Origin of the sequence: Azospirillum thermophilum (assembly GCF_003130795.1) — a bacterium.
Classification (GTDB): domain Bacteria; phylum Pseudomonadota; class Alphaproteobacteria; order Azospirillales; family Azospirillaceae; genus Azospirillum; species Azospirillum thermophilum.
Window position 1 is genome coordinate 754646 of record NZ_CP029353.1, and the last position, 56861, is coordinate 811506.

48 protein-coding genes and 1 tRNA gene (2 of these 49 running past the window's edge) are annotated in these 56861 nt (G+C 71.0%); 23 read left to right on the forward strand and 26 right to left on the reverse strand.

Features of this window, described 5'->3' with window-relative positions:
- The 6 genes from glcF to DEW08_RS09680 form a co-directional block, all read left to right on the forward strand.
- Positions 1-107, forward strand: the 3' end of a protein-coding gene (glcF, locus tag DEW08_RS09655) for a glycolate oxidase subunit GlcF (RefSeq protein WP_109326588.1). It extends 1216 nt beyond the left edge of the window; the window shows 107 of its 1323 coding nt (coding positions 1217-1323); its start codon lies beyond the left edge, outside the window; the stop codon is at positions 105-107.
- Between the two features lie 43 nt (positions 108-150).
- A complete protein-coding gene (gene pcsA, locus DEW08_RS09660; protein ID WP_245986550.1) occupies positions 151-915 on the forward strand; it encodes a phosphatidylcholine synthase in 765 nt (254 codons plus the stop codon).
- Positions 916-1011: 96 nt separating this feature from the next.
- On the forward strand, positions 1012-1956 hold the full coding sequence (locus DEW08_RS09665) for a cation diffusion facilitator family transporter (RefSeq protein ID WP_109326589.1): 945 nt from the start codon (positions 1012-1014) through the stop codon (positions 1954-1956).
- A gap of 8 nt (positions 1957-1964) precedes the next feature.
- Positions 1965-2702 (forward strand): DUF72 domain-containing protein, encoded by a 738-nt coding sequence (locus tag DEW08_RS09670; RefSeq protein ID WP_109326590.1) that lies wholly within the window; start codon positions 1965-1967, stop codon positions 2700-2702.
- A gap of 156 nt (positions 2703-2858) precedes the next feature.
- Entirely contained in the window at positions 2859-5675 is a 2817-nt protein-coding gene (locus DEW08_RS09675) for a DUF2339 domain-containing protein (RefSeq protein ID WP_109326591.1), read from the forward strand.
- Positions 5676-5770: 95 nt separating this feature from the next.
- Complete coding sequence (locus tag DEW08_RS09680; protein ID WP_109326592.1) at positions 5771-7078, forward strand: hydroxyacid-oxoacid transhydrogenase; 1308 nt, start codon at positions 5771-5773, stop codon at positions 7076-7078.
- Positions 7079-7129: 51 nt separating this feature from the next.
- Here the strand turns inward: DEW08_RS09680 and DEW08_RS09685 are convergent, their stop codons facing one another.
- The gene (locus DEW08_RS09685) at positions 7130-8929 is read right to left on the reverse strand and encodes an acyl-CoA dehydrogenase (protein ID WP_109326593.1); all 1800 of its coding nucleotides are present in this window, start codon (positions 8927-8929) and stop codon (positions 7130-7132) included.
- A 246-nt stretch (positions 8930-9175) separates the two neighbouring features.
- Here DEW08_RS09685 and DEW08_RS09690 point away from each other — a divergent pair, with 246 nt between their 5' ends.
- A complete protein-coding gene (locus DEW08_RS09690) occupies positions 9176-10204 on the forward strand; it encodes a lysozyme family protein (protein WP_109326594.1) in 1029 nt (342 codons plus the stop codon).
- Positions 10205-10223: 19 nt separating this feature from the next.
- Here the strand turns inward: DEW08_RS09690 and parA are convergent, their stop codons facing one another.
- Positions 10224-10871, reverse strand: coding sequence for a ParA family partition ATPase (gene parA / locus DEW08_RS09695; protein WP_109326595.1), 648 nt, complete (start codon positions 10869-10871; stop codon positions 10224-10226).
- A gap of 178 nt (positions 10872-11049) precedes the next feature.
- On the opposite strand from parA, the gene DEW08_RS09700 reads away from it, so the two are divergent.
- Positions 11050-11955 carry an L-threonylcarbamoyladenylate synthase gene (locus DEW08_RS09700; protein WP_342760770.1) on the forward strand — a complete coding sequence of 302 codons (906 nt, stop codon included), beginning with the start codon at positions 11050-11052 and terminating at the stop codon, positions 11953-11955.
- A 38-nt stretch (positions 11956-11993) separates the two neighbouring features.
- Here the strand turns inward: DEW08_RS09700 and DEW08_RS09705 are convergent, their stop codons facing one another.
- Positions 11994-12800: an APH(3')-II family aminoglycoside O-phosphotransferase gene (locus DEW08_RS09705; protein WP_109329702.1), complete on the reverse strand. Its 807-nt coding sequence runs from the start codon at positions 12798-12800 to the stop codon at positions 11994-11996.
- A 222-nt stretch (positions 12801-13022) separates the two neighbouring features.
- Between DEW08_RS09705 and DEW08_RS09710 the strand changes: the two genes are divergently transcribed.
- Together DEW08_RS09710 and leuC are read left to right on the forward strand one after the other, a co-directional pair.
- A complete protein-coding gene (locus DEW08_RS09710) occupies positions 13023-14438 on the forward strand; it encodes an FAD-binding oxidoreductase (RefSeq protein WP_109326597.1) in 1416 nt (471 codons plus the stop codon).
- A 165-nt stretch (positions 14439-14603) separates the two neighbouring features.
- The gene (gene leuC, locus DEW08_RS09715) at positions 14604-16010 is read left to right on the forward strand and encodes a 3-isopropylmalate dehydratase large subunit (RefSeq protein ID WP_109326598.1); all 1407 of its coding nucleotides are present in this window, start codon (positions 14604-14606) and stop codon (positions 16008-16010) included.
- Positions 16011-16088: 78 nt separating this feature from the next.
- Here leuC and DEW08_RS31120 read toward each other — a convergent pair whose 3' ends face one another.
- The 9 genes from DEW08_RS31120 to DEW08_RS09760 form a co-directional block, all read right to left on the reverse strand.
- Entirely contained in the window at positions 16089-16448 is a 360-nt protein-coding gene (locus DEW08_RS31120) for an EF-hand domain-containing protein (RefSeq protein WP_168220330.1), read from the reverse strand.
- A 116-nt stretch (positions 16449-16564) separates the two neighbouring features.
- Positions 16565-17872 (reverse strand): branched-chain amino acid ABC transporter permease, encoded by a 1308-nt coding sequence (locus DEW08_RS09725; RefSeq protein ID WP_109326601.1) that lies wholly within the window; start codon positions 17870-17872, stop codon positions 16565-16567.
- Positions 17873-17926: 54 nt separating this feature from the next.
- Positions 17927-18664 carry a tRNA pseudouridine(38-40) synthase TruA gene (gene truA, locus DEW08_RS09730; protein WP_109326602.1) on the reverse strand — a complete coding sequence of 246 codons (738 nt, stop codon included), beginning with the start codon at positions 18662-18664 and terminating at the stop codon, positions 17927-17929.
- The gene (gene fmt, locus DEW08_RS09735) at positions 18664-19614 is read right to left on the reverse strand and encodes a methionyl-tRNA formyltransferase (protein WP_109326603.1); all 951 of its coding nucleotides are present in this window, start codon (positions 19612-19614) and stop codon (positions 18664-18666) included. Before fmt ends, truA begins: the two co-directional genes overlap by 1 nt.
- 32 nt (positions 19615-19646) lie before the next feature.
- A complete protein-coding gene (def, locus tag DEW08_RS09740) occupies positions 19647-20159 on the reverse strand; it encodes a peptide deformylase (RefSeq protein WP_109326604.1) in 513 nt (170 codons plus the stop codon).
- Between the two features lie 377 nt (positions 20160-20536).
- Positions 20537-21394 carry a phytanoyl-CoA dioxygenase family protein gene (locus DEW08_RS09745; RefSeq protein WP_109326605.1) on the reverse strand — a complete coding sequence of 286 codons (858 nt, stop codon included), beginning with the start codon at positions 21392-21394 and terminating at the stop codon, positions 20537-20539.
- A 215-nt stretch (positions 21395-21609) separates the two neighbouring features.
- Complete coding sequence (locus tag DEW08_RS09750) at positions 21610-22071, reverse strand: cache domain-containing protein (RefSeq protein ID WP_109326612.1); 462 nt, start codon at positions 22069-22071, stop codon at positions 21610-21612.
- 247 nt (positions 22072-22318) lie between these two features.
- Positions 22319-22783 carry a thioredoxin-dependent thiol peroxidase gene (gene bcp / locus DEW08_RS09755; RefSeq protein WP_109326614.1) on the reverse strand — a complete coding sequence of 155 codons (465 nt, stop codon included), beginning with the start codon at positions 22781-22783 and terminating at the stop codon, positions 22319-22321.
- Positions 22780-25800 (reverse strand): bifunctional [glutamine synthetase] adenylyltransferase/[glutamine synthetase]-adenylyl-L-tyrosine phosphorylase, encoded by a 3021-nt coding sequence (locus tag DEW08_RS09760; protein ID WP_109326615.1) that lies wholly within the window; start codon positions 25798-25800, stop codon positions 22780-22782. The genes bcp and DEW08_RS09760 overlap by 4 nt, the downstream gene beginning before the upstream one ends.
- A gap of 117 nt (positions 25801-25917) precedes the next feature.
- Here DEW08_RS09760 and DEW08_RS09765 point away from each other — a divergent pair, with 117 nt between their 5' ends.
- A complete protein-coding gene (locus DEW08_RS09765; RefSeq protein WP_109326616.1) occupies positions 25918-29616 on the forward strand; it encodes a YhdP family protein in 3699 nt (1232 codons plus the stop codon).
- Between the two features lie 75 nt (positions 29617-29691).
- Here the strand turns inward: DEW08_RS09765 and tyrS are convergent, their stop codons facing one another.
- Complete coding sequence (tyrS, locus tag DEW08_RS09770) at positions 29692-30945, reverse strand: tyrosine--tRNA ligase (RefSeq protein WP_109326617.1); 1254 nt, start codon at positions 30943-30945, stop codon at positions 29692-29694.
- A 128-nt stretch (positions 30946-31073) separates the two neighbouring features.
- On the opposite strand from tyrS, the gene DEW08_RS09775 reads away from it, so the two are divergent.
- A complete protein-coding gene (locus DEW08_RS09775; protein ID WP_109329704.1) occupies positions 31074-32153 on the forward strand; it encodes an anhydro-N-acetylmuramic acid kinase in 1080 nt (359 codons plus the stop codon).
- Between the two features lie 19 nt (positions 32154-32172).
- On the opposite strand, the gene aat is transcribed toward DEW08_RS09775, so the two are convergent.
- Positions 32173-32841, reverse strand: a complete 669-nt coding sequence (gene aat / locus DEW08_RS09780) for a leucyl/phenylalanyl-tRNA--protein transferase (RefSeq protein ID WP_109326618.1) — start codon at positions 32839-32841, stop codon at positions 32173-32175.
- A 144-nt stretch (positions 32842-32985) separates the two neighbouring features.
- Here aat and DEW08_RS09785 point away from each other — a divergent pair, with 144 nt between their 5' ends.
- A complete protein-coding gene (locus DEW08_RS09785) occupies positions 32986-33675 on the forward strand; it encodes a ribonuclease T2 family protein (protein ID WP_109326619.1) in 690 nt (229 codons plus the stop codon).
- Positions 33676-33709: 34 nt separating this feature from the next.
- Here the strand turns inward: DEW08_RS09785 and DEW08_RS09790 are convergent, their stop codons facing one another.
- The 4 genes from DEW08_RS09790 to DEW08_RS09805 form a co-directional block, all read right to left on the reverse strand.
- Positions 33710-35656: an O-linked N-acetylglucosamine transferase, SPINDLY family protein gene (locus tag DEW08_RS09790; protein WP_109326620.1), complete on the reverse strand. Its 1947-nt coding sequence runs from the start codon at positions 35654-35656 to the stop codon at positions 33710-33712.
- A 304-nt stretch (positions 35657-35960) separates the two neighbouring features.
- Positions 35961-37421 (reverse strand): TrkH family potassium uptake protein, encoded by a 1461-nt coding sequence (locus DEW08_RS09795; protein WP_109326621.1) that lies wholly within the window; start codon positions 37419-37421, stop codon positions 35961-35963.
- Between the two features lie 43 nt (positions 37422-37464).
- On the reverse strand, positions 37465-38844 hold the full coding sequence (gene trkA, locus DEW08_RS09800; RefSeq protein ID WP_109326622.1) for a Trk system potassium transporter TrkA: 1380 nt from the start codon (positions 38842-38844) through the stop codon (positions 37465-37467).
- Positions 38845-38977: 133 nt separating this feature from the next.
- Entirely contained in the window at positions 38978-40174 is a 1197-nt protein-coding gene (locus DEW08_RS09805) for an OpgC family protein (protein WP_109326626.1), read from the reverse strand.
- Between the two features lie 156 nt (positions 40175-40330).
- Between DEW08_RS09805 and DEW08_RS09810 the strand changes: the two genes are divergently transcribed.
- Positions 40331-41086 carry an SGNH/GDSL hydrolase family protein gene (locus DEW08_RS09810; RefSeq protein WP_109326627.1) on the forward strand — a complete coding sequence of 252 codons (756 nt, stop codon included), beginning with the start codon at positions 40331-40333 and terminating at the stop codon, positions 41084-41086.
- 61 nt (positions 41087-41147) lie between these two features.
- Here the strand turns inward: DEW08_RS09810 and DEW08_RS09815 are convergent, their stop codons facing one another.
- A complete protein-coding gene (locus DEW08_RS09815) occupies positions 41148-41516 on the reverse strand; it encodes a PRC-barrel domain-containing protein (RefSeq protein ID WP_168220331.1) in 369 nt (122 codons plus the stop codon).
- Positions 41517-41672: 156 nt separating this feature from the next.
- On the opposite strand from DEW08_RS09815, the gene DEW08_RS09820 reads away from it, so the two are divergent.
- The 5 genes from DEW08_RS09820 to nhaA all read left to right on the forward strand — a co-directional run bounded on the left by DEW08_RS09820 (position 41673) and on the right by nhaA (position 45328).
- Positions 41673-42284 carry a DUF2062 domain-containing protein gene (locus tag DEW08_RS09820; protein WP_168220332.1) on the forward strand — a complete coding sequence of 204 codons (612 nt, stop codon included), beginning with the start codon at positions 41673-41675 and terminating at the stop codon, positions 42282-42284.
- A gap of 58 nt (positions 42285-42342) precedes the next feature.
- On the forward strand, positions 42343-42858 hold the full coding sequence (locus tag DEW08_RS09825; protein ID WP_109326632.1) for a sigma-70 family RNA polymerase sigma factor: 516 nt from the start codon (positions 42343-42345) through the stop codon (positions 42856-42858).
- A gap of 15 nt (positions 42859-42873) precedes the next feature.
- Positions 42874-43650: an anti-sigma factor family protein gene (locus DEW08_RS09830; RefSeq protein WP_109329708.1), complete on the forward strand. Its 777-nt coding sequence runs from the start codon at positions 42874-42876 to the stop codon at positions 43648-43650.
- 67 nt (positions 43651-43717) lie between these two features.
- On the forward strand, positions 43718-44053 hold the full coding sequence (locus DEW08_RS09835) for a hypothetical protein (protein WP_146214671.1): 336 nt from the start codon (positions 43718-43720) through the stop codon (positions 44051-44053).
- Between the two features lie 48 nt (positions 44054-44101).
- Positions 44102-45328, forward strand: coding sequence for a Na+/H+ antiporter NhaA (nhaA, locus tag DEW08_RS09840; protein ID WP_109326635.1), 1227 nt, complete (start codon positions 44102-44104; stop codon positions 45326-45328).
- Between the two features lie 196 nt (positions 45329-45524).
- On the opposite strand, the gene DEW08_RS09845 is transcribed toward nhaA, so the two are convergent.
- From DEW08_RS09845 to DEW08_RS09855, 3 genes are read right to left on the reverse strand one after another with little or no spacing between them, the layout of a single operon-like run.
- The gene (locus tag DEW08_RS09845; RefSeq protein WP_109326636.1) at positions 45525-46364 is read right to left on the reverse strand and encodes a universal stress protein; all 840 of its coding nucleotides are present in this window, start codon (positions 46362-46364) and stop codon (positions 45525-45527) included.
- 36 nt (positions 46365-46400) lie between these two features.
- Complete coding sequence (locus DEW08_RS09850) at positions 46401-47276, reverse strand: universal stress protein (protein ID WP_109326637.1); 876 nt, start codon at positions 47274-47276, stop codon at positions 46401-46403.
- 46 nt (positions 47277-47322) lie between these two features.
- On the reverse strand, positions 47323-48168 hold the full coding sequence (locus tag DEW08_RS09855) for a universal stress protein (RefSeq protein WP_168220333.1): 846 nt from the start codon (positions 48166-48168) through the stop codon (positions 47323-47325).
- Between the two features lie 244 nt (positions 48169-48412).
- Between DEW08_RS09855 and DEW08_RS09860 the strand changes: the two genes are divergently transcribed.
- The 3 genes from DEW08_RS09860 to DEW08_RS09870 all read left to right on the forward strand — a co-directional run bounded on the left by DEW08_RS09860 (position 48413) and on the right by DEW08_RS09870 (position 53191).
- On the forward strand, positions 48413-48604 hold the full coding sequence (locus DEW08_RS09860; protein ID WP_109326654.1) for a helix-turn-helix domain-containing protein: 192 nt from the start codon (positions 48413-48415) through the stop codon (positions 48602-48604).
- Between the two features lie 52 nt (positions 48605-48656).
- A complete protein-coding gene (locus DEW08_RS09865) occupies positions 48657-51413 on the forward strand; it encodes a cation-transporting P-type ATPase (protein WP_109326657.1) in 2757 nt (918 codons plus the stop codon).
- 65 nt (positions 51414-51478) lie between these two features.
- Positions 51479-53191, forward strand: coding sequence for a cation:proton antiporter (locus tag DEW08_RS09870; RefSeq protein WP_245986551.1), 1713 nt, complete (start codon positions 51479-51481; stop codon positions 53189-53191).
- 261 nt (positions 53192-53452) lie between these two features.
- Here DEW08_RS09870 and DEW08_RS09875 read toward each other — a convergent pair whose 3' ends face one another.
- Together DEW08_RS09875 and DEW08_RS09880 are read right to left on the reverse strand one after the other, a co-directional pair.
- Complete coding sequence (locus tag DEW08_RS09875) at positions 53453-53857, reverse strand: hypothetical protein (protein ID WP_181449442.1); 405 nt, start codon at positions 53855-53857, stop codon at positions 53453-53455.
- Positions 53854-54105 carry a hypothetical protein gene (locus DEW08_RS09880; protein WP_109326658.1) on the reverse strand — a complete coding sequence of 84 codons (252 nt, stop codon included), beginning with the start codon at positions 54103-54105 and terminating at the stop codon, positions 53854-53856. Before DEW08_RS09880 ends, DEW08_RS09875 begins: the two co-directional genes overlap by 4 nt.
- Positions 54106-54263: 158 nt before the next feature.
- Here DEW08_RS09880 and DEW08_RS09885 point away from each other — a divergent pair, with 158 nt between their 5' ends.
- Positions 54264-55493 carry a metallochaperone AztD gene (locus tag DEW08_RS09885; protein WP_146214672.1) on the forward strand — a complete coding sequence of 410 codons (1230 nt, stop codon included), beginning with the start codon at positions 54264-54266 and terminating at the stop codon, positions 55491-55493.
- A gap of 527 nt (positions 55494-56020) precedes the next feature.
- Here DEW08_RS09885 and DEW08_RS09890 read toward each other — a convergent pair.
- Together DEW08_RS09890 and mnmA are read right to left on the reverse strand one after the other, a co-directional pair.
- Positions 56021-56095 (reverse strand) — tRNA-Met (locus DEW08_RS09890).
- Positions 56096-56199: 104 nt separating this feature from the next.
- Positions 56200-56861, reverse strand: partial view of a tRNA 2-thiouridine(34) synthase MnmA gene (gene mnmA / locus DEW08_RS09895; protein WP_109326660.1) — the 3' portion only. The gene runs 463 nt beyond the window's last position; only the last 662 of its 1125 coding nucleotides appear in the window; the start codon falls outside the window, past its right edge; its stop codon occupies positions 56200-56202.

Consider the following 56861-nt stretch of genomic DNA (forward strand, 5'->3'; position numbering starts at 1 on the left):
TTCCGGTGGTCCACACGGTCGAACTGCTGGACTGGGCGACCGGCGGACCCTTGCCCGACGCGCTGGCTGGAAACCCGGCCTTTGCACGACGCCCGGCTCTCGCGTAGCAATAGACCCTTCCCAATGAGCAGCACCCTATCGAGCGGAACCATGGAAACCAGCCTGACCACCACCGAGGAGGGACGGACCGCCTCCGGCCTTGCCAGCTACGACTATGGCATCGCACGGCGTCTGTCGGCCTGGGGCGTCCATGTCTTCACCGCCAGCGGCGCCGTCCTCGGGCTGCTCGGCCTGCTGTCGGTCGCCGCGGGGGACGCCAAGGCCTGCCTTGCCTGGCTGGGTCTCGCCCTGGTGGTGGACGGGGTGGACGGGACGCTGGCCCGCCGCGCCTCGGTCAAGCAGGTGCTGCCGGGGATCGACGGGTCGGTGCTCGACCTCGTGATCGACTATCTGACCTATGTGGTGGTGCCGGCGGTCTTCATGCACCGCTTCGGGCTGCTGCCCGACGGCTTCGGCGTCGCCTTCGCCGGATGGGTCCTGCTGACCTCGCTCTACTGCTTCGCCAATGTCGGGATGAAGAGCGGCGACAATTATTTCGTCGGCTTCCCGGCCATCTGGAACGTGGTCGCGCTCTATCTCTGGATCCTGGGCCTCGACCCGTGGATCAACGCCGGGGTGGTTCTGGTGCTGGGGCTGCTGACCTTCACGACGGTCAAGTTCCTCCACCCCTTCCGGGTGCGCAAGCTGATGCGGCTGAACATCCTGGTCACCGGCCTGTGGCTGGCGTCGAGCGCTGCGCTGGTGGAACTGCAGCCCGAGCGGCCGATGGCGCTGTTCCTGCTGTGGATCGCGACCTCCGCCTATTACGCCGGCATGTGCCTGTGGCGGACCCTGCGCGGCCCGTCGCGGGAGTAGGACAGAGGAACCGACCTTTCCCGGGGGTGTTTCCCTTCGCGGCAGGCCTCCCGTCCGTCTGCCGGATGGATTCCCCTGCCGGAAAGGTTGGTTCGCTTGGCCGAAGGCTCCACCAAGGTCGTCATCGCGGCGTTCGCCGGCAACATCATGATCGCGCTGACCAAGCTCGTTGCCGCAGCCCTGACCGGCAGCGCCGCGATGTTCAGCGAGGCGATCCATTCCCTGGTCGACAGCGGGAATCAGGTCCTGCTTCTCCACGGCATCCGGCGGTCCCGCCGGCCGCCGACCCCGGACCATCCCTTCGGCTATGGGCGCGAGGTCTATTTCTGGTCCTTCGTGGTCGCCGTGCTGCTGTTCGGCATCGGCGCCGGCCTGTCGCTTTATGATGGCTGGCGTGCCCTGAAGCACCCGGAGCCGGTGGAGAGCCCTTGGGTCAACTTCACCGTGCTGGCCATCGCGGCGGGGTTCGAGTTCGCCTCCTGGATGGTGGCGTTCCGGGAGTTCCGCCGGCGCAAGGGCGACCTCGGCATCCTGTCGGCGGTCCACCGCTCCAAGAACCCCTCGGTCTTCATCGTCCTTCTGGAGGACAGCGCGGCGCTGACCGGCCTCGCCATCGCGGCGGCCGGTCTGGCGGCGAGCGAACTGACCGGCGACCCGGTCTATGACGGCTGGGCCTCCATCGGCATCGGGCTCGTCCTGGCGGTCGTGGCGGCCGTCCTCGCCTATGAATCGAAGGGCCTGCTGATCGGCGAGGCGGCCGACCGCCGCGTGGTCGACGGCATCCGCCGACTGGTGGGGGAGGAGCGGCGGATCAGGCGGCCGATCGACGTGCTGACCATGCATCTCGGCCCCGAGGACGTGCTGCTGAACCTCTCCGTCGAATTCCAGGACGGGCTGACCGCCCGCGACGTCGAGGATGCGGTGTGCGTGCTGGAAGGGCGGATCCGCGGCCAGTATCCGCAGATCCGCCGCATCTTCGTCGAGGCGGAGTCGCTGCGGACCCGGCGGGACCGGGTGGAGCGGCAGGTCCAGGCCGGCTGAGGGCGGCGATGCACCCGCACACCGTCCGGATCGGCGTCGCCGGCTGGAGCATCCCGAAGCTGTCGGCTGCCGCCTTTCCGGCCGCCGGCACGCATCTGGAGCGCTATGCGCAGGTCTTCCCGGCGACCGAGGTGAACAGCCGCTTCTACCGGCCGCACAAGCCGGAGACCTGGGCGCGTTGGGCGGCCTCCACGCCCGAGGACTTCCGCTTCGCGATCAAGCTGCCGCGGGCCGTGACGCACGAGCGCCGGCTGCGCGGCTGCGAGGATCTGATGACGGCCTATCTGGCGGAGATCGCGCCGCTCGGCCCAAGGCTCGGGCCGCTGCTCGCCCAGCTTCCGCCGAGCCTCGCCTTCGACCGGGCGGTCGTCGCCGACTTCCTCGCCGTGCTGCGGTCGCGGTTTGCCGGCGACCTCGTGTGCGAGCCGCGCCATGGCTCCTGGTTCAGGGAAGAGGCGGAGACCTTGCTGGCCGATCACCGGGTGGCCCGCGTCGCGGCGGACCCCGCTCCGGTGCCCGCCGCCGCCGAGCCCGGCGGCTGGCCGGGGCTGCGCTATTGGCGGCTGCACGGGTCGCCGGTGATGTACCGGTCGAAGTACGACGCCGCCGTGCTCGACCGTCTGGCCGAGCGCATCGCGCGGGAAGCGGCCGGACGGCCGGTCTGGTGCATCTTCGACAACACCGCCGACTTCCATGCGGTGGACGACGCATTGGCAATGTTGGGCCGCTTAGGCCGAACGGAGTAAGTCCCGCCGCATTGGAGACAGTTTAATCGCCGGGCGCTATGCTCCGCCGACAGCAAGTCGCCGATGGGACGGTGGTAGGGTATGGACGATTCGTTTTTTGTAATCCTCGGGCTCGTCTTCGCGATCCCTTTGTTGCTTCTCCCCATAACCACCGTGATGACCTTCAGCCTGAACAAGCGCGTGCGGCTGCAGGAGATGGAACTTGCCGCGCTGCGCAAGGCGCTGGCCGGGCTGGGCGCCCCGTTGCCGCCCCCGGTGGCCGAGGCGCAGCCGCGCTCTCCCTTCGCGCCGCCGCCCGTCACGCCCCCCGGGGAGCGTGGCGAAGCCCCGGAGGAGCCGGCCGCCGAACCGCCCCGGCAGCCGTGGGAGAGGCCCGCCGAGCCGCCCGTCTTCGCGCGGGAGGAGCCGCCGGCGCCCGCGGAGGAGCCGGCCCGGCCGGCGCCGAAGCCGCGCTCCACCTGGAAGGACATCGAGGAGTCGCTGACCTCCCGCTGGCTGATCTGGCTGGGCGGGGCGACCCTGGCGCTGGCCGGCGCCTTCTTCATCAAGCTGTCGGTGGACAAGGGATGGCTGGTGCCCTCGGTGCGGGTGGCGCTGGGGCTGCTGGCCGGCATCGCCCTGATGGTCGGCGGCGAGTGGGTGCGCCGCAAGGAGCTGCGCCGTCCGGCCGAAGCCGGGGAGGGCGAGGGGGCTGGCCATGCGGGCGCCGGCCTCACGAACGCCGGGCGTCCCGACTATGTGCCGCCGGCGCTCACCGCCGCCGGCCTGTTCACCGCCTTCGCCAGCGTCTACGGCGGCTTCGCCCTGTTCGACCTGTTCGCGCCGCTGGTCGCCTTCACGATGCTGGCCGGGCTGGCCTTCCTCGGCATCGCGCTGTCGCTGCTGCAGGGGCCGTTCATTGCGGCGCTCGGCCTTCTCGGCGGCTATGCCACGCCGATGCTGGTCACCTCCGGCGACCCGATGGTCTGGGGCCTGTTCGCCTATCTGCTGGCATTGAACGGCGGCGGCATGTTCGTGGTGCTGTGGCGGGGCTGGCGCTGGCTCGGCTGGGGAACCCTGCTCGGCGGGTCGCTGTGGGTGCTGGTCTGGTGCGCCTTCGTCTGGAATTACCAGGAGGACGCGCTGCCGGTCGGCCTCTACCTGCTGCTGACCACGGCGCTGTTCCTGATGCCGGCCCTGTGGGCGCCCGCCCCGGCCGAGCCGGAGGAGACGGTGCCCGCCGAAACCGCGCTGGGCGGCGTGCTGCCGGACTGGCTGCGGCGCAAGCGCAACCGGCTGCCGGCCGACCGGCAGGCCGTCGCCGCGGCCATCCTGCTCGGCGGCCTGACCGCGGTGATGACCTGGACCGATGGGCACAGCCTGACCTCGCTGGCCGTGCTGGGGCTGTTCTCCGCCTTCTGCCTCGTCGTCGGCCGGCGGGTCGAGCGGATCGCCGGCATCGCCTGGGTCGCGGCGCTGGCGAGCATCCTGGCCCTGTGGGCGTGGGTGCTGCCCTACATGCCGGCCGAGCCGGCCGCCGTCACGCCGGAGGGCCAGCCGGCGGTGCCGGTCCTGCCGGTCCTCGTCCCCGAGGCGATCGGCAGCTTCCTGCGCGCCACCGGCGCCTTCGCCGTCCTGTTCGGGCTGGGCGGCTTCGTCGCGCTGTGGAATTCCCGGCGCATGGCGCTGTGGGCCTCGCTGTCGGCGCTGGTGCCGGTCGTGCTGCTGGCCTTCGCCTATGCGATGGTGGAACCGCCGCAGACCAGCACGGCCTGGCCGGCGACCGCCCTGGCGCTGGCCGCGGCGCTGGTCGCCGCCACCACGCCGCTTGCCCGCCATCGCCACCGTCCGGGCGCCGGCCTCGGCCTTGCCGCCTTCGCGGCCGGCGCGGTCGGCGCCATCAGCCTGGGCGCCACCATGCTGCTGCGCGAGGCGTGGCTGACCGTGGCGCTGGCGCTCCAGGTGCCGGTGCTGGGCTGGCTGGAGCATCGCATGGGGCTGCGGTCGCTGCGCGGGGTGATCCTGCTGGTGGCGCTCGCCGTGCTGGCGCGGCTGGCGGTCAATCCCTTCGTGCTCGACTATCAGGCGGGTGGGCTCGGCTGGATCCTCTACGGCTACGGCATTCCGGCGATCGGCTTCTTCCTGGCGGCGCGCTGGCTGCGGCAGGCGCCGGACGGGCGGGGCGACGATCTGGTGGTGGCGCTGCTGGAGGCCGGAGCGCTGATCTTCTCCACCATGCTGGTCTCGCTGGAGATCCATGACCTGACCGTCGGCACCGCCCAGCAGCCGCCGAGCACGCTGAAGGAGACGGCGCTGCACACGCTGGCCTGGCTGGCGCTCGCCGTCCTGCTGACCGCCGACCGGCGCTGGAGCGTCCGGCCGGTCGCCCGCTGGGGTCGGCGCATCCTGGTCGCCCTCGCCGCGATGCAGGCTCTGTTCCTCCAGGTGATCGATCTGAACCCGGTCGATACCGGCGAGCCGGTCGGCGACTGGCCGGTCGCGAATGTGCTGCTGCTGGCCTACGGGCTGCCGGCGCTGCTGGGCCTGCTCTATCTGTGGCTCGACCCGCTGCCCCGGCGCCTGCGGACGGTGGGTGCGGCGCTGCCCTTCCTGCTGATCGCGACCAATCTGGCGCTGGAGATCCGCCACGCCTTCCGCGGGCCGGTGCTGAGCTACGGCCCGATGACGGATGCCGAATGGTACAGCTATTCGGCGGGCTTCCTCGCCTTCGCGGTGATCCTGCTGATCGTGGCGCTGCGCTTCCATCTCGCCGGGATGCGGCATGTCGCGATCCTGCTGGTGCTGGGCGTGGTCGCCAAGGTGTTCCTCAGCGACATGGACGACCTGGAGGGGCTCTACCGCGTCGCCTCCTTCCTCGGCCTCGGCCTCGCACTGATCGGCATCGGCTATCTCTACCGGCGCTTGCAGTCGGGCGTGCGGCCACCCCCGGAATTGCCGGCCGCCGGTCCGCAGCCGCCGGAGCAAGCCGTTTGAGTGGCGAGCCAACATATTGACAGGCGGTCCCTTCCCGCGGTCGGATAACCGGCGCAACGAATGCCGGAACCGGCCAACAGGGGGGACCCGCCGTCATGCCGTCACCGAACGCCTATCCCATCGATCCCGGCGGAGAGACCGGATTCACGGTCGAAGCCGCGCGCATGAAGTTCGGTCCGGGCATGCTGGCGGAACTGGGGGACGATGCCCGCTCGCTGGGGATTACGCGGGTCGCCCTGTTCACCGACCCGAACGTCGCGGCGACCGAGCCCTTCGCCGCGGCGCTGGCCTCGCTGAAGGGGGCGGGGCTGGAGGTGGTGCTCTATGACGGCTGCCGGGTGGAGCCGACCAGCGCCTCCTTCCTCGACGCCGCGGCCTTCGCGCGGGAGGCGGGGGTCGACGGCTATGTCTCGATCGGCGGCGGCTCGGTCATCGACACGGCCAAGGCGGCCAACCTCTACGCTACCCACCCGGCCGATTTCCTCGCCTACGTCAACAAGCCGCTGGGGGAGGGGATCCCGGTCCCCGGCCCGGTCCGGCCGCACATCGCCTGCCCGACCACCTGCGGCACCGGCAGCGAGACGACCGGGGTCGCCATCTTCGACCATGTCGAGAAGCAGGTGAAGACCGGCATCTCGTCGCGCCATCTGCGCCCGTCGCTTGCGGTGGTCGATCCGCGGACGCTGGACAGCCTGCCGCCGGGGGTGATCGCCGCCACCGGCTTCGACGTGCTGACCCATGCCATCGAGAGCCACACGGCGCGCCCCTACCGCAGCCGGCCGCGGCCGGAGAGTTCGGCTCTGCGCCCGCCCTACCAGGGCGCCAACCCCTGGTCCGACATCGGCAGCCTCCAGGCGATCCGGCTCGGCGGCAGTTATCTGGTGCGGGCGGTGGCCGACCGGGACGACCAGGAGGCGCGCGACGCCCTGATGTTCGCGGCGACGCTGGCCGGGCTGGCCTTCGGCAATGCGGGGGTGCACATCCCGCACGCCATGTCCTATTCGGTGGCCGGCATGAACCACAGCTTCGTCGCCACCGGCTATGAGAAGGCGGAGCCGATGGTGCCGCACGGCATCTCGGTGGTGCTGAACGCGCCCGCCGCCTTCCGCTTTACCGGCCCGGCGGCGCCGCAGGCGCATCTTCGCGCCGCTGAGGCGCTCGGCGCCGACACGCGCGGGGCGGTGGCGGAGGATGGGGGCCGGCTGCTGGCCGACCGGCTGATCGAAATGATGCGGGCGACCGGGGTGCCGAACGGCCTGTCGGCGCTCGGCTATGGCGAGGCCGACATTCCCGGTCTGGTGCGCGGCGCCTCGGCGCAGCAACGCCTGCTGACGATCGCCCCCTGTGCCGTGGGCGACGACGACCTGCGCCGGCTCTACGCCGACGCGATGCGGTACTGGTGAACGGCCCGCCTCCCCGCGCGGCTGCCGTGGCGCGGGGGAGGCGGAGCGGGATCAGAACTGCTCCTCGCTCAGGGCCATCACCGTGTTGCGGGCGGTGACGATGGTCGGCAGCAGCGCCGGGGCGGGGGTCAGGATCTGCTCGGCGTAGAAGCGGGCGGTGACCAGCTTCGTCTCCAGGAAGGAGGCGTTGGCCCCCGGCCGTTGCAGCCCCTCCAGCGCCTTGATCGCCGAGCGGGCGAGCATCCAGCCGCCGGCGACCGTGCCCCACAGGCGCAGATAGGCGACGGCGCCGGCCGCGGCCCCCTGCAGGTCGCCTTCCGCCTGGGTGGCGACGACCCAGGCCACCGCCTGCTCCAGCGCCTCGATGCCGGCGTTCAGCGCGTTGCGGATCACCACCGCGTCGTCACCGGGCAGCGAGGCCAGCGCGTCCGCCGTCGCCCGCATGTCGGCGATCAGCGCCTTGGCCGAGGTGCCCTTGTCGCGGCCGGTCTTGCGGAAGGTCAGGTCGTTGGCATGGATGCCGTTGGTGCCCTCGTAGATCGGGGTGATGCGGGCGTCGCGGTAATGCTGGGCCGCCCCGGTCTCCTCGATGAAGCCCATGCCGCCGTGGATCTGCACGCCGGTGGAGGCGACCTCGCAGCCGATGTCGGTGGACCAGGCCTTGACGATCGGAGTCAGCACGTCGACCCGCGCCGCCGCCGCGGCCCGTACCGCCGGTTCCGGATGGTGGCGGGAGATGTCGAGCTGCGTGCCGGCGAACAGCGCCAGCGCCCGCGCCGCCTCGGTCTTGGCCCGCATGTCGAGCAGCATGCGGCGTACGTCCGGATGCCTGATGATGGCGACCGGGCCGCCCTTGCCGTCGGCCAGATCCTTGCTCTGCACGCGGGTCTTGGCGAAGTCGCGCGCCTGCTGGTAGGCCCGCTCGGCGATGGCGACACCCTGGATGCCGACCCCCAGGCGGGCGTTGTTCATCATGGTGAACATGTACTCGATGCCGCGGTTCTCCTCGCCGACGAGGAAGCCGACGGCGCCGCCGTTGTCGCCGTAGGCCATGACGGCGGTCGGGCTGGCCATGATGCCCAGCTTGTGCTCCAGGCTGGCGCAGCGCAGGTCGTTGCGCTCGCCCGGCGTGCCGTCGGCCTTGGGCAGGAACTTCGGCACGATGAACAGGCTGATGCCCTTGATGCCGGCCGGCGCGTCGGGCAGGCGGGCGAGGACGAGATGGACGATGTTCTCCGTCAGGTCATGCTCGCCGTAGGTGATGAAGATCTTCTGGCCGGTGATGCGGTAGCTGCCGTCCTCCGCCCGCACCGCCTTGGTCCGCACCGCCGCGAGATCGGAGCCCGCCTGCGGCTCCGTCAGGTTCATGGTGCCGGTCCATTCGCCCGAGATCATCTTCGAGAGATAGACGGACTTCTGCTCGGCGCTGCCATGCTCGGTCAGCAGGTCGACCGCCCCCTGGTTCAGCAGCGGGCAGAGGCCGAAGGACAGGTTGGCGGCCTGCCACATCTCGTTGACGGCGAAGGCGACGGTCCAGGGCAGTCCCTGCCCGCCATACTCCGGCTCGAAGGGCAGGCTGTTCCAGCCGGCCTCGGCGAACTGCGTGTAGGCTTCCTTCCAGCCGGCCGGCGTGCGGACGACGCCGTTCTCCAGCTTCGAGCCTTCCTTGTCGCCGACGCGGTTCAGCGGAGCGAGCACACCCGAGGCGAACCTGCCGGCTTCCTCCAGCACGGCGTCCACCAGGTCGGGAGCGGCCGATTCGCAGTTGGGCAGGGCCGCGATGGCGTCGAGCCCGACGACCTCGTTCAGGACAAAGCGCAGATCGTCGACCGGAGCAGTATAGGGGATCATGGCGGAAGAAACCTCCCGTAGCCGGATGTTTGCCGGATGATGTGGTTTGCGCCCGGCGCTGGGGCCAGGTTGACGTGCACGTCAACATACAGCGCCGCACGGAAGTTGGCGAGGGCGTATCTATGCAGGATAGATCGGAGGCCGCCGCGCAACTTCCTTGCGGCGGGTTGTCGCGCCATTTCGGCGAGTCACGCTTGGCATGGCATCTGCAAGGAAATGGGCGCAGTTCCGAGAGGGGATCGACCCATGACCATCGCCGCCCTTGCCCGCCAGACCGAAACCGCCGTCCAGCAGGCCCGTACGCCGCGCGGGCCGGCGAATGTGGAGGCCGCGGTGCGCAACGCCAGCGCCCGCACGGGGGTCGATTTTTCCTACCTGATGGAAAAAGCTGCCGTGGAGAGCGGGTACCGCACCGACGTCAAGTCCTCCACCTCCTCGGCCACCGGGCTCTACCAGTTCATCGACAGCACCTGGCTGCAGACGATGAAGGAGCATGGCGGAGACCATGGCTATGCCAAATACGCCAACGCCATCCAGGTCCGCTCCGACGGCCGGCCCTACGTCGCCGACCCGGCGATGAAGCAGGAGATCCTGGACCTGCGCAAGGATCCGACCGCCTCGGCCCTGATGGCCGCGGAATACACCCGCGACAACAAGGAGTATCTGCAGGAGAACACCAGCCGCCCCGTCGGCTCGACCGAGCTGTACCTCGCCCATTTCCTCGGGGCGGGCGGTGCCGCGAAGTTCATCAACGCCATGGACGGCAGCCCCAACCGGCCAGCGCGCGACGTCTTCCCCGACGCGGCGGCGGCCAACCGGGGCGTGTTCTTCGACAAGGAAACGGGCCGGGCCAAGAGCCTGAAGGAGATCTACGACCGCTTCGCCGGCAAGTTCTCGGAAAACCCGCTGTCCTACTTCGCGCCGGCGCAGGTGGTGACCGACACGGTGCGCAAGCAGGACATGCCCGACGGCTTCACCACCCAGATGCCGATGGCGCCGGCCAAGGCGCAGAACGGCACGCCGCTGTCGATCTATCAGGTCCTGGCATTGAACGCGCTGGAGACGCCGGACGAGGTCGACAGCGTCAACGGCCGCCAGACCCGGCCGCGCGACAAGGAGCACCGCCGCATGCGCGACGAGCCGATCCGCGCCGACCAGCCGGGCGCCGACCAGGGGGTCGGGCTGGGCTTCGGCCTCGGGCTCGGCCGCGTGGTGGGGACGGAGTCCGGCATCGCGGCGGGCGGCCCGGCGGACACGGCCACGGTCAGGACCTGACGGGAGACCGCTGCTCCTCCTATCCGGCCCGCGCCAGGATTTCCTCGGCCAGAGCCTGCATCTCCGCCGCGGCCAGCGTCCGGCGCACCCCTTCGGTGACGGAGAGGCCGGTCAGCAGCGTCCCGGCATAGGCGGTGCGGTTGCCGATCTGGGCGGCCGCCAGCTCGACGGCCGGCGGGTTCGCCAGCTCCTGCACCTTCGCCACCAGCTCGTCGGCGATCTTCGCCCGCGGCGGGACGCGGTTCAGCACCAGGAGCAGCCGCCGCTTCTCCTGCGCGGCAAGGTCGAGCGTGGGATGCACGGCCCACAGATCCATCGGGCTCGGCTGCACCGGGGCGACCACCAGCGAGGCGGCGCGGACGGCGATGCGCGCCTCCGTCTGGGCGTGGGGCGGGCTGTCGATGACCACCACATCGTGATCGCGGGCCAGCTTCTCCACCTCCGCCTGGGTGCGCCAGCCGGTGATCTGCACATGGGTGAAGCCGGGAGCGCCGCCGGTCGCCGCCATCCGCACCGCGTGCCAGCGCGTCAGGCTGCCCTGCGGGTCGATGTCGACCGTGGCGACGGAGCGGCCGAGCTGCATCCAGGCGATGGCGAGGTGTGCGGCCAGCGTCGTCTTTCCGGCGCCGCCCTTCTGCTGCGCCACGGTGAAGACCTTGCCCGCCATGCCGGCACCCATCATGTTGTTGTGAGCTGCGCATACCCGTCATACCCAGGCGCTCGGGCCGGCGCAACCCGCACGAATTGACATGGCGGACCGACGCTCTACAAAGACCCCTTGTGACTGAGCAACGCCCCGAAATCATTCCGACGACCCCGCCGGCATCGCCCGCGCCGCAGAGGCGCTGCGCGACGGCGAGCTCGTCGCCCTTCCGACCGAGACGGTCTACGGCCTCGGCGGCAAGGCCACGGACGACCGCGCGGTCGCCGCGATCTTCGCCGCCAAGGGCCGCCCGTCCTTCAATCCGCTGATCGTCCACGTCCCCGGCTGGGCGGAGGCCCAGCAATGGGTCGTGGCGGACGAGCGGGCGGAAGAACTTGCCCAGCATTTCTGGCCGGGCCCGCTGACGCTCGTGCTGCCGCGCCGGCCGGACAGCGGTCTGTCCCTGCTGGTCAGCGCCGGGCTCGACAGCGTGGCGATCCGGGCGCCGAGCCACCCGGTGGCGCAGGCGCTGCTGAAGGCGGCGGGCGTCCCGGTGGCGGCGCCCAGCGCCAACCGCTCGGGCGCCGTCAGCCCGACCACGCCGCAGCACGTGCTGGAGAGCCTGGGCGACCGCGTGCGCATGGTGGTGGCCGGCGGCAAATGCCCGGTCGGTCTCGAATCGACCGTGCTGGACCTGACCGGGCCGGAGCCGGTGCTGCTGCGTCCCGGCGCCGTGCTGCGCGAGGAGATCGAGCGGCTGATCGGCCCGATCCGCGTCTCGCAGGAGGACCCGGCGGCGCCGAAGTCGCCGGGCCAGCTTGCCAGCCACTATGCGCCCAACGCGGCGGTGCGGCTGAATGCCGACGGCGCCGGACCGGACGAGGCCTTCCTGACCTTCGGCCCCGACCGCTTCGTTCCCGGCGGCCTGACCCGCCTGAACCTGAGCCTGGAAAGCGACCTGAACGAGGCGGCGGCCAACCTGTTCGCCTATCTCCGCCAGCTCGACCAGAGCGGGGCGAAGAGCATCGCGGTGATGCCGATTCCCGACGAGGGGCTGGGCGTGGCGATCAACGACCGGCTGCGCCGGGCGGCGGCGCCGCGGGGATAGGGCCAGGGCCGCGCCCGCGCCCGTCGGGACGGAATGCCTCAGAAGAACTCGTCGAGCAGGCGGTAGAAGCGCATCTTCGCCGGATCCGCGGCGATGCCGTAGCGGTCGAGGAAGGGGGCGATCCATGCCTCTCCCAGCTCCTCGGCGATGTCGCGGGTCGCCAGCGCGAGATCCTGGTGGCGGTCGGCGATCCCCAGGCGCCCGACGTCGATGAAGCCGGTGAACGCCCCATCCTCCGCCATGAGGTTCGGCAGGCAGGCGTCGCCGTGGGTGACGACGAGATCCTCCGTCCGCGGGCGCCCGGCGACGAGCAGGGCGAACAGCTCGCCCACCGTCCGGCCGTCCTCCTTCCCCTCGTAATCCTCCTCCTCGACCAGCCCGGCCTCCATCCGTGCCCGGGCATGGGCGATCCGGACGCCGGCGCTGTGATCGAAGGGGCAGGCGGCCCGGTCGATCCGGTGCAGGCTGCGCAGGGCCTCGGCGGCGAGGCGGACGATCCTCGCGGGCTCGGGACGCTGTTCGGAGGCGAGGTCGTGGCCGGCCACAGCCGTCATCAGCAGCCAGTCGCGGTCAGCCGTTGCCGCGGCGTCGATGACTCGAGGCGCCGGCACGCCGACCGTCTCCAGCCAGCGCATGCGGGCCGTCTCGTCCCGCAGCTCGGCGAGCGGGCCGGCGGGTTCGGTCTTGACGAACAGGGGCGGGCGGTCCGTGGCCTCGAGCCGGAACACGGCGGCGCCGGAGCAGCCGATGGTCTGCCGGGTCCAGCGATAGCCGGCAAGACGCTCCGCCCAGCCGACGGGCAGGGAGGGCGGACGGTCGGCGGGAGACGGGGGATGCGATGACATCGTGCTGACCATGGTCGGATCGGGCCACGCATCTGGCGGCGGCCCGCTGCGGCCAGGGTAGTCTCTTCCACCTTTCCGTGCATCAGGCCGAACGGCTTATAAGGAAGGGCAGCCGTCCGGGCCAAGCCCGCGGCGGTGCGGCCTTCTCGGCGATAGAAATGCGATGGCGCAGGCTGTAGAACGGACGCGCGCTCCTGCAACCCATCACCGGACTGCCCTGCCATGACCGTCGCCGCCGCTCTCGACCAGATCCGCGCCATCGTGGGTGCCAACGGCATCCTGACCGAGCCGGGGGACATGGCCCCCTACCTCGCGGAATGGCGGGGACGCTTCAAGGGCAGCAGCCCGGCGGTGGTGCGTCCGGCCAGCACGGAGGAGGTGGCGGCCGTCGTCCGGGTCTGCGCCGAGGCGGGCATCCCCATCGTGCCGCAGGGCGGCAACACCAGCCTCGTCGGCGGCTCCATCCCCTACGAGGAGGGGAGGGAGATCGTGCTGAGCCTGTCGCGCATGAACCGCATCCGCGACATCGACCCGCTGAACTACACCATGACGGTCGATGCCGGCGTGGTGCTGACCACCATTCAGGGTGCGGCGGCCGACGTCGACCGGCTGTTCCCGCTGAGCCTGGGGGCGGAGGGCACGGCGCAGATCGGCGGCCTGATCTCCACCAACGCCGGCGGCATCAACGTGCTGCGCTACGGCAACGCCCGCGAGCTGGTGCTGGGGCTGGAGGTGGTGCTGCCGGACGGGCGCGTCTGGGACGGCCTGCGCCGGCTGCGCAAGAACAACACCGGCTACGACCTGAAGAACCTGTTCGCCGGGGCGGAAGGCACGCTGGGCATCATCACCGGCGCCGTGCTGAAGCTGTTCCCGCGCCCGCGCCAGTCGGAGACCGCCTTCGTCGCCGTCCCCTCGCCGGCCGCCGCCGTGGAACTGCTGGCCCGGCTGCGCGAGGCGACGGGCGACGCCGTGTCGGCCTTCGAGCTGATGTCGCGCCGCTGCCTGGAGTTCGCGATCCGGCATGTCGGCGGCAGCTTCGACCCGCTGTCGGAGCCGTCGCCCTGGTATGTGCTGACCGAGCTGACCTCCGGCACGAGGTCGGATGCCTTCCGCGAGGCGGTGGAGACCGCGCTGGGCGAGGCGTTCGAGGCGGAGCTCGCCACCGACGCGGTCATTGCCCAGTCGGAGACCCAAGCCAAGCAGCTCTGGTTCCTGCGCGAGGCGATCGTCGAGGCGCAGAAGCACGAGGGCGGCTCGATCAAGAACGACGTGTCCGTCCCGGTCTCCCGCGTCGCCGAGTTCATCGAGCGGGCGCAGGCCGCGGTGGAGGCCGCCTGCCCGGGCATCCGGCCGACCCCCTTCGGCCATGTCGGCGACGGCAACATCCACTTCAACCTCAGCCAGCCGGAGGGGGCCGACACCGCCGCCTATCTCGCCCGCTGGGACGAGATCTGCCATGTGGTGAACGAGGTGATCTTCGCGCTCGACGGCTCGATCTCCGCCGAGCACGGCATCGGCCGCTTCAAGAAGGACGAGATGCCGGTCATCAAGGGGCCGGTGGAGTTCGACCTGCTGCGCGCCGTCAAGGCCGCCCTCGATCCCAAGGGGCTGATGAATCCGGGCAAGATGCTTCCGTGATCCGGCCCGGCCGCCGGACCGCCACAGCCCTGCCTGCGCCACAAAGTTGCGCCTGACAGGGCTGCGGCGAAAGACGGTTGACCATACTTGTCCCCGCCGCGACAGAAGGCTATTGTGCGGCCTCTGTTCACCTGGCACCTGTCGTTTCCCGAGAGAGATTCCGCGATGTCCAAGCCGCGCACGCTTTTCGACAAGATCTGGGACAGCCACGTCGTCCACCGTCAGGAGGACGGCACCTGCATCCTCTATATCGACCGCCATCTTGTCCATGAAGTGACCAGCCCGCAGGCTTTCGAGGGGCTTCGCGTGGCCGGCCGCAAGGTGCGCCGTCCGGAGGCGACGCTGGCCGTGCCGGACCACAACGTGCCGACCACCGACCGCTCGAAGGGCATCGTCGAAGAGGAAAGCCGCATCCAGGTCGAGACGCTGGACAGGAACGCCCGGGACTTCGGCATCCGCTACTTCCCGATGGACGACGTCCGCCAGGGCATCGTCCATATCGTCGGGCCGGAGCAGGGCTTCACGCTGCCGGGTGCGACCATCGTCTGCGGCGACAGCCACACCGCCACGCACGGCGCCTTCGGCGCTCTCGCCTTCGGCATCGGCACGTCGGAGGTGGAGCATGTGCTGGCCACCCAGACCCTGCTGCAGAAGCCGGCCAAGAACATGCTGATCCGCGTCGACGGCGAGCTGCTGCCGGGCGTGACCGCCAAGGACGTCGTCCTGGCGATCATCGGCAGGATCGGCACCGCCGGCGGCACCGGCCACGTCATCGAGTTCGCGGGCGACGCCATCCGCTCGCTGTCGATGGAAGGCCGCATGACCGTCTGCAACATGGCCATCGAGGCGGGCGCCCGCGCCGGCCTGATCGCCCCGGACGAGAAGACCTTCGAGTATGTGAAGGGCCGCGCGCTGGCGCCGAAGGCCGGCGCCTGGGAGCAGGCCGTCGCCTACTGGAAGACGCTGCCGTCGGACGAGGGGGCCGTCTACGACACCACCGTCGTGCTGAACGCCGCCGACATCGCGCCGCAGGTGACCTGGGGCACCAGCCCGGAGGACGTGCTGCCGATCACCGCGACCGTGCCGAACCCGGCCGACGTCGCCGACGCGGGCAAGCGCGCTGCCGTCGAGCGCTCGCTGGCCTACATGGGTCTCGAGCCCGGCCAGCCGCTGTCGTCGGTGAAGGTCGACACGGTGTTCATCGGCTCCTGCACCAACGGCCGCATCGAGGATCTGCGCGCCGCCGCCGAGATCGCCAAGGGCCGCAAGGTCGCCGCGGGCGTGCGCGCCCTGGTGGTTCCCGGCTCCGGCCTCGTCAAGGAGCAGGCGGAGCAGGAAGGCCTGCACGAGGTGTTCCTCGAGGCCGGCTTCGAGTGGCGTGAGCCCGGCTGCTCCATGTGCCTCGCCATGAACGCCGACCGCCTGGCGCCGGGCGAGCGCAGCGCCTCGACCTCCAACCGCAACTTCGAGGGCCGCCAGGGCCGCGGCGGCCGCACCCACCTCGTCAGCCCGGCCATGGCCGCTGCGGCGGCGGTGACCGGCCACCTGACCGACGTGCGCACGCTGGACTGAGCCCCGGTTTCCGACCGGTGTCCAACCAAAGGGGGCCTGTTCCGCGGGCCCCCTTTCGCATGTCCGGAGCCGGCGCCGCTACTGTCGATACCCGCCCGCCTGGAACTCGTCGGCGGTCAGCTTGCCGTCGCCGTTGCGGTCGAACTGCTTGAAGCGCGCAGCCCGATGCTCCTTGGCGATGTCGGTGGCGGAGCCGGGGCCGCCCCGCGGTGCGTTGATGAACTCGTCCCGGCTGACGGCGCCGTCGCCGTTGGTGTCGAGCCACTGCAGGATGCCCTGGCCCCCGGCACCGGGTCCCATGCCCCGCCCCGTGCCCTGTCCCTGACCCATCCCCTGGCCCATGCCGCCGCCGGGGCCCGGCCCCTGGGCGAACGCCATGCCTCCGGCCAGGACCAGCGCCGCGCCGGTCAGGGCCGCCATCTTCCACAGGCTCCTCATGGTCGCCTCCATCCCTGGATAGTCCCTTCGACTACAAGGGGCATTGCACCATGCTCCTGTAACGGGCCTGTGTCCGGAGGGGGTGGGTCCTGTAACGCTGTGTAACGACGCCCCCCTCAGTCCCCCCGGTTCCGGTCGGTGCCCAGCAGGCCGTTGGGGCGGTAGATCAGGAACAGGGTCAGCAGGCCGAAGGCGACGATGTCCTTGTAGGCCAGGGCGAAATAGGCGGACCAGAAGGTCTCGACCAGCCCCAGCAGGGCGCCGCCCAGCATCGCGCCGGGGACCGAGCCGATGCCGCCGACCACCGCGGCGGCCAGGGCCTTGAAGCCGACCAGATAGCCGGTGAAGAAGTTGATCCCGCCGTAGTAGAGCGCGATTACCGACCCGGCCACCGAGGCGAGGCCGCCGCCGATCACGAAGGTGATGGCGACGGTGCGGTTGACGTCCACCCCCACCAGCTCGGCCGCGGCGGCATCGTCGGTGCAGGCGCGGTGCGCCCGGCCGTAGGCGGTCCTCTGCATGATCCCCCAGAGCAGCGCGTAGAGCCCGCCGGTCAGCCCGAGGATGGCGAACTGCGAGGTCAGGGCGGTGACGGTGAAGCCGCCGTCGGTCAGCAGCTCGTGCCGGTCGTCGAGGATCGGGGCCGGCCACCAGTCGCGCGCGCCCTGCAGCAGCCGCACCCCCTCCTGATAGGCCATGGTCAGGCCGATGGCGGCGATCAGCGGCGTGTGGCTCCGCAGGCCGCGGAGGCGGCGGAAGACCAGACGGTCCATCGCCCAGCCCTGTACCGCCGTGAAGCCCATGGCGGTGACCAGCACGGCGAGGATGGCCGGCGGCCAGGTCGCCAGCCCGGCAAGGCCGAGCGCCGCCGCCCCCAGCGCCGTCATCATGGCGCCGAGCATCGTCAGCTCGCCCATCGCGAGGTTGATCTGGCCGACGATGGCGTAGACCAGCGTGTAGCCGAGGGCGAGCAGCCCGTAGACGCAGGCGACGGTGATGGCGTTGATGGTCTGCTGCAGCAGGAACAGCACCGGCCGCCAGGAGGCGGGGGCGGAGCGGGCGGCGCTCTCCTCCGCCGCGTCGGCCACCGGCAGGCGCTGGCCGGCCCACAGCCGCAGCATGGCGAAACGCATGTCGTCCAGCCAGCCGTTGCGGTCGGTCGCCACCCCCGTCAGCTCGCGGTGGCCGGCCTGGAAGACGGTGCCGGCGAAGCGGCAGGCGATCCAGCGGTCCTGCCCGCCGGCACGGTAGTCGAGCCGGAGGGTCCGGCCGTCGCCCGGTTCGGTGCGGGCGGACAGCCGTTCCGGCGGCTCGGAGTCGAAGGCCGGGATCAGCCGGCCGCACAGCTCCCGCTGGTCGGCGTCGACGCCGCAGCCGGACAGCAGGAGCAGTGCCGCGAGCAGGAGCAGGAGGGGTCGAAGCACGGGAAACGCCGAAGGCCGGAAGATGCTTCAGCGTACCGACTATCCGGCCCTCTGTCAGTAGCGGGCGGAGACGAAATACAACCCGTCCGGCGGAGCGGTCGGCCCGGCCTTGGCGCGGTCGCGCGCCTCCAGCGCCCGGCGGACGTCGTCCGGCTGCCACTTGCCCGCCCCGACCAGTTCCAGCGTGCCGACCATGTTGCGGACCTGATGGTGCAGGAAGGACCGGGCGGCGGCGTGGATGCGCAGCTCGTCGCCCTGCCGCTCCACCTCCAGCCGGTCGAGCGTCTTCACCGGCGACTTGGCCTGGCAGAGGGCGGCGCGGAAGCTGGTGAAGTCGTGCTGGCCGATCAGGTGCCGGGCCGCCAGGTTCATCGCCTCGGCGTCGAGCGGGCGCTGGACGTGCCAGGCACGCCCGGCGTCGAGCGCCAGCGGCGCCCGCCGGTTGACGATGCGGAAGACATAGGAACGGCCGAGGCAGGAGAGGCGGGCGTGGAAGTCGTCCGGCACCTCCTCCGCCAGCAGGACGGCGACCGGCGCCGGCTTCAGGTGGTGGTTCAGCGCGTCGCGCAGCTTCAGCCCGGCGAACGGCTTCTCCAGGTCGAAGTGGACGACCTGCCCCAGCGCATGGACGCCGGCATCGGTCCGGCCGGAGGCGTGGACGCGGACCGTCTCGCCGGACAGGCGCTGCAGCGCCTCCTCCAGCGACTGCTGGACGGAGGGGCCGTTGTCCTGGCGCTGCCAGCCGACGAAGGGCCGGCCGTCATACTCGACGGTCAGTTTCCAGCGCTGCATCACGCGGCGTCGAGGCGGGAGCCGGGGGGCAGGGCGAAGCCGCGCAGGAAGGCGGCGCCGTCGACCGGCGCCTTGCCCGGCCGCTGCACCAGCGTCAGCCGTACCGCCCCGTCGGCGCAGGCGATGGCCAGCCGGTCGTCCAGCACGGTGCCGGGAGCCGCCGGCGGCGCGTCGGGCGCCGGCTCGGCCTTGAGGACCTTGATGCGCTCCACACCGCCCTGGGCGGTGGGGGCGTCGAACCAGCAGCCCGGCCAGGGGGTGAGCGCCCGCACCTGCCGCTCGACATGGGCGGCCTCGCGGCTCCAGTCGAGCCGGCCGTCGTCGCGCGTCAGCTTGGCGGCATAGGTGACGCCCTCCTCCGGCTGCGGTTCCGCGGCGAGGGTGCCGGCGGCGAGCCCGTCGAGCGCGGCGACGATCAGCCGGGCGCCCAACGCGGCCAGCGCGTCGTGCAGCGTGCTGGCGGTGGTCTCCGCCGTGATCGGCACCGCCCCCTTCAGCAGCATGGCCCCGGTGTCGAGCCCGGCGTCCATCTGCATGATGGTGATGCCCGTCTCGGCGTCGCCGGCCAGGATCGACCGCTGGATCGGGGCGGCGCCGCGCCAGCGCGGCAGCAGCGAGCCATGGACGTTCAGGCAGCCCAGCCGCGGCGCGTCCAGCACCGGCTGCGGCAGGATCAGCCCATAGGCGGCGACCACCGCGGCGTCGGCGGCCAGGGCGGCGAACTCGGCCTGCGCCTCGGCGTTGCGCAGGCTCCTGGGCGTGCGCACCGGGATGCCGTGCGCCTCGGCGAAGCGGTGGACGGGCGACGCCTGCACCTGCTGGCCGCGGCCGGCGGGACGGGGCGGCTGGCTGTAGGCGCAGACGACCTCATGCCCGGCCCCGATCAGCGCGGAGAGGCTGGGCACGGCGAAGTCGGGCGTGCCCATGAAGACGAGGCGGAGCTTGGTCATGGCGACCTCGGTGGACGGCGGCTGCGGTCGGCTCAGGCGGGGGTGCGGGCCTGCTTCTGCACCTTGCGCAGGATCATGTTGCGCTTCAGCGAGGACAGGTAGTCGACGAACAGGACGCCGTTCAGGTGGTCGATCTCGTGCTGGATGCAGGTGGCGAGCATGCCGTCCGCCTCGATCTCGCGGATCTCGTTCTGCTCGTCGAGATAGCGCACGCGGATCGCCTTCGGCCGGGTCACCTCGGCATACTGCTCCGGCACCGACAGGCAGCCTTCCTCGCACACCGCCTTCTCGTCCGAGGACCAGACGATCTCAGGGTTGGCGAGGCGGATGGGGTTCGGCTTCTCCCCCTTCTCGTGCACGTCCACCACGATCACGCGGTCGAGCAGGCCGACCTGCGGTGCGGCAAGGCCGATGCCCTTGGCGGCGTACATGGTCTCCACCATGTCGTCCATCAGCCGGGCGACGCGCGCATCGACCTTCTCGACGGGCTTCGCCTTCTGCTTCAGGACGGGGTGGGGGGCGACGAGGATGCTGAGGACGGCCATGGCGACTCGGCGACGATTCCAGACAGGGTGCGGCAAACCGTCAAAATATGGAGCCGCCCCCGCGGGGTCAAGGAATGCCCGCGCTGCGTCGGCGCGGCGGCCGGCGCCGCCGAGCGGGTCTGCGTCGGGCCCGCTTGTGCGCGTTGTGCGGCGATCATCGCGCGCACAATGGCGTTTTTCCGCCTTCCCCCTTCCATTCCAAGCGGTTACGGGAACCGTTCGTGTGCCGCCGTTGTGCGAGGGATGCACAATGCGGCGGGCGCGGCACGGGGTGAGGACGTCCCTACTGTAGAAGGCGCCCCGCTCCCGTTCAACGCCTTCCCGAAACGGGCCGGAAACGGGCGGGAGAGGGAGCCCTCGCCGCCGTCCGCCGGCCTCTAGCTGATCCAGAGCTGCAGCATCAGCCGGTCGCGGTCGGCGGGGGCGAGGGCCTTGTGGTAGCAGGAGGTGTCCTCGATGAAGCCGGTACCGGCCTTCCCCTCCACCACCAGGATGCGGTCGCGGCTGTAGCGGGCGAAGACCTCGGCGTCGCTGGCGTTGGCCGAGCCCAGCAGCATGCGCAGCGACTTGCCGCGGTGCGAGCCGCGGACCAGCGCATGGGCGCCGGTGCCGGCGGCCACGTCGGTCAGGTAGAACTGCGCCGAGCAGAAGTTCAGGTCATGCACGTCGAAGTGCCAGTCGATGGTCTGGCCGAGCCGCCGCCGCTCGTCGTCGGAGGCGCTGGTGACGAAGCTCCAGAACAGGCGCGGGATGATCTTGCGCGGCTGGTAGCCGAGGAAGGCGGTGCAGGACTCCAGCAGCAGCGGGTCGCGGCAGATCCGCCGCACCGCCGCGTTCTCCAGCGGGTCGGGTACGCTGGCGATCACCACCGGCCTGCCATCGGGGAGGCGGCCGTCCTGCACCTGGCTGCGGAAGAAGAGGTGCTCGCCGCCGCGCGCCCGCAAAGGCGAGTGTTCGGCGAACTCCACCAGATCCGCCACCAGCGGGGCCGGCAGGTCGAAGCCGAAGGCGATGGAGTCGCGCCGGAGGTCGTCGAGGGCGCGGGTGGCGGTCGTGCCGCCGAACAGCGAGGTCGGCAGGGGCGGCAGCGGCACCGGCGGGCCGAGCGGGGCACGGGACCGGGCTGAGCGCAGGCGGCGCAGGGCGCTGAACCCGCGCCGGACGCTCTCGAAGCGGCCGAGGGCATAGTGAAGCTCGCCGGCAGCCAGCCGCCGGGCAATGTTCGCGACATTCATGGAGACGGGTCCCGTGATCGAACCGATGGCGACGGACGCGGCACTGACCTGATGGTCATGAACCTTAGGCCGAGGCGTGTGATTTCGCCTGCGTGCGTTTGTCGTACAGCCGGTTGTCCGGAGGATAGCCCGCTCCACCGTCCCCTTCGGGAGCGCCCGGTGCGATCGGGCGGGGCCGGCCCTTCCGTCCGGCCCCTTTGCCGCCCTCTACGCCGTCAATCGGAGTAATAGCCGCTGCCGACGAGGTATTCTCCCTCGCGGATCACATAGGAGTGCTTGTGCTCTACCTTGTTGCTGGTGCGGTTCAGCCAGACATACTCGACCACGCCGGACGGGCTGGCCTTGGTGACTTCCATCATGCTGGCGACGATCGGCCTGCCCTCGGCATCCTTGAGGCCGGAGGCGTCGGTTCCCGCCAGCTTCGGATTGGCGCCGGAGGCGACATAGTGCCCCTTGGAGTCGAAGACGAAGACATAGAGGTCCTTGCGGACGAAGGCGCCCTTGGGGTCGTTGAAGGCTGCTGCGGCGGCGGCCGGCCCCTTCTCCTTCAGATAGGCGGCCGCCTCGGTGGCGAGCGCCTTGGCCTGCTCCGGGGTGGAGCGGTCGGCGAGCGCCGGAAGGGCGACGAGCGCCAGCCCGGCGGCGAGCGGAACGATCGACAGACTCATGCGTGCCATGATGCCGTTTCCTTAACTTGCGGGGATGCTTCCATCGGGCAGCACCAGGACCCCGGCCGATCCGGACGGGCCGGCCGTGCTCTTCTTGCGGAGCGGACGGATTGTATCGGTTACGGCCTGTTCGCGGACACGGGTTCTTCGCCGCACCGACCATGGAAGGATCCGGCCGCAGAAGAAGGGCGGGGGAACCGTGCCGTGGTCCCGCCCGCCCTGAACGAAAGTCCAATTGCCGGGAAGCCCGGCGGCGTTACAGCGCCTTCGCGGCCTTCAGCACCGCATCGACATGGCCGGTCACCTTGACCTTGCGCCAGACGTTGCGCACCACGCCCTCCTTGTCGATCAGGAAGGTGGCGCGGTCGATTCCCATGTACTTGCGGCCGTACATGCTCTTCTCGACCCAGGTGCCGTAGGCCTCGCACACCGCGCCGTCGGTGTCGGAGGCCAGCGTGAAGGGCAGGTCGTGCTTCGCCTTGAACTTGTCGTGGCTGGCGACGCTGTCCTTCGACACGCCGATCACCACGGCGTCGACGCCGGTGAAGTCGGGCAGGCTGTCGCGGAAGCCGCAGGCCTCGGAGGTGCAGCCGGAGGTATCGTCCTTCGGGTAGAAATACAGCACCACCGTCCGGCCCCGCAGCGCCGACAGCGTGACGCTGCCGCCGCCGTCGGTCGGCAGGGTGAAGTCCGGGGCGGGGGTTCCGACATCTACGGTCATGGCAGTTCCTGATCCTGTCTGGACGCGGGAGGCGTGAGGCGGGACGCCGGCTCCTCGACCAGGGTCTTGAAATGGTCATGGGCGCCGGCGGCGATGCGACGGATTCTGGTGTCGAGTTCCCCGAAGTCAACCACGGGTTCCTCATCCGGGAAGGCCGCTTGCGCCAGACCGGCCAGCAGGCTGGGCGACACCTGCCGCGGGTCGAGCACGCCGGCCGTGGTCAACCGCAGGAAGCCCTGCACCCGCCGCCAGACCCGCAGGGTCGATTCGAGCTCCCGCCCGACAGCCGGGTCGAGCAGGCCGGCCGCCACGGCGTTGCGCAGCGCGCCGGCGGTGCCGATCGCCAGGATCTCCGGCTGGCGGTGGGCGTGGCGGAGCTGGAGGTACTGGGCGATGAACTCGATGTCGATCAGCCCGCCGCGGGCGTACTTGACGTTCCACGGGTTGGTGGTGCCGAACTCCTTGTCGATGCGCCGGCGCATGTCGGCGACGTCCCACAGCAGCTTGTCCGGGTCGCGCGGGGCGGTCAGCGCGTCGCGCACCGCGGCGTTCACCCGCTGCGTCAGGCCGGGATCGCCGCCGATGACACGGGCGCGGGTCAGCGCCATCTGCTCCCAGGTCCAGGCCTCGGCCGCCTGATAGTTGATGAAGGCGTCGAGCGAGGTGGCGAGCGGGCCGGAATTGCCCGAGGGGCGCAGCCGCATGTCCACCTCGTAGAGGCGGCCGTCGCCCATCGGCGCGGTGATGGCGTTGGTCAGCCGCTGCGTCAGCTTGATGTAGTACTCGTTGGGCGCCAGCGGCTTCGCCCCGTCCGACTGGCGCACGTCGGGCGGCACGTCGTAGACGACGATCAGGTCGATGTCCGAGGTGACGGTGAGCTGCCGGCTGCCCAGCTTGCCCATGGCGACGACGACCCAGGCGCCGCCCGGCATATGGCCGTGGCGCTGGGCGAACTCCTCCTCCACCCGGCGGGCGAGGTCGGGGACCACCACGTCGGCGAGGTCGGCCAGGAAGGGGCCGCAGCGGTCGCCGTCGGTGATGCCGCGCAGGATGTGGATGCCGGCGCGGAAGCGCTGGTCGTTGGTCCAGCGGCGCGACAGGGTCAGCGCATCCTCGAAGTCGCGCGCGGTGGCGAGATAGCGGGCGTGGTCGGGCAGCAGCCCGGCGACGTCGGGCAGCGGGTCGAAGAAGTCGGGCGACAGCACCGCGTCGAGCAGGGACGGGTTGCGCGACAGCGTCTCGGCGAGTTGCGGCGCAGTACCCATCACCTCCGCCACCAGGGTCAGCAGGCGCGGGTTGGCGACGAAGAGCGAGAACAGCCCGACCCCCGCCGGCAGCCGGCCGAGGAAGGCGTCGAACTTCACCAGCGCGTCGTCGGGCGACGGGGTCTTGGCGAGCTCCGCCAGCAGGCCGGGGGCCAGCTCGGTCAGCAGCTCCCGCGCGCGGCCGGAGCGGGTGGCGCGGTAGCGTCCGCGGTGCCAGGCGGAGACGACGGCGATGACGCGGCTGGGGTCCTGGTAGCCCATGCCGCGCAGCGTCTCCACCGTGCCGGGATCGTCGTCGGTGCCGGTGAAGACGAGGTTGCCGGGGCCGGAGAGAGACGGCGCCTCCTCGAACAGCTCGGCATAGCGGTCCTCGACGCGGCCGAGCCGGGCCAGCAGCTCCTCGCGGAAGCCGTCCGCGTCGTCGTAGCCGAGGAAGCAGGCGAGATGCGCCACGCCGTCGTCGTCGGCCGGGATCTGGTGGGTCTGGCGGTCGTCGATCATCTGGATGCGATGCTCGACCCGGCGCAGGAACTGGTAGGCCTCCTCCAGCTCCTCCACCGTCTGCGGCGGCACCCGGCCGACCTCGCAGAGCGCCCGGTTGGCGAGCAGCGTCGGGGCGATGCGCACCCGCGGGTCGCGCCCGCCGAAGATGAGCTGCTGGGTCTGGGCGAAGAACTCGATCTCGCGGATGCCGCCGCGGCCGACCTTGATGTCGTGGCCGTTGACCGTCACCTCGCGGTGGCCCTTGTGGGCGTTGATCTGGCGCTTGATGGAATGGATGTCCTGGATGGCGGCGAAGTCGAGGTTGCGGCGCCAGATGAAGGGCTCCAGCGAGCGGACGAACAGCGCCCCGGCCTCCGGATCGCCGGCGATGGGGCGGGCCTTGATCATCGCCGCCCGCTCCCAGTTCTGGCCGACGCTGCCGTAATAAATTTCGGCGGCGGAGACGGAAACCGCCAGCGGCGTCGCCCCCGGATCGGGCCGCAGACGGAGATCCGTGCGGAAGACGTAGCCGTCCTTCGTGCGTTCCTCCATAATGCGGACAAGATCGCGCGCGATACGGATGAACGTGCGGGCGAGGTTGTCCGGCTGGGGCGTTTGGACGACGGCATCGTCGTACAGCACGATCAGGTCGATATCGCTGGAGTAATTGAGTTCGCGCGCACCGAGTTTCCCCATGGCAAGCACGATCAGCCCCGACCCCACCCACGGTCGCTGCGGATCCGGCAGCGTCAGCGTGCCCGCCTCGGCGGCCCGGCGCAGCAGATGCGCCGCGGCCAGCCGCACCGCCGTTTCCGCCATGTCGGACAGCGCGCCCGTGACCTTGCGCAGCGGCCATGAGCCGGTGATGTCGGCCAGCGCGATCAGCAGCGCCGCCCGCCGCTTGGCGAGCCGCAGGCCGGCCATCAGCCGGTCGATGTTGCGCTCGCCGGCGTATTCGGCCTCGAGATCCGCCAGCAGGGCGGCGAAGGGGGCGTCGTATCCCTCCTCCACCGCGCGGCGGACGCAGGCCAGCTCGCGGGTCAGGATGTGGCCGAGATACGGGCTGTTGCCGCAGACCGCGTCGATCAGCGCCTGCCCCTCGCCGGAGGCGGCGAAGCCCTCCGCCCACTCCCGCAGGGCGGGCTCCGCCTTCGCCGCCTCCTGGCGCCAGCGGTCGCGCCCCAGCTCGGCCTGGGCGGGGTCGAAGGGCCGGGGAATCCGGTGGGGAAGCGGGCGGGCCGGCTGTGCGGAGGAGAGATCGGTCGGCATGGGAATGGTTCGCTCTGCTTATCGATTGGGCGGAACCCTGCACTCCGTGCCGCCACCCGTCAACGGACAGAAGATCGCTGCCCGGCTGAGGCGCCCGTCCGGCAAGGACCGCGTCGCTTGATCCGCCGCACCGCGAAGCTTCTCGGCTGGACCCTCGGGGGTGCGGCCGTCCTGGTGACGGCGGCCGGCGGGCTGTTCGTCTGGCGACTGACCGAAGGGCCGATCGCGCTCGACCCGCTGATCCCGCAGGTCGAACGGGCGCTGAGCGACCCGGACGGCCGCTTCACCGTCCATGTCGGCGACCTGGTCCTGTCGCTCGCCGACGAGGAGGAGGTGAACGAGGCCGGGGCCGGGCCGCGGCGGCTCGACCTGCGCGCGCGCCGGGTGCGGGCGGTGAACGCCGAGGGCCGGGAGCTGGCCGCCGTGCCGGAGATGGGGGTGGGCTTCTCGGTCCCCGCCCTGTTCCTCGGCAAGCTGTCGCCGACGCGGCTCGACCTCGTGCGGCCGCGGCTGAACGCGGTGCGGCGGGCGGACGGCAGCATCAGCTTCGACATCCGCACCGGGGAGGCGCCGCCCGAGGCGGAGACGGCCGCCGGCCCGACGCTGGCCGACGATCTGCTGGAGCTGCTGCGCCAGCCGCCGGACATCGGCAAGCCGATGGGGCTCCTGCGCAGCCTGTCCATCACCGGCGCCGACCTGTCGGTGACCAACCGGATGCTCGACATCTCCTGGCACGCGCGCCGGCTGGATCTGGCGCTGACGCGCGACGCGCAGGGGACACGGGGACGGGCGCGGCTGACGCTCGACCTTGCGCAGGGACCCGATGCCCCGCCGGTGACGATGGAGGCGACGGCCGACCACCGCATGGGCGAGCGGACGACCACCGTCACCACGCGTTTCGGCGGGCTGGAGCCGGCGGCGCTGGCCGCGCTGGGGCCGCGGCTGGCGCCGCTGGCGGGACTCCGCGTCCCGCTCGGCGGCACGGTCGAGGCGCGGCTCGACGAACGGTTCGAGCCGGAGACGCTCGCCTTCGACCTGCAGGGCGCGCCGGGCACCGCGACGATCCCCGAGCTGCGGCCCGAGCCCTATGCCGTCGCCGGGCTGAGCGCCCGCGGCACGCTGGATGTCGCCGGGCAGCGCGCCGAGCTGGCGGCGCTGTCGCTGCGGCTGCGCGACGCGGCGGGGGGCGAGCTGCTGACGCTCGGCGCGACGGGAACCCTGCGCGAGGGCGGCGAGGGGCTGGCCGGCGGCGGCCGGCTGACGCTGGCGACGCCCGGCCGCAGCGCCGCCGTGGAGCTGGAGGGGGCGGAGGACCGCGACCGCAGGGCGACGCTGTCGCTGCGCCTCGCCAACCTGGAGCCGGCGGCCTTCGCCGGGCTGGCGCCGGTGCTGGCGCCGCTCGCCGCCGCCGCCCTGCCGCTGTCGGGAACCGCCAGCCTGACGCTGTCCGCCCCGGCGCCGGAGGGCGGGCGCCAGCCGCTGGCGGTCGCCGCCGACCTCACCGCCGGGGCCGGCCGCATCGTCGAGCGCTCGCTGTCCGGCGGGCAGCCGCAGCCCGTGGCGTCCGCCGCGCTGCGGCTGGCCGGCGACCGGGCGAGCGGCGTGCTGGCGGTGGACCGCTTCGCCCTGGCGCTCGGCACGGCGGAGGCGCCGGGACCGCGGCTGGAGGGGCGGGCGCAGGCGGCCGACCGCGGCGGGCAGCTCGCCGCCGAGGCGACGGTCACCGCGAAGTCGGTCCCGCTCGACGATCTGCACCGCTACTGGCCGGAGCCGGTCGGCCCCAACGCGCGGGAGTGGGTGACGAAGAACCTCCGCCACGGGCTGGTGACCGAGGCGACGGCCACCGTGTCGCTCGCGGGGCCGCTGGACAACCTCGCGGCGATCGACGCCACGCGGCTGGAGGCGGTGATCCGCGGCGAGAACGTCACGGCCGACTATTTCCATCCGCTGCCGCCGGTGACCGGCGTCGGGGTGGAGGCGACGACCGACGGCAAGACCTTCACCATCCGCACCAGAGGCGGGCAGATCGGCGACATCCGGGTGGGCGACGCCGACATGGCGATCCGCGGCCTGGACATCGGCAAGGAGGAGATGGAGATCCAGGTGCCGGTCAGCGGCCCGATCCGCTCCATCCTCACCGTGCTGGACAGCCCGCCGCTGGGCTATCCCAGCAAGCTCGACCTCGACCCCAAGCGCACCCAGGGCACCGGCGAGGCGATGCTGCGCTTCAACTTCCCGCTGCTGGCCGACCTGAAGACCGAGGACCTGAAGCTGACGGTGAACGGCCGGCTGAAGGGGGCCGCGGTGGAGAAGGTGGCTGCCGGGATGAACGCCACCGACGGCGACCTCGCCCTGGCGCTCGACCTCGGCGGCATGTCGGTGAAGGGCACCACCAAGCTGGACGGCATCCCCGTCTCGGTCGACTGGAAGGAGCAGTTCTCCTCCGCCGCCAAGGGGCCGCGCACCCGCATCGCCGTGAAGGGCGACGTGGACGCCGCCGACCTGCGCAGCCACGGCATCGACCTGGAGGAGCATGTGCTGGGGCCGATGGGCGCCGACATGATCTTCACCATCGACCAGCGCCACCGCTTCGCCCTGACGGCGGCGCTGAACCTGGAGAAGACGCGCCTGTCGATCCCGGAGCTGGGCTGGGAGAAGCCGCCCGGCGTGCCGGGCAGCGGCAAGCTGGCGCTGGAGTTCGACAAGGACCGCCCGACCCGCGTGTCCGGCCTGACGGTCGATGCCGGCGGCCTGAAGGGCCTCGCCAACATCGAGCTGGCCGACGGCGGCAAGCGCGTCGCCCGCGTGGTGGTGCCGCGGCTGCAGGCCGGGGCGAGCGACCTGCAGATCGACGTCGCGGTGCGGCCCGAGGGCGGCGGCTATGCCGGGACCATCCGCGGCGCCAGCCTGGACGCCCGCGGCCTGATGGGGGGCGGCAAGGGTGGGAAGAGCCGCAAGGGCGCCGACCGTCCGGGCCTGGGCGAGGAGGGGCGGATGACCCCGCTCGACCTCGACGTCCGGCTGGGCCGCGTGGTGTTCGGCGAGGGCCGGCAGCTCTCGCAGGTCGCCGGCACGCTGCGGCGCGGGCCGACCGCCTGGACCCTGCTGGACGTCACCGGCCACAGCGGCCAGGTTCCGGTCGTCCTGCGCTACCGGCCGGACGCCAAAGGCGTCTATCAGGTGGCGATCCAGACCGACGACCTGGGGACGACGCTGCGCGCGCTCGACCTCAACGACCGGGTGCAGGGCGGCCGGCTGCGCGTCACCGGCCATACGGTGGCGCCGCGCGCCGACGCGGCGATCGAAGGGGCGGTGGAGATCGCCGACTACACGCTGATCGACCCGCCGGTGCTGGCCCGTATCCTCAACGCCGCCTCGCCCGCCGGCTTCGCCGAGCTGATGGGCGGCGGCAAGGGCATCCAGTTCGGCCGGCTGTCGGCCGGCTACCGCAAGGAGGGGCGGCTGCTGACCCTGCGCGACCTGCGCACCTCCGGCTCGGCGCTCGGCCTGACGCTGGAAGGGGACATCGACATCCAGACCGAGACCGCCAACCTGCGCGGCACCATCGTGCCGGTCTACGGGCTGAACCGGCTGATCGGCCAGATCCCGCTGCTGGGCGACCTCCTCAGCGGCGGCGAGGGGCAGGGCATCTTCTCCGCCACCTGGCGGGTGCAGGGGCCGCTGGCCGACCCCGACGTCTCGGTCAACCCGCTGGCGGTGCTCGCCCCGGGCTTCCTGCGCAACCTGTTCTTCCTGGGAGAAGGCGGATCGGGCGACGCGCCCGCCCCGATGCTGCGGGACGAGCATCTGCGGTAGGGGCGGGGCGCCGGACCGGACGCCCCGCCTGACGCGGCGGACCTCGGCCCGCCGTCACGTCAGCCCGCCTTGACTTCAGCCCGCCTTGACCAGGGCGTGGCGCTTCTTGCCGGCGCTGAGCTTGATGACGCCGTCGGCGTTGAGGTCGGCGGCGGTGAGCTTCGCCGCCTCGTCGGCGACGGCGCCGTCGTTGACGCGGGCCCCGCCGCCCTTGATGAGGCGGCGCGCCTCGCCCTTGGAGGCGGCGAGGCCGGCGGTCACCAGCAGGTCGACCACCGCCATCCCGGCCTCCAGATCGGCACGGGCGACCTCGACGGTCGGCAGCCCCTCGGCGGCGGCCCCCTCCTCGAAGGCGCGGCGGGCGGTCTCGGCCGCCTCCTGCGCCGCGGCCTCGCCATGGGCGAGGCGGGTGACCTCGTTGGCCAGCACCTTCTTGGCCTCGTTGATCTCGGCGCCCTGCAGGGCCTCCAGCCGGGCGATCTCGTCGAGCGGCAGTTCGGTGTAGAGGCGCAGGAAGCGGCCGACGTCGGCATCCTCCGCGTTGCGCCAGTACTGCCAGAAATCATAGGCGCTGAGCTTGTCGTCGGTCAGCCAGACGGCTCCGGCGGCGGTCTTGCCCATCTTGGCGCCCGACGCGGTGGTGAGCAGCGGCGTGGTCAGCCCGAACAGCTCCAGCCCGTCGGTGCGGCGGCCGAGCTCGACGCCGTTGACGATGTTGCCCCACTGGTCCGACCCGCCCATCTGCAGCGTGCAGCCCAGCCGGCGGTTCAGCTCCACGAAGTCGTAGGCCTGGAGGATCATGTAGTTGAATTCCAGGAAGGTCAGCGGCTGCTCGCGCTCCAGCCGCAGCTTGACCGAATCGAAGGTCAGCATGCGGTTGATCGTGAAGTGCCGCCCGACGTCGCGCAGGAGCTGGATGTATTTCAGCCCGTCCAGCCAGTCGGCGTTGTTGACCATCACCGCGTCGGTCGGGCCGTCCCCGAAGGTCAGGTAGCGGCCGAAGATGCGCTTGATGCCCGCCATGTTGGAGGCGATGGTCTCCTTCGTCAGGAGCTGCCGCGCCTCGTCCTTGCCGGAGGGGTCGCCGATCTGGGTGGTGCCGCCGCCCATCAGGACGATCGGCTTGTGGCCGGTCTTCTGCAGCCAGCGCAGCATCATGATCGGCAGCAGGCTGCCGACATGCAGGCTGTCGGCCGTGCAGTCGAAGCCAATATAGGCGACGACCGGCCCCTTCTGCGCCTTCTCATCGAGCGCCGCGAGGTCGGTGCACTGGTGGATGAAGCCGCGCTCGTCGAGGGTGCGCAGGAAATCCGAGTGAAGCGTCGTCATTGGCCGCTGTCCGGCAGTGATTGGGAGATCGGAGTGCGGTCTGTTAGCATGGAACGGCCGGCCCCTCAATCGGCAGGGACCGGGACGGCAGCAGGCACAAGGGGTCGCGGACGGGTATGGACGGCAGCATGCGGACGGTCATCGGCCTGATGAGCGGCACCTCGATGGACGGCATCGACGCCGCCCTGGTGCGCACCGACGGGGAGACGCGGGTGGAGCCGGTGGCCTTCCTGACCATTCCCTACGAGGACGGCTTCCGGGCCGAGCTGCGCTCCTGCCTCGGCGGGACGGGGCCGGTGGAGGCGGTGGAGCGCGCCCTGACCGACGCCCACGCCGACGCCGTGCGCCGCCTGCTGGAGACGGCGGGGGTGGCGGCCCCGGCGGTCGACCTCATCGGCTTCCACGGCCACACCATCCACCATGCGCCGGAAGAGCGGCGGACCTGGCAGATCGGCGACGGCGCCCGGCTGGCCGCCGCGACCGGCATCGCCGTGGTGAACGACTTCCGCAGCGCAGACGTCGCCGCCGGCGGGCAGGGCGCGCCGCTCGTCCCGCTGTTCCACCGTGCGCTGGCCGACCGGCTGGAACGGCCGCTGGCCGTGCTGAACATCGGCGGCGTCGCCAACGTCACCTGGATCGGACGGGACGGGACCGGGCCAGGGGGCGCGGTCATCGCCTGCGACACCGGCCCCGGCAACGCGCTGGTCGACGACTGGGTGCTGCGCCAGACCGGCGGGCGCTATGACGCCGGCGGCGCGCTGGCCGCCCGCGGCCGGGTGGCGGAGGGGGCTCTGACCACCCTGATGGCCCACCCCTATTTCGACCGGCCGGCGCCCAAGTCGCTGGACCGCGACGCCTTCGACCCGGCGCCGGTGGCGGGCCTGCCGGCGGAGGACGGGGCGGCGACGCTGACCGCCTTCACCGCCGCCTCGGTCGCCCGCATCGTGCCGCATCTGCCGCAGGCGCCGGTGCGCTGGCTGGTCTGCGGCGGCGGCCGGCACAACGCCACGCTGATGGCGATGCTGGCGGAGCGGCTGGGCGTGCCTGTCGATGCGGTGGAGGCGGAGGGCTGGGACGGCGATGCGCTGGAGGCGCAGGCCTTCGCCTACCTCGCGGTGCGCAGCCGCAAGGGCCTGGCCCTGAGCCTGCCGGCCACCACCGGCGTTCCCCGGCCGATGACCGGCGGGCGGTTCCACCCGGCGCCCTGAGGGCGGGGGCGCGTCCCGCTCACCCTGCGCGAGGCGGATCGTCGCCCGGCGGATCGGTGCCCAGCAGATCAACGACGGCGGCATCCTGGTCCACGCCGGCCCAGTCGGTCAGCACCGGCAGGGCCTCGTTCAGCCGGCGGCGGTACTCGGCGCGCGGGATTTCGACGGCGCCGAAGCGGGCGAGATGGTCGGTGACGAACTGGGTGTCGAGCAGAGTGTACCCCGCCGCCCGCAGCCGGGCCGCCAGATGGACCAGCGCCACCTTGCTGGCGTCGGTCTCGCGGCTGAACATGCTCTCGCCGAAATAGGCGGCGCCGATCGCGACGCCGTAGAGCCCGCCGACCAGCCGCCCGTCGCGCCAGCATTCCACGCTGTGGGCGAAGCCGGCCTCCGCCAGCTCGCTGTAGAGCCGGACGATGTCGGCGTTGATCCAGGTCTTGGGCCGCTCCTCCGTCGTCTCGGCGCAGGCCTCGATCACCGCGCGGAAGGCGGTGTCGAAGCGCACGTCGAACCGGCCGCGGCGGACCACCTTGCGCAGCGAGCGCGGGACATGGAAGGCGTCCAGCGGCAGGATGCCGCGCCGTTCCGGGTCGAACCAATGCAACTCGCGGGATTCGGCGCTTTCCGCCATCGGGAAGATCCCGGCGGCATAGGCGCGCAGCAGAAGCGGGGCGGACAGCTCGAGCATGCCGACACTATAGCCGCAAGGGCGGCGGGCTGGCGATGGGGCAGGCGGCGAGAGAGCGGGCGGGGCGCAGCGCTTCCCCCGCGACAGGAATGCGGTGCCATGGTATGCAACGGGAAGGATATGTCATTCGCGAGGATGGGTGAGATGAGGATCGTCGTTGCCGCCGCCATGTCCGCTCTGGTTGCCGTGCTGTCCTGGGCCGGCCCGTCCTGGGCGCAGCGCCGGGCGGAGCCCGGGAGTTTCGACTATTACGTCCTCAGCCTTTCCTGGTCGCCGACGCACTGCGCCCGGACCAAGGCGGAAGCCGATCCCGACCAGTGCGGCGCCGACCGCAACTTCGGCTTCATCGTTCACGGGCTGTGGCCGCAGAACAAGGACGGCGGCTACCCCGCCACCTGCACGCGCGACCGTACGGTGCCCAAGGCGGTGGTGGACCAGACCATGCCGATCATGCCCAGCGTCGGGCTGATCGCCTATCAGTGGAGCAAGCACGGCACCTGCTCCGGTCTCGGCGCCGCCGACTATTTCGCCCGGCTGCGCGCCGCCCACGGCAAGGTGACGATCCCCGAGGCGCTGCGCACCCCGACCCCCGGCACCACCCTGCCGGCGCCGCAGGTCGAGCGCCTGTTCCTGCAGGCCAATCCTGGCCTGACGGCGGAGGGGATCGCCGTGATCTGTTCCAAGCGCGACGTGGCCGAGGTGCGCATCTGCATGGACAAGGATCTGGCCTTCATGCCCTGCGGCGAGCGCATCTATGACCGCTGCCGGCGCGATGCCGTGCTGTCGGCGACCCCGGCGGCGCCCCCGGCGGCAGGGGCGGTCCCGGGGCGGTGACGGCGCAAGGCGGGACGGGACCGGCCGCGGCCGGTCAGGCGGGGAGGGTGAAGGAGGTGGGGCGTTCGCCCTTGCGCCGCGTCTCCAGCATGCGCCCGTAGGCCTCCTCCAGCCGGCGCGTGTAGGCCGGCATGTCGAAGGCGGGGTTGCGGTCGCGGCCGGCCCGCAGCCCCTCCTTGACCCGCTGCAGCCCCGCGCGGTCGCCGGCCCAGCGCGCCACCACCCTCGCATACTCCTCGATGGAGCCGGCGATGAAGTCGGGCAGGCCGGCCGCCTGGAGCAGGCTGGCGGCGACGCGCGAGGCGAAGGAGTCGCCGAGCCGCGTCACCACCGGCACCCCGGCCCACAGCGCGTCGCTCGCCGTGGTGTGGGCACCGTAATGCAGCGTGTCGAGGACGAGGTCGGCAAGGTGCAGGCGCGCCAGATGGGCGGCCGTGGTCTCGCACCAGGGAGCGAAGAGGAGGCGGTCCGCGGCGATGCCGGCGTCCCGCACCGCCTGCCGCAGGTTGCGCTCGGCCTCGGGAACCGGTTTCTGCAGCCAGAGGACCGCGTCGGGAATGTCGCGCAGCAGCCCCATCCAGACGGACCAGACGTCCGGCGTGATCTTGTAGGCGCCATTGAAGCAGCCGAGGACGAAGCCGTCCTCCGGCAGGCCGCAGGCGGAGCGGGAGGGCGGCGCATCGGGGAGGTCCCGGCGGTCGCGCGGCAGGACGCAGCCGGGCAGCCGGGCGACCGCTTCGCTGAAGCCCGGTTCCAGCTCCGGCGGCAGGACCACCGGATCGGCGACGACATAGTCGATCCAGTCCGCCCCGGTGGTGCCGGGATAGCCGAGATAGGAGACCTGGACCGGTGCCGGACGGCGGGCGAGGATCTCCGGCCGCGCATTGCCGGTGTAGCCTTTCAGGTCGACGAGGATGTCCACGCCGTCCCGGCGGATCGCCGCCGCGGCCTCCTCGCTGCCCAGCCGGTCGATGTCGACGAAGCGGTCGACGCCGTCGCGGATGCGGCGCCGGGCGGCGCTGCCGTCGTCCGGGCCGTAGCTGTAGGCGGCCACGGTGAAGCGCGACCGGTCATGCAGGGCCAGCACCTCGGCCAGCAGATGCGTGACGGGGTGCTGCCGGAAATCGTTCGACAGGTAGCCGATGGTGACCGGACCGGATTTGCGGCCGGCCCGGCCCGTGGCGGGAGCGGCGGGAATGGTCCGGGCGAAGGAGCGGGCGGCGGCCAGCCGGGCCGCCGGCGACACGCGGTGCGACAGCAGCATCGCCGCCTGGACCGAGGCGACGCTGTCGGCATGGCCTTCCAGGAAGGCGGCATCCCGATCGAACCCGTCCCACACGCAGGCCAGCTGCTTGGCCTGGATCAGCCCGACCGTCGCCGCGGCATAATCGGGTTTGAGGGCGGTCGCCCGGCGATAGGCGGTCATCGCCGGGTCCAGCGCCTTGGCCCCCTTGAGGATGGTGCCCTGGTTGAACCAGACCGCCGGAGCATTGGGCGCCAGGGCGGCGGCGCGGCGGCCGGCCTGCTCCGCCCGCGCGGTGTCCTCGCCCCGGAAGAGGACGGCGGACAGGCTGAGCCAGGCCTCCGGGTTGTCGGGATGCCGCGCCAGCGAAGCCGACAGCGCCTCCTCCGCCCGTGCGAGGTCGTCCATCTTCATCAGCGTGTTGCCGATGTTGAGCAGCACGCCGGGGTGGCCGGGGTCATAGCGCAGGGACGCCTGGAAGTCGGCCAGCGCGGTCCGCAGGTCGCCGGTCGCATAGGCCTGGTTGCCTTTGGCGACATGGAGGTCGCGGCCGAAGGCGGCCACCGGCGGGGAGGGCGGCACGCGCTGTTCGACGCGGGCCAGCAGCCGGACCGCCCGCGGGAAGTTGCCCTGCCGGGCGGCGTCGACCGCCTCGGCGAACGTCCGCTCCGCCTCCCGCAGGTCGGCGGGGGAGGGGCGTCGGGGGCTGTGCGCGCTGGGGGTCTTGTGGCTGCTCATGGCTCGGGCGGTCGTCGCGACGGATCCGGCATCCCCGGGCGGGGAGCGGCGGAGCGCAGAATGCGCGCTTTGCCCGGTCGTCTCAACCGGCTCGCTCGGCAGAGGCCGATTGGGGAGCCCGGATCGACGAAACCCCCGGGCTCCTGCGGGGAAGCAGGGGGTTCGGACTGGCAGCGGCGCAGGGATTTGAACTCCAGACCGGGGATCATGGTTCTCCTGCTCCCGCTGCCCGAAAGTCCTCCAAGGAACGCCGCGCCGCAATCGATCCGGGAAACCGGCGTTTTTCCTGCTCCATACCTGTGGTCTACGCCCGCCAGAACTGCGGCATGAACAGCACCAGCACGGTGAACAGCTCCAGCCGCCCCGCCAGCATGGCGATGGACAGCAGCCATTTGGCGGAATCGGGCAGAGGCGCGAAGTTGCCGGCGGGGCCGATGACGTCGCCCAATCCGGGACCGACGTTCGCCAGCGCGGTGACCGCCGCGCTGGCGCTGGTGATGAAGTCGAGTCCGAAGGCCATCAGCACGATGGTCAGCACGCTGTAGGCGGAGAAGAACAGCGCGAAGAAGACGATCACCGAACCAAGGACGCGGTCGTCCAGCTGCCGGTTGCCGTACTGGCGGGAGAACACCCCGCGCGGGTAGAGCAGATGGAGGAAATGGGTGCGCAGCAGCACCACCATCACCTCGAACCGGAAGACCTTGATCCCCCCGGAGGTGGAGCCGGTGCAGCCCCCGATGAAGGTCAGGCCGAAGAAGACGCCGATCGCCAGATTGCCCCATTGGCTGTAGTCGGTCAGGGCATAGCCGGTGGTGGTGACGACCGACACCACGTTGAAGGCGACCAGCCGCAGCGCGTCGAGGAACCCGTGATCGCCCCGGCTGGCCAGCCACACGCTGAACGGCAGGATCACCGCGACGAGGAAGCCGATGAAGGAACGCACCTGCCGGTCCTTCCACAGCGCGTCGCGCTGCCCGGTCAGGGTGCGGACGTACAGGACGAAGGGCAGGCTGCCGGCCAGCATGAACAGGGACGCCAGCCAGTGGATCACCGGATTCTCGAAATGCCCGAGAGAGCTGTCGGAAGTGGAGAAACCGCCGGTGGACAGGCTGGTCAGGGCATGGACCACCGCCTCGAACGGCGTCATGCCGGCCGCCCAATAGCTGAGACCGCACAGGACGGTCAGCCCGGCATAGACGCCCCCGATCGCCTTGGCGATCTGTTGCGCCCGCGGCAGCACCTTCTCCGAGCGGTCGGAGGATTCTGTGCGGAACAGCTGCATCCCGCCGACGCCCAGCGCCGGCAGCACCGCGATGGCGACCGCGATGATGCCGATGCCGCCCAACCATTGCAGCAGCGCCCGCCACAGCAGGATGCCTTCCGGCGTCAGGTCCAGCCTGACCAGGACGGTCGAACCGGTGGTGGTCAGGCCGGACATGGTTTCGAAGAAGGCGTTGGCGTAGTTCAGCGACAGGTCCGGGAAGTGGCAGAACAGGAAGGGGATCGCCGCGAAGGCGGCGGTGGCGAGCCACGCCAGCGGCGTCAGCAGGAAGGCCTGACGCAGGGTCAGGCCGTTGTTCAGCTGACAGCGCGTCGCCGCGGCGAGCAGGCCGCCGCAGGTGCCGGTGAAGGCGGCCGACAGCAGGAAGACCAGGGCGTCGGGGTTGCCATGGGCGTAATCGACCGCCGCCGGAACCAGCATGGTCGCCGCCAGGGCCAGCAGCACGTTGGCGACGATGTAGAGGATCGGCCGGAAGGTGGGCATGACGTCTCGCGCTGTGTCCGGTTCGGGCGTGCCGTACGGCGGCTCAGAAGAATTCCAGGCCGACCGCGAACAGCCGCTCGACCTTGCGGACGAGATCGGCGGTCGCCATCACGATGACCCGGTCGTGCGGCTGGATCACCGTGCGGCTGGACGGGATGATCACCTCCTCGCCGCGGACCAGCGCGCCGACGATCATGCCATGGGGCAACGCCAGGGAGCCGAGCGGCGCGCTGACCGCCCGCGAGGTCTCCAGCGCCTCCGCCTCGACCACCTCGCCGAAGCCGTCGCCGACCGGCTGGACGGCGGCGACCCGGCCGCGCCGGACATGGCGCAGGATCGAGGACACCGTCACCGCCGCCGGGTCGACCACCACGTTCATGCCCAGCCCGGCGATGATCGGCGCGTAGGAGGTCTTGTTGAGCAGGGTGATGGCGCGCTGGCAGCCGGCCCGCTTGGCGAGCAGGGCGGCGAAGACGTTGGTCTCGTCGTCGTTGGTCACCGCGACGATGGTCTCCGCCCGATGGACCTGGGCCTCCTCCTGGATGTCGTGGTCCAGCGCATCGCCGTTGATCACCACGGTGGAGGATTTGAGCGAGCGGCTGACCAGACCGGCCCTGTCCGGATCGCGCTCGATCATCCGGATCGACACGGCCGGCATCTTCTCCTCCAGCAGCCGGGCCAGATTGAAGCCGATGTTCCCGGCCCCGGCGATGACCAGCCGCCGGGCCGGCGCTTCGGTATGGCCGAACAGGGCCACCACCTTGACGATGTCGGCGGTCCGGCACACCAGATGGACGTCGTCGCCCAGCCGGATCACGTCGTCGCCCCGCGGCACGAACCAGCGCCCGTCGCGCAGCACGGCCAGCACGGCCGCCCGGACGTCGGGATACTGCTCGGTCAGCCGCCGCAAGGGGATGTCGAGCAGGGGCGCCGGGTCGGTGCAGTGGACGCCCAGCAGCTGGACCTTGCCGTCGGCCAGCGGCACCATGTCGAAGGCGCCGGGGGAGCGCAGCCGGCGGGCGATGCCGCGCGCCACCTCGATCTCCGGCGAGATGATGACGCTGATCGGCATGTGCTCCGCGCGGAAGAGCGTCGCCCATTGCGGCTTGAGGTAGGCGTGGCTGCGGATGCGGGCGATGCGCACCGGGATGTTGAAGACGGAGTGCGCAACCTGACAGGCCACCATGTTGACCTCGTCGGACCGCGTGACGGCGATCAGCATGTCGGCGCCGGCAGCCCCCGCCTGTTCCAGCACGTCGGGGTGGGAGGCGTGCCCGACCATCCCGCGCACGTCGTGGCTTTCGTCCATGCGCTGGGCGAGTTCGGTGGAGGTGTCGATCACGGTGACGTCGTTGCGCTCCTGCGAGAGCTGGCGCGCGATGCTGGCGCCGACCTGACCGGCTCCGCAGATGATGACCTTCATGCCGACCGCAGCCCTCCCCGGAAAGGCGCTGCCGGCCCCGAGGACGGACCGGCACGAGGCAGGAAGAAGTACCGGATCGACCGGGTTCCATCAACCTCGTGCACCGCGGCGCCGGGCCGCTTCTGCCCTGGCCTCATTGGGTCCGTCGTCCGGCCACGGTGAACCGGGCCGGGGTCCGGGAGGCGAGCCGCAGGTGAAGCCACGCCGGCAGGGCGAGACTGGCGACGGCGAGAAGGGTGAGCGCCGTCCTGACCCCGACACCCGGATCCTCCTCGGTCGCATGATCGAACAGGATGACCAGATAGGCCACCACGACGTGCCACGCGTAGACCTGCAGGGAGTGACCGCCCAGGAAGCGCAGGAAGCGCAGGCGGAACAGACGGTGGAGACCCCAGCCGAGCCATTGCACGGCGGCACTCCGGCTCTCCGGACCCGCCGCCAGCAGCCATGTCACCAGATAGGCCAGCGCCGCGAAGTTCACCAGATAGACCAGGCTGAACTCCGCCCGGTCGTGCAGGCGGAAGAAGCGCTCCGCCAGCGCATCCGGAATCAGCCCGTGGGTGAAGCCGACCCGCCACACCATGAAGAACAGGACGATGCCCAGCGCGATCCTTGCGAGGTCGCCGCGCTCCGGCGAAAACCAGAAGCCGAGGTCGACCCGCTTCGCCACCATCAGCGTGCCGATCACCAGCCCGACCACGAACACCAGCTGCCACGCCAGGGGGTTGAAGTGCCCCCGCAGCTCGAAACCGGGAAGCGCCAGCCCGGCGACAGGCTCCACGATCGCCACCAGCGGCAGATGCAGCCCGAACTGGACCGCCGCCCACAGCGCGAAGCTCCCGGCGACGACCTCCCCGCCCCGTCCGGCCAGCGTCAGCCGGATCAGCAGGGGAGAGACCGCGAGGTAGATCATGTACTGCGGCAGGATGTCCATGAAGGTGGGCTGATGGAGCAGCAGGGCCGCTGCCGGCAAGGCAGGCCCGAGCGCGTCGCCGAGCAGCCCGCTCCAGGCCGCCCGCGCCCCGGGCAGCAGCAGGGCCAGCCCGATCACGGTCCCCAGGATCGCCAGCGAGTACAGGTACAGTTCCCAGACCCGCGCCCGCAGCCGCAGGCCCGCCTCGGCCTCCCGGCCGGCGGCATGGAGCCGGCCGTAGTAGAGCCCGACGATCAGGCCCGAGATCAGGATGAAGCCCTGCGCGTCCTCGACGAAGGACAGCTGGTTGTGATTGATCAGCGCGATGGGGTTCCCGCCGTCGAACCAGAGATGGTTCAGCAGCATGAACACCAGGAAATAGCCCCGGAGGCCATCGAGCAGTTCGAGCCTCTGCATGCGTGTCCTCGCTTCGCGATCCTCAGCCCATATACGGCCCAACGGCGCAGATAATCCTTTTGTGTCCATGCGCAGAGGGGGTAGCCGCCGCTTCGGTTAGGGGATTCTTCATCGAATCCGTCGACTCTGCCGTCCTGCTTTCGAACGGAGGGATGGATGAAGGGTCGGAGTCTGGCCGGGCTTGCCGCTGCCGTGTGCCTGTGGAGCGGCGCCGCGCTGGGATCGGACCGCTGCCCCGTTCCCCCCGGTGCCGAACCCTCCGCAGCGGGGTTGCAGCGCACGCGCATGATGCTTCAGGCCGGCCTGCCCCTGACCGTGGTGGCGCTCGGATCCTCCAGCACCCAGGGAACCGGCGCCTCGTCGGCGCAGGCCACCTATCCGGCGCAGCTGGACCTGATCCTGTCCCAGCGTCACCCCGGACAGCGGATCGAGGTGCTGAACAAGGGCATCGGCGGCGAATCCGCCGGCGCCAACCTCGTCCGCTTCGCCGCGGACGTCCTGTCCGTCCGTCCGGATCTGGTGGTCTGGCAGATCGGCACCAACGACCGGTTCCAGAACCTGCCGCTCGCCGATTTCGCCGCCACGGTGCGGGACGGCGTGGCGCAACTGCGCGCGGCCGGGATCGACGTGATCTTCATGAACCCGCAGTCGTTCCCGGACGAGGCGAGATTTCCCGGCTACGCGGCCTATGCCGCGTCGGTGGTCGATCTCGGCCGGGAGCTCGGCGTGCCGGTGCTCGACCGGTACGGAATCATGAAATGGTGGCTGGAGAGCGGACGCTTTCCTGCCGAAACGATCCTCAGCCCCGACGGGCTGCATCTGAGGGACGCCAGCTACCGCTGCCTTGCCGAATTCGTCGCCGACATGATCGACGTACAGCAGCCCGGGCCGACGGCGACTGCGGCGCGTTGACTGCGGCGCGTTGACTGGGACCCGTTGACTGGGACTTGTTGACCGGGGCCGTGCGGTCCCGTCACCGCCGTCCGGCGCTTTCCGGCGTGTAGTCGGGCAGGTCGGCGACGTCGGCCCGGGTCATGCCGGGCAGATGCAGATGGTTGCTGTCGGAGCGCAGCCGCACATCGGCGATGTCGAACGCCACCTCCTTGCCGCCCACCCGCAGAAGGTCGATGGCCGACACCACGACCTGCCGGGCGGCGCCGTCGCTGTCGAGAAGCACGTCGGTCACCTGTCCGATCGGCTGCCCGTCGCGTCCGACCACGGTCCTTCCCTTCAAGCCCTCCACGCTCATCTCGCCGGCGATCGGGAAGGCCGGGCCGGCGGCGCCCAGGATCATGGCGGCCAGGGCCGCCGGCAGCAGGATGCGCATGAGTTGCCTCTCCATCGGCATGTTCCGGTTCAGTCCTGATCCATGTACGGCCGGCCCCGGCATTCTAATCCGTCGCCGTTTCCGGGGCCGTTCCCGAGGCCGTCCCCGGGATTGAATCGGCCGCTCGAACGAACACTGTCAGAGGAGGATTTCCGGATCGGAGGAGGCGCCATGTTTCGCCGCCGGATGCGGCAGCCGTTTCGTGCACGGGTGCGCGAGTTTCTCTGGCCGCGCTCGGGCTGGAGACGATGGGCCGCCTATCTCGGCCATCGCGTCCGGCGCATGCCCGGAACCCCGCACCGCATCGCCGCCGGTCTGGCTGCCGGGGCGGCGGTGTCGTGCGCGCCGCTGCCCGGCGTGCATTTCCTGCTGGCGGTCCTGCTGGCGCTGGCGACCCGCGGCAGTCCGCTGGCCTCCGCCATCGGGACCGCCTTCGGCAATCCCTGGACCTTTCCCATCCTCTGGGGTGCCGCCCACAGGCTGGGCGACGCCATGCTGCCGTCGGCCGGCGGTGCGGGATCGGCGGGTGAGGCCGATGTCGGCGGACTGGCCGCTGCCCTGACCCAGGCCTTCCTGTCCTTCGATCCGGCGGTGGTATCGGAGCGCCTGCTGCCGGTCTGGTATCCGGCGATGGTCGGCAGCCTGCCCATCGGGCTCGCGGTCTGGATACTGGTCTACCTGCTGGCCCGCCGGGCTGTCGAAAGCCATCGCTCGCAGCGGACGGTCCGGATGAACCGGAAATTCTTCGAGATGGATCGAAAAAGCGAACAGGCCGGGGATTAGGGGCCGGCCCCCGGGCGAATATATGGGATGGAGGTCGAACCGAAGGGGGCGAGACGCGATGTTCAGTCTGCGGAACCAGCTGGGAAATCAGCTGCGCGCGCTGCGGCGCTACGCGCTGGCGCTGTCCCGCGACCGCGACGATGCCGAGGATCTGGTGCAGGAAACGCTCGTGCGCGCCATCTCCGGCGCGCAGGGCTTCCGGCCGGAAGGCGACCTGCGGGCCTGGCTGTTCGGCATCCTGCACAACGTCCATGTCAGCGCCCGCCGCCGCGACCGGGTGCGCACCGACTCCGCGTCCTCGATCGAGATGCTGGCGCAGACCAGCATCCCCGCCACCCAGCCCGGCCATGTCGAACTGCGCCGGACGATCGAGGCCTTCGCCACCCTGCCGGAGGAACAGCGTCAGGTCCTGACGCTGGTGGCGGTGGAGGGCATGAGCTACCAGGAGGCGGCGACCGTCCTGAACATTCCGCTGGGCACGCTGATGTCGCGCCTGGCCCGGGGGCGGGAGGCCCTGCGCGCGGCGACCGATCATGGGCGCCGCGGTCCGGTTTCCCTGCGGGTGGTGAGGTAGGCGATGACCGGGAAGATGGAACACGACGAACTCGACGCCGACCTTCACGCCTATGTCGACGGCGAGTTGAACCCGGCCCGCCGGATCGAGTTCGAGGCGTACCTCGCCGCCAACCCGGCCGCCGCCGCCCGCGTCCACGACTTCCTTCACCAGAAGGAGGCGCTGCGCCGGGGGCTCGACCTCCTCTCCGCCGCGCCTTCCGCCCCGGTGACATCCCTGACCGACCGGCTGGGCCGGCATCTCGGCGTCGGCCTCGCGCTCCGGCGTCTCGGTCCGATCGCCGCCATGCTGCTGCTGGTCACGGGGGGATGGTCGCTGGGAAGCTGGTATCACGGGCATCACGCGTCCGGCTGGGCCGCCGTGCCGGCCTTCGCCGACGAGGCGGCGGAGGCGCACTCGGCCACGCTCGCCGCCGTTCCGCTGCCGGTCGCCCCTTCCGCGGACGACCTCAAGGCGATGGCCGACGTGCTGGCCCAGCGCATCGGCGGCAAGGCCATCGACCTGCCGGACGTCGATCCCAACCTGACCCTGGTCCGGGCCAGATTGGTGCCGTGGAACGAGGGGCCGGCCCTGCAGTTCGTCTACCGCGAGCCCGACGGCGAGGTGCTGACCCTGTTCGTGGTGGTGGGCGACTCGCCGGGGGACATCGGACTGCACACCGTCGAGCAGGACAACCTGCAACTGGTGTACTGGCGGGCGGGGACGGCCGCCTACACGGTCACCGGCAACAAGGCCGACCGGGATCTGCTGACCATCGCAAGGCGGATGGCCGACAGCGTCCGACGGTCGTGATCCCCGAAACCCGGCCCCAGCCAAGCCGAAATCACGGACCCGGTGTCCGATGACGCGGAGGACGGTCATGAGTTTGTACAGCGATCCCGACGACAGGAAGGACCGCTTCCTGGATGCGGTCGAACGCTATGTCGCCCGCGACCACTGGGAGCCGGTGGCCTCCCAGGCCGCGATCCAGGCCGCCGTCATGGCCGGGCTGACGCTGCTGCTCGGCATGCCGGCGCTGGCGGCTCTCGCCATCGTCCACTTCATGTCGCTGGTGACGGCGACCATCTACGGACTTCACGCGCTCCACCTGGCGGAGAGCGGACACGGCGACGGCGCCGTCGTCATCGCGCGCCGGTCCCTGGCGGCGCTGCTGCTGTCCGGAATCGCCATGCTGCTGATGCCGCTGGCGGTCTGAACCGGCCGGCGGAGCTGCCGGAACGGTGCCCCAAAGCAAGGATGCCCGATGCCCATCACCGCGATCCGCAAGTTTCTGGAGCTGGAGGCCGCTGGCGGCATCCTGCTGGTCCTGGCCGCCCTGGTGGCGATGGTGCTCGCCAACTCCCCGGGGAGCCCGCTCTATTCCGGCTTCCTCGCCACGCCGGTCGCGGTGCAGGTCGGCGCGCTCGCCATCGCCAAGCCGCTGCTGCTGTGGATCAACGACGGCCTGATGGCGGTGTTCTTCCTGCTGGTCGGCCTGGAGATCAAGCGCGAGATGCTGGAGGGCGAGCTGTCCAGCCTGTCCAGCGCCGGACTGCCGGCCATCGCGGCGCTGGGCGGCATGATCATGCCGGCCGCCGTCTATCTGGCGATCAACTGGGGCAATCCCGCCACAACCGCAGGCTGGGCGATCCCGGCGGCCACCGACATCGCCTTCGCGCTCGGCGTCCTCGCCCTGCTCGGCACACGGGCTCCCGCCTCGCTGAAACTGTTCCTGCTGGCGCTGGCGATCATGGACGACCTCGGCGCCATCGTCATCATCGCACTGTTCTACACCGCGGACCTGTCGCTGGCGGCGCTGGGACTGGCCGGGGTCGGTCTGGCCGTCCTGTTCGCGATGAACCGGATGGGGGTGACGCGGATCGCCGCCTATGTCCTGGTCGGCGTGTTCCTGTGGGTGTGCGTCCTGAAGTCCGGCGTCCATGCGACGCTGGCCGGCGTCGCCACCGCCTTCGCCATCCCGCTGCGCACGGCGGGGGGCGAGAGACAGGCCTCGCCCCTCCACCATCTGGAACACACGCTGCATCCCTGGGTGGCGTTCGGCATCCTGCCGCTGTTCGCCTTCGCCAACGCCGGCGTTCCGCTGACCGGACTGACCCCGGCTTCGCTGCTCGCCCCGGTCCCGCTGGGGATCGCGCTCGGCCTGTTCCTGGGCAAGCAGATCGGCGTGATGGGCTTCACCTGGGTGGCGATCCGGCTGGGGCTGGGGCGCCTGCCCGAGGGCGCCAGCTGGGTCCAGTTCTACGGGATGTCGCTGCTGACCGGGATCGGCTTCACCATGAGCCTGTTCATCGGCGGTCTCGCCTTCTCCGGCGACGAGTACGCGGCGGCGGTCCGCATCGGTGTGCTGTCCGGCTCCATCCTGTGCGCGGTCGCCGGGTATCTGGTGCTTCACCTGGCCTCCGCCCGATCGGCCCGCTCCGCCAGACCCGGCGATGTCCTGCGTCAGGGAGCGGCGGGGACCGATGACTGAGCCGAGCCGGACGGGGTGGCGATGACTGCGGTGAGAGCGGGCGGCGCATCGCCCGCGGGACCGGTTGTGGTTTCGCAGGAACCGTCCGGTCCCCGGTGCGGCGGCCGGTGACGATCCGCAGACCCCCGCAGCCAAGGCGACCTCCTGCCGGGCCGCCGGCACCGCGAGAGCCCTGCCGACCGGCTGGCCCGTCGGTTCAGTGGGAGAGAAGGACCGGGCGGCGCACATCGTCGAGAACGCCCCTGGTCGCGCCGCCCAGCACGAAATCCCGCAGACGGGAGTGACCGAAGCCGCCCATGACCAGGAGATTCGCTCCCTTCTCCGCCATATGGTGGAGGAGGGCCTCCGCGGTCGGCCGCCCATTCCCCTGCACCTGCCGAACCCGGGCCTGAATGCCGTGGTCGGCGAGATGTTCGGCCAGACGCTCCGCCGCATGGGCATCCTCCAGCGCCTTGTCGTCGACCACCGTGGCGATGGTGACGGTTCGGGCCCGGCGCAGGAAGGGATCGGCATCCGCCACCGCCCGCGCGGCGACGCGGCTGCCGTCCCAGGCGATCAGCACATGGTCGGGAGTGCCGGGCGGGCCCGCCTCCGGAACCAGCAGGGTCGGGCGGCCGGAGCCGAAGATCGCGGCTTCCGCCATGGCCGGCGACGATGCCTGATCGCCGGTGCCTGCTCCCACCAGGATCAGGTCGTGGTATCGCCCGCGGACGGCGACGACATCGCCGAACAGCGAGGGAAAGCAGTCGGCCCATTCCGTGTGCAGAGGAATGCCGGCGGGGTCCAGCCGATCCCGCAACGCCTGGAACAGCGTCCGGCCGCGGCTCCGCGACTTCTCCCTGGCGTCCTCGATCATCGCCGGCACGCCGAGCAGATAGTTTCCCAGAGGGCTGGAGGCCTGCGGGAACTCGGCGGCGCAGGCCAGGGCGTGAACGTCGGCGGACAGGTGCCGGGCGATCTCCGCGACGTGCACGGCGATGGTCTCGGTGTTTCCCTCCGGGTGGGTGTGAAGCGGGACGAGCATCCGGTATGTCATGCGAAGACCTCCCCGATTCGATGTCCTTGGTTCCAGTCAGGTTGCCGGCGCTTCCGCGCCGGAAAGCGGCACGACCAGCACGTCGCAGGTGAGATCGAGCAGCAACCGTTCGGCGACGCTTCCGAACAGCAGGCGTTCGACGGCTCCCCTGCCTCGGGTCCGCGTCCCGACCACGCACAGGTCGGCATGGAGGCGCTCCACCCCGTCGAGGATCTCCTCGGCCGGCGATCCCCATCCGACCAGCGGCAGCCACCCCCCGGCCGGCAGACCCGCCAGCCGCGCGATGTCCTGAAGGGCGGCCTCGCACCGGGCGTCGATCGCCCTGCGGGACCGCTCCATCTCGTCCGACCGGGCGCCGGCGAGCGGCGTCCGCAGCGACAGGGCGTCGTTCTGCACATGCGTGAGGTACAGGGTCTGGCCGTCGGCCAGCCGGTGGGCCAGCCGCAGGACCGCCGTCTCCTCCTCCTTCAGGTCCACGGCGGCCAGCGTGCAGACATAGCCGCCGGGGGTGCTGCGCCTGGCGACGAGCACCGGCGTCGCCGCGTTGCGGATCACCCGCTCGACCGTGGTTCCGGTAAGGACGTCCTCCAGCAGGGAGCGGCGATGGGCGCCCAGCACGATCAGGCCGGCCCCCTCCTCAGCGGCCACCGCCAGGATCGTCCGGAAGTCGAGACCGCCATCCACCCGGACGGCGACGCGGTCCGGCGACAGGAAGCCGGAACCGGAGGCCGTCTCCGCCAGCAGGCGGATGGCCTGTTCCCGCCCCGCGTCGAACAGAGCCGCGGGCAACTCGTCGTCCACCACATGCAGCAGGACGAGCCGGGCGCCGAACCGGCCGGCCAGATAGGCGGCCTGAGCGACGGCCCGGTCGCTGCGGCTCGACAGGTCGGAGGCGACGAGCAGTGTCCGCATGATCCACCTTGCGATGTTGCGGTATCGAAACCGGAGCGGAGCGCCCTCAGGCGCCGGAAGCGCCGCGGACCGCGACGATGTCGCAGGGGGGATCCCGCAGCAGGCTTTCCGCGATGCTGCCGAAGATGGCGTGCGCCAGTCCCGACCGGCCGCTGGTCCCGATGGCCAGAAGATCGACGCGGTGGGTCTCGCATTCCTGCCGCAGCGTCCCGACGATCTCGCCCCGGCAGACCAGACGGCGCAACGCCACTCCCTCCGCCTGTTCCGGCTCCAGCGAGCGCATGACGGCGCCGACGGCGGATTCGAGCTTCCGGTCGCACTGCTCACGCAGATCGCGCTGGGTATCCGCACCGGTCAGGAAGCCCTGATAGGGCGCGTGGAAGACGTGCATGACGTCCACCTCCCCGGGCCGGAACCGGAACGCCAGGCGCAACGCCGCCTCGGACAGGCCGGAGAAGTCGAAGCCGACCGCCACGCGGCGGTAGGGGGCCAGCGCCGGCTCCTTCACCAGCAGCACCGGGTGCCGGGATTCCCGCAGCACGTTCCACGCGGTGGAGCCCTGGAAGGTATCGTCGTCCGGCGCCACCCGGTGGGCACCCAGAACGATGAGATCGGCGGCGCACCGGCCGGCCGCGCGCAGGATGTCGGAGTCCGCCTCGCCGACGGTCACCGAGACCGTCGCGTCCTGTCCCGGTCCGCGCGCCGCCAGATAGGCCGCGATGGCTTCCTTCGCCTCGTCCTCCCGGCGCTCGATCGCCGCCTGGGCGAGCCTGTCGTCGACGACGTGCAGGACGGTGATGCGGGCATCCTGCTCCCGCGCCAACGCCAGGGCGCGATCCAGCGCCCGGTCGGACCGCGCCGAGAGGTCGGTTGCGATGAGAATGCTTTTCATGGCCCGTCTCCCCGTTCTGGTGGAAGCGACGTCCGTTCTCCGGTCTTGCGGCCCGGTCTCATGACCCGGCCCGGCGGCCGGGGCCGCCCGTCGTCCGGGACCGCTCCCCGGCATGGACGCTCTCCCGATAGGAGGCCAGCTTCCGGTTCCGCCGGCTTTGATCTGCATCAAATCGGCATCCGGTGGCCTGTGGCAGGATTACTCATCACAAACCCTGACAAACCCAGACAAACCGGCATCGCCCATGCTCAGCAAACCCCTGATGACGGTCCACGAGGTCGCTGAGGTTCTGAAGGTGTCCGAGGACACGGTGCGCGAGTGGATCCATGCCAAATCGCTGCGAGCCATCAAGTTCGGCCGGGAATGGCGGGTGGCGGTGCGCGACCTGGAAAGCTTCCTGAACGCGCATGCCAACCGCGACCCGACGACCGGCTGACGACCGGGACGGTTCCGGCACCAAGATCCAAACCAATGCGGGAGATCCCGACATGGTTCTCGACGAACGCACGAAGGCCGGACCAGGTCCGGACGGCGCAGGCACGGCGGCGGTTTCCGACATCCCCGCCTGGCATGTCCTGACGGTTCGGGAGGCCGAAACCCTGCTCGGAGCCCGGCCCGAGGGACTGACCCCGGCGGAGGCGCAGGAACGCCTGCTGCGGTTCGGTCCCAACAGTCTGCCTCCACCCAAGACCCGCGGACCGCTGCTGCGCTTCCTGTCGCAGTTCAACAATCTGCTGATCCAGGTCCTGCTGGTCGCGGCGGCGATCACGGCCCTGCTGGGCCACTGGACCGATGCGGCGGTGATCCTGGCGGTGTGCGTGCTCAACGCCGTGGTCGGCTTCGTCCAGGAGGGCAAGGCCGAGCAGGCGCTCGGCGCCATCCGCCACATGCTGTCGGCCAGCGCCGCCGTGCTGCGCGACGGTCACCGCGTCGCGGTTCCGGCCGAGGAGCTGGTGCCCGGCGATCTCGTCCTGCTGGAGGCGGGGGACAAGGTGCCGGCCGATCTGCGGCTGGTCTGGACCAAGAACCTGCATATCCAGGAAGCCGCGCTGACCGGCGAATCGGTCCCGGTGGACAAGGCCTCCGATCCGGTCGCCGCCGACGCCCCGCTGGGGGACCGCCGGCCGATGGCGTTCTCCGGAACGCTGGTCACCCACGGGCAGGGACGCGGCATCGTCGTCGCCACCGGGTCCACGACCGAGATCGGACGGATCAGCGGCATGATGGCCCGGCTGGAGGGGATCGAGACCCCGCTGCTGCGCCAGATGGCGCGGTTCGCCCGCACCCTGACCTCGGTCATCCTGGCCATCGCGGCGCTGGTCTTCGGCTTCGGCGTGCTGGTGCATGGCTACAGCGCCACCGAGCTGTTCATGGCCGTGGTCAGCCTGGCGGTCGCCGCCATTCCCGAAGGGCTGCCGGCGATCCTCACCATCACGCTGGCGATCGGCGTGCAGCGCATGGCGCGCCGCAACGCCATCATCCGCCGCCTGCCGGCGGTGGAGACGCTGGGCTCCGTCTCGATCATCTGCACCGACAAGACCGGGACCCTGACCCGCAACGAGATGACCGTGCGCTCGGTGATCGCCGGAGGGCAGGGCTTCGGGATCGGCGGCGTCGGCTACGAGCCGCAAGGCGGCGTCACGCTGGACGGGCGGGAGCGGCTGCCCGACGACCATCCCGTCCTGGTCGAGCTGGCGCGGGCCGGCGCGTTGTGCAACGACGCCGCCCTGCGCGAGACGGAGTCCGGCTGGACCGTCGAAGGCGACCCGATGGAGGGGGCTCTGCTGGTGCTGGCCCGCAAGGCCGGGATCGACACCGGCGAGGAAGCCCGCCGCCTGCCCCGCACCGACCTGATCCCCTTCGAATCCGAACACCGCTTCATGGCGACGCTGCACCACGACCATGAGAACCGGGGGATCGTCTATGTGAAGGGAGCGCCCGAGCGCATCCTGGCGATGTGCAGGGCCGAGCGTGGGCCGGACGGCGGCGACCGCCCGCTCGACGCCGCAGCCTGGCAGGCCGGCATCGAGGCGCTGGCGGCCCAGGGGCAGCGCGTGCTGGCCTTCGCCGCGAAGGCGGCGGCATCGGATCACCGCGAGCTGTGCTTCTCGGACGTGGAGAGCGGTCTGGTCCTGCTCGGGCTGGTCGGCATGATCGACCCGCCGCGGGTGGAGGCGGTGGAGGCGGTGAGCGCCTGCCGCGGCGCCGGGATCCGGGTCAAGATGATCACCGGCGACCATGCGGTGACCGCCCGCGCCATCGCCGGCCAGCTCGGGCTGGAGAACGCGTCGGCCGCCCTGACCGGGCCCGAGATCGAGGCGCTGAGCGACGAGGAGCTGGTCCGGCGCGCCCCGGACATCGACGTCTTCGCGCGCGCCAGCCCGGAGCACAAGCTGCGTCTGGTCCAGGCGCTCCAGGCGCGGGGGCACATCGTCGCGATGACCGGCGACGGGGTGAACGACGCGCCGGCGCTGAAGCGCGCCGACGTCGGCGTCGCCATGGGCCAGAAGGGAACCGAAGCGGCCAAGGAGGTCGCCGAGATGGTGCTGGCCGACGACAACTTCGCCTCGATCGCGCGGGCGGTGCGCGAGGGGCGGACCGTCTACGACAACCTGAAGAAGGCCATCGTCTTCCTGCTGCCGATCAACGGCGGCGAGTCGATGAGCATCATCATCGCCATCATGGCCGGTCTGACGCTGCCGATCACGCCGCTGCAGATCCTGTGGGTGAACATGGTCAGCTCGATCGGACTGGCGCTGGCGCTCGCCTTCGAGCCTTCGGAACGCGACGTGATGAGCCGGCCGCCGCGCCCGGCAGGCGAGGCTCTGCTGTCCCGCTTCCTGGTCTGGCGGATCGCCTTCGTCTCGATGCTGATGACGGCGGGCATCTTCGGCCTGTTCAAATGGTCGGTCTGGCACGGCGCGGACGTCGAGACGGCGCGCACGGTCGCGGTCAACACGCTGGTGGTGATGGAGGTGTTCTACCTGTTCAGCGTGCGTTACCTGCGGACGGCATCGCTGACCTTCCAGGGCATTCTGGGAACCCGGCCGGTGCTGGTCGCGGTGGCGGTGGTGACCGGCCTGCAACTGGTCTTCACCTACGCCCCCTTCATGGCAGCCCTCTTCGACACCCGCCCGCTGGGCGTGGCCGAGGGTCTTCCGGTGCTTGCCGCCGGCGTCCTGCTGTTCGCGGTGCTGGAGATCGAGAAGCTGATCCTGCGCCGGCTGGGCGCCCAGTCCAACTGAAACCGAACGGGGTGCCGCCCCTGCGGGCGGCATTCCCAACCAACGGTCTGCCGGGAGGGAAAGCGGTGGAGTTCCTGCATCAGTCGATCTTCTACGAGATGGCCGCCCTGCTGGCCCTGGCCTCGCTGGTCGGGGTGCTGGGGCTGCTGCTGCGCCAGCCGCTGATCGTCAGCTTCATCGCGGTCGGCATCGTCGCCGGGCCGGACGTGCTGGGTCTGGTGCAGTCCACCGAGCATATCGAGCTGCTGGCCGAGATCGGCATCGCCGTCCTGCTGTTCCTGGTCGGGCTGAAGCTCGACGTGCAGCTGGTGCGCACGCTCGGCGCGGTGGCCCTGGCGACCGGACTGGGTCAGGTCGCCTTCACCTCGATCGTCGGCTTCTTCATCTGCCTGGCGCTCGGCCTCGACATGGTGACCAGCGCCTATGTCGCGGTGGCGCTGACCTTCTCCAGCACGATCATCATCGTCAAGCTGCTGTCGGACAAGCGGGAGATCGACAGCCTGCACGGACGCATCGCGCTGGGCTTCCTGATCGTCCAGGACATCGCGGTGGTCCTGGCGATGGTGGTGCTGTCCGCCTATGGCGTCGGCACCGGACACGGCCCGTCCGGCTTCGGGATCGCCGGGGTGATCGCCGGGGGCGTCCTGCTGCTGGTCTCGGTCGCGCTGTTCATCCGCTACGGGGCCGAACCGCTGCTGGCGCGCATCGCCACCATGCCGGAACTGATGGTGACCTTCGCCATCGCCTGGGCGGTTCTGCTGGCGTCGGTCAGCGACTGGCTGGGGTTCGGGAAGGAGCTGGGCGGCCTGCTCGGCGGCGTGTCGCTCGCCTCCACCAGCTTCCGCGAGGCGATCGCCTCGCGCCTCTCCAGCCTGCGGGATTTCCTGCTGCTGTTCTTCTTCATCGGCCTCGGCTCGCGGCTGGATCTCGGCATGCTGGGCGAGCAGCTTGGCGAGTCCTTCGTCCTGGCGCTGTTCGTGCTGATCGGCAATCCGCTGATCGTGCTCGCCATCATGGGCTACATGGGCTATCGCAAGCGCACCGGATTCCTGGCCGGGCTGACGGTGGCGCAGATCAGCGAGTTCTCGCTCATCTTCATGGCGATGGGACTGTCGCTGGGGCATGTCCGCCCGGAAGCGATGGGGCTGGTCACGCTGGTCGGGCTGGTGACCATCACCCTGTCCACCTACATGATCGTCTATTCCCAGACGCTCTATGCCCTGGTCGAGCCGCTGCTGGCGCCGTTCGAGCGTGCCGTTCCGTACCGGGAGGAATCGGCGGGCGCCGGAGAGGTCGCCGGAAGCTACGACGTGATCCTGTTCGGTCTCGGCCGCTACGGGCGGGAGATCGCCAAGGGGCTGACCGCCCAGGGCATGTCGGTGCTCGGCGTCGATTTCGATCCGGAGGCGATGGACCGCTGGCGCAAGCGCGGCCATCCCGGCCTGTACGGCGATGTCGGCGATCCGGAATTCCTGAGCAGCCTGCCGCTGCGCCACAGCCGGTGGGTGGTGGTGGCGATCCCCGCCCATCCCCAGATGGTGACCCACCACGATGTCCGGCTCTCGCTCCTGCATGCGCTGCGGGAGATGGGGTTCGCGGGCAGGGTGGTGCTGACCAGCACCGACAGTCCGGATACCCGCCATCTGCTGCATGCCGGTGCCGATCTGGTGATCAGCCCGTTCAAGGACGCAGCCTCGCGCGCGGTCGAACGCATCGTCGAGGCGGGCGCCTCCGGTCGGCCGACGCATGCCCTGGCCGGAGCGGCCGGCAAACCGTAGGTCGGACGGCCGCCGGCCCACGCGGCGGGGAACGGCCTTGACGGACGCGGGCGACCGTTCGCCAGCCGGGCGGTCCGCCGTCGAACCGCTTCCCCGTCGGGCCCGGCGGCGGCGTTCCGCCTGCTCTCCCCGGACGGGGCCAAGGGCCTGCTCGACGAGGGCTGCGGTGCCACCGCCTATCACCGCCGCCTGATGACGAGGTGGCCCGGACCGCCGGCGTGACGCCGACGGACCGGGAGCGCGAGGTGCTTCTCGTCCGCCTCACCCGCCCGACCTGCCGCCGCCCGACCGGCATGGTGGACGATCCGGCGACGGGGCCGCGCTTCCGACGGCGGTCTCGCGGGTGTTGATCCGAGCCGACCTCCGCCGGGCGGGGCGGCGGGCGCGGGCGCGCTCCGCCACCAGCTCCTTCAGGCCGCGCGGAATGCGCGTCCGGTCGGCCCAACGAACCATGAGGCCGGCCGCGCGGCATTCGGCAGCCATTTCCCGGCCGTTCTCGTACCGGTGCTGGTCCAGCAGAGGCCAGCCGTCCAGCCTGCGGTAATCGAACGGACGGCCGTCGACATAGTCCCGGAACCCCTCGAAGAACCGGGGATGCAGCAGCACCGGCCTGGCCTCGCGCCAGGACCGCGCCCCGAAGAAGCGGTTGTTGGTGATTCCACTCATTGAAGCGCCCCCTGCGGGACGCGGGGCGTGACGAGAACGGTGCGGCCAAGCTCGCCGAGGAGCGCGGCGGTCGCCGCGGGGCCCTCCAGGGCGGTCAGGCGGTCCACCGCCTCGATCATCATCGCCCAGGCGACGATGCGCTCCGGCAGACCTTCCTCCCCTCCGTCCGTCCACACGGCCCGCACCAGTTGGAGCGCCGGCCCAAGCGCATCTGGAACGCCGTCGGAGTCTATGACCTTGGTCATCATTCACTCGCAGGGGTTTGTCGGTATCATATGTAACGTTATAACATAGCATCTACTGGATGCAGCAGTCTTCCTGCAACCAGGACGGACGCCCGGCTTGCCCGGCGTCCCTGCACCGCACCGAAAGGCGAAGTTCGATGACGAGGTGGGATATGAACGGCTTGCCATTCCTGGCGACACTGCTGCTGCTTGGTGTTGCGGCCGGTGGTCTCGCGGCCGGTCCGGCACGGGCCGAGGACAGCAGGCATGCGCAGACGCGTGACGGGAGCGCGTCGCATTACCGGCTGTTCGTCGGCGATCATGCGGAAGGAATCGTGCGGGCCATCGACCTTCGGACCGGGTCCAACGTGGGAACGTTCAGGATCGACCGGACGCCGGCACTGACCCGCAGCCTGAGCGGACGCACGGTCTTCGCCGTCCAGGGAGACGCCGGCAACGTGTCCGTGATCGATACCGGCGTCACGGTCGAGGATCACGGCGACCATGCCGACCTGAAGATCCAGGACGCCAGACTGCTGCCGACGGTGATCACCGGGACCGCGCCCGCGCACATCGTGGAGGGATCCGGGGTCGTTGCGCTCTTCGACGACGGCACGGGCGAGGTCGCCCTGTTCCGGGAAAGCGAGCTTTCGCAGCCATCCTTCGCCGCGCGCAGGCTGAGGCCGACCGGCGCCCATCATGGCCTCGCCGCCCCGATGGGCAGTCATCTGGTCGTCTCGGTGCCGTCCGACGCAGCCGACAAGCCGCGCCCGGGTCTCATGGTCGTCGACGAGCAGGGCCATCAGGTCGGCGCCATGACGAGCTGTCCCGGTGTGCACGGGCAGGCCCAGTCGGGCGGGATGTTCGCCTTCGGCTGCAGGGACGGCATCGTCCTCGCCCGCCCGGCCACCGGGCTGAAGCCGCCGACGCTGCAGCACCTCCCGACCGCAGGGCTTGGCGACGGCTATGTCTCCACCCTGAAGGGCGGTTCGGCGATGCAGTTCTTTCTCGGCAATTTCGGACCGAACGCCGTCGTCATCATCGAGCCCGACACGCCTCGGCCCTTCCGCCGGATCGACCTGCCGGCACGCCGGGTGGATTTCGTCCTCGATCCGTCGAAGGCCGAGCGCGCCTACATCCTGACCGAGGACGGCAAGCTGCACGTCCTCGACATCCTGACCGGTGCCATCGAGCGGAGTGCCCAAATCACCGGCCCCTATTCGATGGATGGTCACTGGCGTGCCCCGCGCCCGAGGCTTGCCGTCGCGGGTGACGATGTGGCGGTGACCGATCCGCTCAAGGGGGTGGTGCGGCTGGTATCGGCCGCGACGCTGGAAGAGCGGCGTACGATCAAGGTGGAGGGCATTCCCTACACCATCGTGGCGGTCGGCGGTTCCGGGGCCGACCACTGAGGATCCGGTCCCGTCGCGCGTCGAACCGGGAACCACACCCTCCCGATCGGAGCGGTCGTCCCGCCATCCATGGATCAGGGGCTGGGCCGGGCGCCCAAGCTGCGTGGCCAGGCCCTGACGGAAGCGACCTGGACGCAGGCCAGGTGGTGGGCATCACGTCTGTCGGAACGGGTTGCCGCGCGACGGAACCGCTTCAGCTTTCCGACCGGTCGCTCGACGAGTTTCGCCGCCGATAAACCTTGCGGTCGAAGTCCGGATTTCCCGGCTGGCCGGGTCGCCCGGGAATGATCGGCACGATGCGCTTGCGGTGACACGTCGAGCCGCCCCGCGCCCCGGCGGCATGGGCGCGGGCTTGGATCACACTGCTGTCGAACAGGTGCGCATCCCAGCCCGTTCACCGAGCCGGGGCAACTCCAATCGGAACCCGGCGGGAGGTCTCCGGCCGCGTGCTCGCCGGCACCCCCGAAGACCGCGTCGGCCGGAAAGCAAAAAGCCAGCCAACCCATTGGATTGACTGGCTTTCTTGATGGTAGCAGCGGAGGGATTTGAACCCCCGACCAAGGGATTATGATTCCCCTGCTCTACCACTGAGCTACGCTGCCATCGGGTCCGGCGTTTCCGCCGGGGCCGTCTCTATAGGATAGGGGGCGGTTCGCAGTCAAGCACTTCTTCGAAAAATTTTTCATAGACGGAAAGCGCCGTCTTTTCAGGCAGTTGCCGCGGCAATCCAGCCGCCGCCCAGCACCCGGTCGCCCTGGTAGACGACGCAGGCTTGGCCGGGCGCCACGCCGTGCTGCGGCTCGCGAAGCTCCACCCGCGCCGTGCCGCCGGGGCCGGGGTACCAGGTCGCCGGGGCGGCGGGCTGGGCGGAGCGCAGCTTGACCGCCACCTCCAGCGACTCTCCTTCGGAAAGGTCAGGACCCAGCCAGTTGACGTCACGGATGGCGACGCTGCTGCGCGCCAGCGCCCGGCGCGGGCCGACGATCACCCGGCGCTGGGCAGGCTCCAGGCGCACGACGTAGAGCGCCTCCTCCTCCGCGCCGCGGATGCCGCCGATGCCCAGCCCCTTGCGCTGGCCGATGGTGTAGTGGACGACGCCGCGGTGGCGGCCCAGAACGCGGCCGTCGACGTGGACGATGTCGCCGGGCTCGACCGAGCCGGGGCGTAGCGACGCCACCACCGCGGCATAGTCGCCGTCGGGGACGAAGCAGATATCCTGGCTGTCGGGCTTGGCCGCCACCTCCAGCCCGTAGCGACCGGCCAGCGCCCGCGTCTCCGGCTTGGTCAGGCCGCCCAGCGGGAAGCGCAGGAAGTCGAGCTGCTCGCGCGTCGTGGCGAACAGGAAATAGCTCTGGTCCTTGGCGGGAT

Bases quoted from the DNA above. Each gene is read 5' to 3' on its own strand.
- pcsA (WP_245986550.1), top strand. From the start codon at position 151: ATGGAAACCAGCCTGACCACCACCGAGGAGGGACGGACCGCCTCCGGC.
- DEW08_RS09670 (WP_109326590.1), top strand. From the start codon at position 1,965: ATGCACCCGCACACCGTCCGGATCGGCGTCGCCGGCTGGAGCATCCCG.
- DEW08_RS09675 (WP_109326591.1), top strand. From the start codon at position 2,859: ATGACCTTCAGCCTGAACAAGCGCGTGCGGCTGCAGGAGATGGAACTT.
- DEW08_RS09680 (WP_109326592.1), top strand. From the start codon at position 5,771: ATGCCGTCACCGAACGCCTATCCCATCGATCCCGGCGGAGAGACCGGA.
- DEW08_RS09685 (WP_109326593.1), bottom strand. From the start codon at position 8,929: ATGATCCCCTATACTGCTCCGGTCGACGATCTGCGCTTTGTCCTGAAC.
- DEW08_RS09690 (WP_109326594.1), top strand. From the start codon at position 9,176: ATGACCATCGCCGCCCTTGCCCGCCAGACCGAAACCGCCGTCCAGCAG.
- parA (WP_109326595.1), bottom strand. From the start codon at position 10,871: ATGGCGGGCAAGGTCTTCACCGTGGCGCAGCAGAAGGGCGGCGCCGGA.
- DEW08_RS09705 (WP_109329702.1), bottom strand. From the start codon at position 12,800: ATGTCATCGCATCCCCCGTCTCCCGCCGACCGTCCGCCCTCCCTGCCC.
- DEW08_RS09710 (WP_109326597.1), top strand. From the start codon at position 13,023: ATGACCGTCGCCGCCGCTCTCGACCAGATCCGCGCCATCGTGGGTGCC.
- leuC (WP_109326598.1), top strand. From the start codon at position 14,604: ATGTCCAAGCCGCGCACGCTTTTCGACAAGATCTGGGACAGCCACGTC.
- DEW08_RS31120 (WP_168220330.1), bottom strand. From the start codon at position 16,448: ATGAGGAGCCTGTGGAAGATGGCGGCCCTGACCGGCGCGGCGCTGGTC.
- truA (WP_109326602.1), bottom strand. From the start codon at position 18,664: ATGCAGCGCTGGAAACTGACCGTCGAGTATGACGGCCGGCCCTTCGTC.
- fmt (WP_109326603.1), bottom strand. From the start codon at position 19,614: ATGACCAAGCTCCGCCTCGTCTTCATGGGCACGCCCGACTTCGCCGTG.
- def (WP_109326604.1), bottom strand. From the start codon at position 20,159: ATGGCCGTCCTCAGCATCCTCGTCGCCCCCCACCCCGTCCTGAAGCAG.
- DEW08_RS09745 (WP_109326605.1), bottom strand. From the start codon at position 21,394: ATGAATGTCGCGAACATTGCCCGGCGGCTGGCTGCCGGCGAGCTTCAC.
- DEW08_RS09750 (WP_109326612.1), bottom strand. From the start codon at position 22,071: ATGGCACGCATGAGTCTGTCGATCGTTCCGCTCGCCGCCGGGCTGGCG.
- bcp (WP_109326614.1), bottom strand. From the start codon at position 22,783: ATGACCGTAGATGTCGGAACCCCCGCCCCGGACTTCACCCTGCCGACC.
- DEW08_RS09760 (WP_109326615.1), bottom strand. From the start codon at position 25,800: ATGCCGACCGATCTCTCCTCCGCACAGCCGGCCCGCCCGCTTCCCCAC.
- tyrS (WP_109326617.1), bottom strand. From the start codon at position 30,945: ATGACGACGCTTCACTCGGATTTCCTGCGCACCCTCGACGAGCGCGGC.
- DEW08_RS09775 (WP_109329704.1), top strand. From the start codon at position 31,074: ATGCGGACGGTCATCGGCCTGATGAGCGGCACCTCGATGGACGGCATC.
- aat (WP_109326618.1), bottom strand. From the start codon at position 32,841: ATGCTCGAGCTGTCCGCCCCGCTTCTGCTGCGCGCCTATGCCGCCGGG.
- DEW08_RS09785 (WP_109326619.1), top strand. From the start codon at position 32,986: ATGAGGATCGTCGTTGCCGCCGCCATGTCCGCTCTGGTTGCCGTGCTG.
- DEW08_RS09790 (WP_109326620.1), bottom strand. From the start codon at position 35,656: ATGAGCAGCCACAAGACCCCCAGCGCGCACAGCCCCCGACGCCCCTCC.
- DEW08_RS09795 (WP_109326621.1), bottom strand. From the start codon at position 37,421: ATGCCCACCTTCCGGCCGATCCTCTACATCGTCGCCAACGTGCTGCTG.
- trkA (WP_109326622.1), bottom strand. From the start codon at position 38,844: ATGAAGGTCATCATCTGCGGAGCCGGTCAGGTCGGCGCCAGCATCGCG.
- DEW08_RS09805 (WP_109326626.1), bottom strand. From the start codon at position 40,174: ATGCAGAGGCTCGAACTGCTCGATGGCCTCCGGGGCTATTTCCTGGTG.
- DEW08_RS09810 (WP_109326627.1), top strand. From the start codon at position 40,331: ATGAAGGGTCGGAGTCTGGCCGGGCTTGCCGCTGCCGTGTGCCTGTGG.
- DEW08_RS09815 (WP_168220331.1), bottom strand. From the start codon at position 41,516: ATGGAGAGGCAACTCATGCGCATCCTGCTGCCGGCGGCCCTGGCCGCC.
- DEW08_RS09820 (WP_168220332.1), top strand. From the start codon at position 41,673: ATGTTTCGCCGCCGGATGCGGCAGCCGTTTCGTGCACGGGTGCGCGAG.
- DEW08_RS09825 (WP_109326632.1), top strand. From the start codon at position 42,343: ATGTTCAGTCTGCGGAACCAGCTGGGAAATCAGCTGCGCGCGCTGCGG.
- DEW08_RS09830 (WP_109329708.1), top strand. From the start codon at position 42,874: ATGGAACACGACGAACTCGACGCCGACCTTCACGCCTATGTCGACGGC.
- DEW08_RS09835 (WP_146214671.1), top strand. From the start codon at position 43,718: ATGAGTTTGTACAGCGATCCCGACGACAGGAAGGACCGCTTCCTGGAT.
- nhaA (WP_109326635.1), top strand. From the start codon at position 44,102: ATGCCCATCACCGCGATCCGCAAGTTTCTGGAGCTGGAGGCCGCTGGC.
- DEW08_RS09845 (WP_109326636.1), bottom strand. From the start codon at position 46,364: ATGACATACCGGATGCTCGTCCCGCTTCACACCCACCCGGAGGGAAAC.
- DEW08_RS09850 (WP_109326637.1), bottom strand. From the start codon at position 47,276: ATGCGGACACTGCTCGTCGCCTCCGACCTGTCGAGCCGCAGCGACCGG.
- DEW08_RS09855 (WP_168220333.1), bottom strand. From the start codon at position 48,168: ATGAAAAGCATTCTCATCGCAACCGACCTCTCGGCGCGGTCCGACCGG.
- DEW08_RS09860 (WP_109326654.1), top strand. From the start codon at position 48,413: ATGCTCAGCAAACCCCTGATGACGGTCCACGAGGTCGCTGAGGTTCTG.
- DEW08_RS09865 (WP_109326657.1), top strand. From the start codon at position 48,657: ATGGTTCTCGACGAACGCACGAAGGCCGGACCAGGTCCGGACGGCGCA.
- DEW08_RS09875 (WP_181449442.1), bottom strand. From the start codon at position 53,857: ATGAGTGGAATCACCAACAACCGCTTCTTCGGGGCGCGGTCCTGGCGC.
- DEW08_RS09880 (WP_109326658.1), bottom strand. From the start codon at position 54,105: ATGATGACCAAGGTCATAGACTCCGACGGCGTTCCAGATGCGCTTGGG.